A 53,386-nucleotide genomic window follows, 5' to 3' on the forward strand; every position below is an offset into this window, starting at 1 on the left:
GACCCCGGCATCGCCCGGCGGGTGCTCGGCAGCCTCCCCTCCGCGCCGGTCGTGGTGGCCGTGACCGGCGACGCCCCGGCGGAACCGCTGCTGGACTGGTGGGAGCGCCGCCGCGCGGAGCACGGTACCGCCGCGTTCCTCGCGGATTCCGAGGACGGCGTGGTCCTCTGCGTCTCCGCCGTCGACGAGGGACTCCTGGACGACGTCGCCGCTCGCTTCGGCGCCCGCATCGGCGTGTCCGACCCGGAAGGGTACGACGCCTTCTCCCGCGCGCACGGACAGGCCATCGCCGCGCTGCGCCAGCCCGGCGCGAGCGGAGCGGTCCGCTATGCCGACACCGTCGGCTCCAGCCTCCTCACGGCCCTCGCGACCGACGAGGCGCGGCTCGTCGCGGAGTCACGCCTCGCTCCCCTGCGGGAGCACGACGCCACGCACGGCACGGCTCTGGAACATGCCCTGCGCACCTGGCTCGATCACGACGCGCGGGCCGAGCAGGCCGCCGCGACGCTGGGCATCCACCGCCATACCCTGCGCTCCCGGGTCGCCCAGGCCGGCGCCCTCCTGGGTGCCGATCTGACGACGTTCCCCGCCCGCGCCGAGGTGTGGGCTCTCCTGCAGACCGCCCGCGACTGACCCGCCCCCTCCGTCCCCCCTTTCCCGGGGACACCTTCACGACCCCGCGACACCCACACGACACATCAGTCCGCCGACTCGTGCATCCGGATCAGAGTCGTGCAGCCGGAACCAGGTCGTCTCGGTGGGACACCTGCACGGCCCCGCGACACCCCACGACACATCAGTCCGCCGACTCGTGCATCCGGACCGGAGTCGTGCACCCGGAACCGGGTCGTCTCGGTGGAACACCCGCACGACCCCGCGACACCTGCACGACACATCGGCCCGCGGGCGCGTGCATCCGGTTCAGAGTCGTGCAGCCGAAACCCGGAATCGGAACCGGGGCCGTGCAGCCGGGACCGGGGTCGTGCAGCCGGAGTCGGAGTCGGAGTCGGAGTGGGCTCAGCGGGTGAGGAGTCGGCGGGAAGCCGCGACGTCCGCGGCGGTCCGGGCGATGAGCTCCTCGACCCCGTCGAAGCGCAGAGTCGGCCGCAGCAGGGCGACGAGCTCGACCGACAGGCGCCGCCCGTAGAGATCGAGGTCGACGTCGTGCAGATGGGCCTCGAGGCGCCGCGGCCGGTCGCCGCAGAAGGTCGGGTTGACGCCCACACTGACGGTCGCCTCCCACCGGCGGGCGTCGCCGGGCAGGCGTGCCCACGCCGCGTAGATCCCGTCGTCGGGCAGCAGCCGCTCGGGCAGTGCGAGGTTCGCGGTCGGAAAGCCGAGAAGCCGCCCGCGCCCGTCGCCGGGGACGACCAGGCCGGAGAGCACCGGACGCGCCGGTGCGCTCACGCGTCTCCGACCGGCGAGATGGCGCGGTACCGGCTCTGGTGGAACACGAGCGGCTCGACGTCGTCGAAGAGCGTCACATCCTGGATCTCGTAGAGCGCGATCTCATGATCGCCGCCGTCGAACGTCCCGTGCAGGCGGCAGGTGAGCCAGAGCGCGGCGTCGTCGATCAGCACGGCCCCGCCGTCCGTCCGCCGCCAGGCGTGCCCGCCGAACCGGTCCCCTTCGCGGGCGGACAGCGAGCGGCTGAGTGGTTCGTGATGCGCGGCGAGGACGCTCATGCCCAGCTCGGGGACGGCGCGCAGCACCGGCCACGTCTTCGAGGTGCGAGCGGCGCTGACGGCGACGAGTGCGGGCTCCAGCGAGATCGAGGTGAAGGAGTTAACCGCCATCCCGACCGCGCGATCGTCGACGTGCGCGGCGAGCGCGACCACACCGGTCGGATAGACGGAGAAGGCGCGACGGAGGGCGCGGTCCCGCGGCAGGGTGTCGGTCACGGCAGTGGTCATCACGAAGTCCTTTCGTTAGTCAACTTTGACTAGTTCGAATCATATGCATTTTTGACCATGCAAACAACAGGTTCCGCCGCGGCCAGCCGTTAGCATGAAGCGCATGTCGACCACCCGCCTCGTCGTCCTCGGTGCCGTGAAGCAGTTCCAGCCGGTACACGGCTACTTCCTCCGCCGGGAGCTCATGACCTGGCACGTCGACGAGTGGGCGCACATCCAGCCCGGCTCCATCTACAACGCGCTGCGCGCCCTGGAGGTCGACGGCTACATCGCCGAGAGCGGCACCGAGACCGAGGGCAAGCGCCCGGCGCGAACCACCTACCGGATCACCCCGGCCGGTGAGGTCGAGCTGCAGCGCATGCTGCGAGAGAACCTCTGGAACGTCGCGGCGTTCGACACCCAGGCGATCATGACCGTGGCCTCGTTCATGTTCGTCCTCAGCCGGCAGGAGGTCATCGCCGGCCTGGAGCACCGCCTCATCAAGAGCGACGCCATCATCACGCAGAACGGCTTCGACGTGCAGGACACGCTGCGCTCGGAGACGACGCCCGAGTACGTCCGCGAGATCTTCGACCTGTCCACCGCCCGCCTCACCGCGGAGAAGGAGTGGCTCATGGCCCTCCTCGAACGGCTGCGCGCCGGGGCGTACACGTTCGCCGGCGAGACGGCGGAGACCCCGGCCGCGGAGGACGCCCCCGCGCACTGACCCCGCGGCGCGCAGCCGCCTCAGCGGCCCGCCACCAGCGCGTCCACCGCCGCGACCGAGAGCGCCGGGGTGGTCGCTCCCCGGTGCCGGGCGACGATCGCGCCCGCCGCACACGCGCGGACGAGCGCCGGGGCGATGTCCCACCCCTGCGCGAGACTCGCCGCGAGGGCGCCGCAGAAGGCATCCCCGGCCCCCGTCGTGTCGACGGCGTCGATCCGGAAGGCGGCCACGTGCTGTCCCGCCCGCCCGGCTCGATGCAGCGTGACCCCCGCGGCCCCTTCGGTGAGGACGACCGTGCCCGCCCCGGCACCGAGGAGACGGTCGATGCCGCCGAGCTCCGCGCACTCGGTCTCGTTCACGACCAGCACGTCCACATCGGGCAGGAGGTCGACGGCGCGCATCTGGGCCGGTGCGGCGTTGAGGATCGTGAGCGCTCCGGAGCGGCGGGCGGCGCGGAGGGCCGCCGCCACCGCACCGAAGGGCACCTCGAGCTGCGCAAGCACCACGGCGGCGCCGGCGGTCCCGGCCACGGCATCCTCCGGCGTGAGCTCGGTGTTCGCGCCCGCCGCCACGAGGATGCTGTTGTCGCCATCATCGAACGCCAGCACGTGCGCGACTCCGGTGGGCGCAGCCGCGGAGCGACGGAGCGCGGCGTCCACGCCCGCCTTCGCCAGCGCCGCCTCCAGCACCGATCCCGCCTCATCCTGTCCCACGACGCCGACGAACCGCGTCGAGGCTCCCGTGCGCGCCGCCGCGACGGCCTGGTTGAGGCCCTTGCCACCCGGGAAGCGTCCTCCGGCGCGACCGAGCAGGGTCTCCCCCACGCGGGGAGGACGCGCGACCTCGACCACCAGGTCGAGGTTCGCGCTCCCCACGACGGCGACGCCGGCGAGGGCGTCAGACACGCGCCATCGTCCGCCGGAACGACGAGCCGATGTGCGAGTCGGCGAGCGCGGGCGTCGGGGTGCCCATCAGCCGTTCCCGCAGCGACTGCGGCTCGGCGGCGGGGTCGGCGATCGCCCCGCGCTCCTTGAGGATCGGCAGCACGTGCTCGATGAAGTCGGCGGTCGACGCCGGCGGGATCACCGGGGCGAAGAGGAAGCCGTCGAGGTCGGCGCCGTCGGCGAGCTCCATCATCCGGTCGGCCACCTGTTCCGGCGTGCCCACGATCGGACGGGCGCCCACGCCGTGCGCGTGCCAGTCGCCCAGCACGTCGCCCACCGTCTTGTCGGCGAACCGGGCGACCTGCGTCTGGGACAGCTCGGTGCGGAGCTCCGACATCGGCGTGCTCGGGTCGTACGACGACAGGTCGAGACCGGTGAACCAGGCGTAGGACGCCACGGTGACCTCGGGGTTCTGCGCGTCGGCGACCTCCGCGTAGGTGCGGCGCGCCTCTTCCTCGGTGCTGCCGACGACCGCGGCGAACGCCGACATGATCTTCACCTCGTGGGCAGCGCGGCCGTTCTTCACCGCCTCCTCGCGGATCGCCGAGGAGTGCGCACGGAGCTGCTCGACCGAGCCGCTGCCGACGAAGATCGCCTCGCCGTGCTTGCCGCCGAACTCGCGACCGGCGGGCGATGCCCCGGCCTGGAACAGCACCGGCGTGCCCTGCGGCGAGCGCTGGGTGTTGCCGTAGCCGTGGGACCGGAAGTAGGGGCCGTCATGGGCGATGCGGTGCACCTTGGCGGGGTCGGCGAAGCGACCGGACTTGTCCCGCTCCAGCGCCCCTTCCTCCCACGCCTCCTCCCACAGCTTGTAGACGACCTGCATGAAGTCGTCCGCCATGAGGTAGCGCTCGTCGTGCCCGACCATCGGCACGCCGAACCCCTGCACCGCGGTGTCGGCGGTGCCGGTGGTGACGACGTTCCAGCCGATGCGCCCTCCGGACAGGATGTCGAGCGTGGCCATCCGCCGGGCGAACGAGTACGGCGGCTCGAGCAGCGTCGACCCGGTGGCGACCAGACCCAGGCGGGTGGTCTCCGGGATGAGGGCGGCGAGGATGATCGCCGGGTCGAGGCGCGGCAGATCCAGGCCCTCGACCGAGCAGACGTCCGGACGCTCACCGGCGACGTCGGCCCACCCCCAGGCGTCGGCGAGGAAGAGGAAGTCGAAGCCCGCGTCCTCGACCAGGCGGGCGGTGTCGCGCCAGTAGTCGAGCTTGTCGAACAGGTAGCGCCGGTTGTCGGGGTGGCGCCAGGTCGCGGTGCCGGAGTCGTTCGCCTGCGCGTTCTCGAAGAGTCCGAGCCGCAGGGTCTTCACGGGGTGCTGAGCGGTCATGGCGGGTGCCTTCCTGGGAGTTGGGGGATGGTGTCGTTTCGGAGTTTCCGGGCACGCCGGGGGAACCCGGGGGCGCAGGGGTCGCGCCCCCGGGACCGGGGGTCGTGCGGTCAGCCCTTCGCGGTGACCTCGCCGTCGCTCCACCACAGGACGCGCCGGCGCACGACCGCGAGAAGCACGATGAGGAGCACCCCGAGCAGGCAGAGCAGGGCGATGCTCGCCCAGGTGACGGGGAGGTTCGCCTGGGCGGCCGACGTGGTGACGAGCGAGCCGAGGCCGGCCTGCTGGCCTGCCGCGACGAACTCGGCCACGGCCGCGCCGACCACGGCGAGCGGCAGCGCGATCCGCAGACCGGCGAACACGTACGGCATGCTGCCGGGGAACCGCAGCTCGCGGAAGGTCTCCCACCGCGAGGCGTGCAGTGTCGTGAACACGTCGAGCGCCTTCTGATCGACGTCGCGAAGACCGGCCAGCGAGTTCACGAGCATCGGGAAGAACACGACGAGCCCCGTGACGATGAACTTCGGCACCATGCCGAACCCGAAGGCGACGACGAGCGCCGGGGCGATCGCGACGATCGGGGTCACCATCACGATGATGACCAGCGGCATGACGGCCCGCTCGATGATCTGGAACTCCGCCATCACCACCGCCAGCAGGAAGCCCGCGAGGATGCCGGCGGAGGCCCCGACGACGACCTCGAGCAGCGTCACGAGGAAGTTGGACCAGTACATGCCCGCATCCTCTACGAGGCTGGCGCCGATGGCCTCCAGGGTCGGGAGGACGTATGGGTTCGTCCACGCCACGATCTGCCAGAGCAGCGCCGCGATCATGAACGTGATCAGGGTCGGCACCCAGGAGCCCCAGCGGAGCCAGCCGGGGACGCCGCGGCGGGGCTGCCCCTTCAGGCGGGCGGTGGCGAGGGTGGCGGTGGTGTCTCTCATCGTCAGCTCAGACATGGGCCTTCTCCGTCTGCGCGCGCAGCGCACCGCGCACGACTGCCTCCAGGTCGCGGAACTCGTCCGTCGCGTACGCCTCCTCGGTGCGGGGACGCGGGAGGTTCACGTCGATCACCTCGGCGATGCGGCCCGGGTGGGCTGCCATGACCACGATCCGGTCGGAGAGCATGATCGCCTCCGGCACCGAGTGGGTGACGAACATCACGGCCTTGCGGTTCGACTGCCAGAAGTCCAGCAGGGCGATGCGCTGCAGGTCGCGGTTCATCTCGTCGAGGGCGGAGAACGGCTCATCCATCAGCATGATCGCCGGATCGAACACGAAGGCCCTGGCGATCGCGGCGCGCTGCTGCATGCCGCCGGAGAGCTGCCCCGGATACTTCCGCATCGCGTGGCCGAGGCCGAACGTCGCCAGCAGCTCGGCCGGGTCGCGGAGCGCGCGGTCGCCGTTGGCCCCGCGGTTGATCCGCACGGGCAGCTCCACGTTCTCGCGCACCGTCTTCCACGGCAGCAGCGCCGGGGACTGCGGGACGAGACCGATCTTCTTGTCGCGGGACGCCGCCGTGACGCTCTCGCCGTCGATCGTGACGGTGCCGGTGTCGGCGTCGAGGAGGCCGGCGACGACCTTGAGCAGCGTGGACTTGCCACAGCCGCTCGGTCCGATCACCGAGACGAACTCGCCCCGGCCGATCGTGAGGCTCACGTCGTCGAGCACGGTCACCTGGGCGCCATCGACGCCGAACGACTTCGTGACGTTGCGGACCTCGACGCCCGCGCCGTGTGTCGCGGTCATCACTTCTCCGACCAGATGAGCGTGTCGCCGTCGTAGAGGTCGGCCACGAGATCCGGGTCCATCATGTCGGCGATCGCGGGGAGGTTCTTCACGTCGCCGTACTCCTGCACGATCTCGTACTCCGGCTCCCACATGGCCGCGGTCTGCACGCCGGGGTTGCCACCCGCGCTCTCGCGCACCCAGGCCGACTCGACCTCCCAGGTGCGGGCGAGCTGGTCGCGCGGGAACGCCGCCCCCTGACCGTTCTCCTCGGCGAGCGTCGCCAGCATGTCGATGCACTCGTCCGCCTCGTCGAGGCAGAACTGCAGGGCCTTGAGGCTCGCGCGCATGAAGTCGGCGGCGACCTCACGGTGCTCGGCGAGGAAGCGCGAGTTCACCTCCATGACGTTGTAGGTCCCCTCGACGCCGAGGTCGGAGGGCAGGAACTCGCTGAACGGGAGGTCCTGCGCCTTCAGCGTCTGCGGCTGGTTGGAGGCGTAACCGACGATCGCGTCGACCTGCTCCCGGACGACGACGGTGGGATCGTAGTTGGTCATCTTCACCATCTCGACCTTCGAGACGTCGACGCCGGCCTCGTCGAGCATGGCCGAGGCGATGGGCGTGAGGTTGATGAAGTAGCCCAGCGATCCGCCTTCGAGGTCGGTGAGGTCCTTGAGCTTCTCGTTGCCGAAGATCGAGAACGGCGGGGTGGTGCCGTAGGTCGCGACGGCGGTGAGGTTCTTGCTGTTCGCGGCGGCGAGCATGACGTCGGAGGCGGAGCCGAGCGCGGTGAACTGCGCCTGCCCCGAGGCGACGAGCTGCTGCCCGTTCGCGCCCGAGGCGTTGATCTCGACATCGAGGCAGAGGTCGTCGAAATAGCCCAGCTCCTTCGCCAGGAACACGTCGAGCTGCCCGGCGCTGGCGGAGTAGCCGTAGCCGGAGATGTAGGTGATGGTGCCGGCGTCCTGATTGCGCTGGCAGGCGTCGCTGCCGCCCGCGCTCGTGGGGGCGGTATCGCCGCCGGGCGCCGGCGAGGAGCATGCTCCGAGCGTCAGCGTGGCGGCGAGAACGCACGTCAGGGTGGCAGTGGTGCGGAATCGGGTTTCCGCAGAGGAAGTAGCCATGAGGGTCCCTTCTCGGCCGTTCGTCATTGATGGCTCGATGAAAGTAACATAGTCAATCTTGACTAAGCAAGATAAAACTAAGTGCCGTGCACGATCCGGTGACGGATGCACGAGCCCTCCCCGGGCTCGGTCGTGCACGGGTGACCCGATCGTGCATCCGGCGCCGCGGAGAAGACGGGAGCGGAGGGGGGTCGCGGGCAGGCGGGGTCAGGCGTGAGTCGAGCGGAGCGGCCAGGCCGGCCACCAGCCGTCGTCGAGCCCGCGCAGCAGGGCCGCCGCGCGCTCGTGATCCTCGGCGGAGAGGTCCGGCGCGGGGCCGGAGCCAGTCTCCCGCCGCTCGCCGTCCGGCGACCGGACCTCCGTATACAGCCACGCACGGTGCCCTACGGGGTACTTCTCCCGGAAGCCGCCCGCTGCGATGGAGAGCACGATCCGCTCCAGCTCGTCCGCCGCGGTCTCGGCGGTCTCGTCGCACGCATCGCAGATGCACGACGGCACGATCGCGCGGAACAGGGCGCCGGCCTCGACGCAGACGGAGGTTACGCCCGGCGTGATCGCGATCTGCGCACCGCGCGCCGGTGCGAGCACGATGCGCTCCGTCCCGTCCTCCCCCGACTCTCGCCGCACCTCGACCTGGTACCCGCGACGGAGGTGCTCGACGAGCGCGTCGACCACGAGAGTCAGTGGTGCGAAACGCTCCGGGTGGGACTCCCGGGAGTACGCCTCCTCCGGCGCGATGCCGTCGGGCCAGCGGCGTCCGTAGCGGATGACCTCGCCGCTCTCGTCGAAGAACGTCGGGGTCGGGAGAGCGGGACGCACGTAGGCGTGCGCCGGGACGACGGCGGCAGGAGCGGAGTCCTCCGCAGACAGCGCCCTCATCTCCTCGTCGTCACGATCGTCCTGATCCCACGAGCCGAGCATCTGCAGGAACGCATCCCGCTGGTCGGGCTGCTGCACCATGCCCTGCACGAGGCCGGCGACGGGGATGGAGATGGTGTTCGTCCCGATCTCCGGTTCGCCGGTCATCCGCCACGTCGCCGCCGGGTGCACGACCGCGATGACGTTGCCGACGAAGCGCGCGGCGGCCGCGGCGAGGTCCGCGCGGTCGAGGATCTCCGGATGCGCCGCCACCGCGTCCCAGGTCGCCGCGAGGTCGCCGGCCAGCATCGCGGGGTCGACCCCCTGGCTTCGCAGAAGATCGGCGAACGGTTCGAAGCCGTCGACGAACCGGACGGGCCCGGGGGCGTCCGGCTGCGGGGGCATCCACAGGATCGCCGCCGCCCCTGCCTCGGGCATCGGACCGAACGGACCGGGGAAGACGTCTCTGCTCATCGATCGAGCGTATCGAGCCGGGTCACCGGGGCGCGTGAGACTCCAGGAACTCGTACACGTCGGTGGTGTCCACGCCGGGGAAGGCGCCGGTGGGCAGGGTCGCCAGCAGGGTGCGCGGGGTCTTCACGTTCGGCCAGGAATGCTCCCGCCACCGCTCCTCCAGCTCGGCGGGAGCCCGACGGCAGCACACCTCGACCGAGTGCTTCGAGACGCCGCGGTGCGGGGTGTCCCTGCCGACGAACCACTTCGTGTCGTCGAACCGCACCCCCACGCTCACCGAGTGCAGCCCCTCGCTCGACGCCTCCACCCGGGCGGTGCACCAATAGGTGCCGTTGCCGGTGTCGGTGTACTGGTAGTAGGGATTGAACCGGTCGTCCTCGTCGAAGACGACGCGGGAGGTCCAGCGCCGGCAGCACATTTGCCCCTCGATGGCGCCGAGGCGGTCGGTCGGGAAGTTCACGTCGTCGTTCTCGTACGCCTTCGTGATCGTGCCCGACTCGTGCACCTTGAGGAAGTGGACCGGGATGTCGAGGTGCCGGGTGGCGAGGTTGGTGAACCGGTGCGCCGCCGTCTCGTACGACACGGAGTACGCGTCACGGAGGTCTTCGATGGAGATCGCCCTCCGCTGTTTGGCGTCCTGCAACGCGGGGACGACGTCCGCCTCCGGCATCAGCAGGGCACCGGTGAGGTAGTTCGTCTCCACCCGCTGCCGGAGGAACTCGGCGTAGCTGCGCGGCTCGGAGTGCCCCAGGATGCGACTCGACAGTGCCTGCAGCACCGCGGTGCGCGCATCCCCCTTCGCCGGCACGCTGCTCGACAGGTACAGCCGACCGTTGGCGAGGTCGGCGACGCTGCGGGTGGTCTGCGGCAGGTCGGGGGCGTAGTGCAGGGTGAAGCCGAGATGGGCCGCGATCTCGGAGGCGGTGCGCTGGGTCAGCGGTCCCCCGGGATGGCCGACAGCCGCGAGGATCTCGGCCGCCTTCGCCTCGAGGTCGGCGAAGTGGTTGTCCTGTCGCCGCATCAGGTGCCGGAGCTCCACGTTGGCGCGTCGCGCCTCCTCGGGCGTCGCGGCGCGTTCGTCCTTGAGGCGGTCGATCTCGCTGTGCAGGGCGAGCAGCGCCTTCAGCGCCTCCGTCGGCACGCTCTTGCCGATGCGGAACGGATCGATGCCCAGCGCCTGGAACGTCTGTCCCTTCATCGCCCGCTCCAGGGCGATCTCGATCGCGCTGCGCTCATCGAGCGGCTCGCCCTCCAGCAGGGCATCGATCGTGACGCCGAGCGCACGGGCGATGGCCTGGAGTAGCGTCAGCTTCGGCTCGCGCTTGCCGGTCTCGATCATCGACATCTGACTCGGCGCCCGGTCCACGGCGGAAGCCAGATCGTCGAGGGTCATGCCTCTGGCCGTCCGGAGCTGCCGGATGCGACGGCCGATCGTGAGGGCGTCGGTCTCTTCTGCCTCAGAGGCCGGGGCCCCCGAGCTCGTCGAAGGGCTCATGCCGCCGATTCTGTCACAGAAACAGAATTTCGGCCGATCTTCTCCCCGACAACGGTCATCGGATGCCTCGAACTTCACACACAGTGGGTACACGCCACTCCGGCACCGCAGCCGGATCCACCGAGGAGACACCATGACGAACACCGCCAACACCCCCACCCCGCGCCCCGCCGGTCTGCGAGCCGGCGACCAGGTGCAGACGGCCGCGGAGCTCCAGGAGATCTGGGACACCGACCCACGCTGGGACGGCGTCGAGCGCACCTACTCCGCGGAGGACGTCATCCGCATCCGCGGTTCGGTCCGCGAGGAGGCTACCCTCGCGCACCGCGGTGCGGAGAACCTCTGGAACCTCCTGCACACGGAGGATTACATCCGCGCCCTCGGCGCCTACACCGGCGGTCAGGCCGTGCAGCAGGTGCGCGCCGGACTGAAGGCCATCTACCTCTCCGGCTGGCAGGTCGCCGCCGACGGCAACCTCGCCGGACAGACCTACCCCGACCAGTCGCTCTACCCGGCGAACTCGGTGCCGGCCGTCGTGCGCCGCATCAACAACGCCCTGCTGCGGCAGGACCAGCTCGAGCACGCCGAGGGCGGGATCACCCAGGACTGGCTCGCGCCCATCGTCGCCGATGCCGAGGCCGGATTCGGCGGGCCGCTCAACGCCTACGAGCTCGCGCAGTCCCTCATCCAGTCCGGTGCCGCCGGCATCCACTGGGAGGACCAGCTCGCGAGCGAGAAGAAGTGCGGCCACCTCGGCGGCAAGGTGCTCGTGCCCACGCAGCAGCACATCCGCACGCTGAACGCGGCCCGCCTCGCGGCGGATGTCGCCGGCGTGCCGACCGTCATCATCGCCCGCACCGACGCCCTCGCCGCCGATCTGCTCACCAGCGACGTCGACGAGCGCGACCGGGAGTTCACCACCGGCGAGCGCACGTCCGAGGGCTTCTACCGGATCCGTCCGGGCATCGAGTCGGTCATCAGCCGCGGTCTCGCCTTCGCCCCCTACGCCGACCTGCTCTGGGTGGAGACCGGCGAGCCGGACATCGCGCTGGCGCGGGAGTTCGCCGCGGCGATCCACGCACAGTTCCCCGGTAAGCTCCTGGCCTACAACTGCTCGCCGAGCTTCAACTGGAAGCGCCACCTGTCGGACGCCGAGATCGCGACGTTCCAGCAGGAGCTGGCAGACCTGGGCTACAAGTTCCAGTTCATCACCCTGGCCGGGTTCCACGCCCTGAACCACTCCATGTTCGACCTCGCCCGCGGTTACGCCGAGCGCGCCATGAGCGCCTACGTCGAGCTGCAGGAAGCCGAGTTCGCCGCCGAAGCCGACGGTTACACCGCCACCAAGCACCAGCGCGAGGCGGGCACCGGTTACTTCGACGTCATCTCCACCGCGCTCAACCCCGACAGCGCGACCCTCGCCCTGGCCGGCTCCACCGAGACCGCCCAGTTCCACTGACCCCACCCTTCGACAGGCTCAGGGACCCAACCACGTGGGTTGCTGAGCCTGTCGAAGCACAGACGAAGGACACGATCATGACCACTCCCACCACCACCGAACCGATACAGACGACCCGGCAGGGGCCCGCGATCGAGATCGCCGGCCCGATGCGCGACCGCTACGACGAGATCCTCACCCCGGAGGCGATCGCCTTCCTCACCGAGCTCCACCACCGGTTCGCCTCCCGCCGCCACGACCGGCTGGCCGACCGGATGCGTCGCCGCTTCGAGATCGGCAACGGGCACGACCCCCAGTTCCGCGAGGACACCGCGCACATCCGCCAGGACACCACGTGGCGCGTCGCCGGGGCCGGCCCCGGGCTCGAGGACCGCCGCGTCGAGATCACCGGACCCACCGACCCGAAGATGACCATCAACGCCCTGAACTCCGGGGCACGGGTCTGGCTCGCCGACCAGGAGGACGCCACGAGCCCCACCTGGAGGAACGTCATCGAGGGGCAGCTGTCGCTGCGCGACGCGATCCGCGGCGAGCTCTCCTTCACCTCCCCCGAGGGCAAGGAGTATCGCGTCACCGCCGAGCGCACGCCCACGATCGTGATGCGTCCGCGCGGATGGCACCTGCCGGAGAAGCATCTCGCGTTCATCGACCGCGCCGGGCGTCGCACCTCGGCCTCCGGATCGCTGGTCGACTTCGGCCTCTACTTCCTGCACAACGCGCAGGCGCTGATCGACGGCGGACGCGGACCGTACTTCTATATCGCGAAGCTCGAGTCCAGCGAAGAGGCGAAGCTGTGGGACGACGTGTTCTCCTTCAGCGAGGAGTACATCGGCATCCCGCACGGCACCATCCGCGCGACCGTGCTGATCGAGACGCTCCCGGCGGCGTTCGAGATGGACGAGATCCTGTACGAGCTGCGCGACCACTGCGCGGGCCTCAACGCCGGGCGCTGGGACTACATCTTCTCGATCATCAAGAACTACCGCGGCCGCGGGGCCCGCTTCGTGCTCCCCGACCGCAGCGAGGTCACGATGACGGTGCCGTTCATGCGGGCCTACACCGAGCTGCTCGTGCAGACGTGCCACAAGCGCGGAGCCTTCGCGATCGGCGGCATGAGCGCGTTCATCCCGAACCGCCGCGACCCCGAGGTGACGGCACGCGCGGTCGAGAAGGTGTCGTCCGACAAGAAGCGCGAGGCCGGCGACGGCTTCGACGGCACCTGGGTCGCCCACCCGGACCTGATCCCGACGGCGCAGGCCGAGTTCGACGCCGTGCTCGGAGACCGCCCGAACCAGGTCGACCGCCAGCGCGACGACGTGCACGTGGAGGCGCGCGACCTGCTCGACCTGCACATCGGCCGCCCGATCACCGCGCAGGGCGTGCGGGACAACGTCTCCGTCGCCATCCGCTACCTGGAAGCCTGGCTGCGCGGGCTCGGTGCCGTGGCGATCGACAACCTCATGGAGGATGCGGCGACCGCCGAGATCAGCCGTTCGCAGGTGTGGCAGTGGATCCATCAGGACCGCACGACGCAGGAGGGCACCCCCATCACGGTCGAGTACGTCGAAGGACTGATCGGCGAGGTGCTGGACGAGGTCGACCGGCGCGAGGGCGACCGCTTCGACGACGCCGCCGACATCTTCCGCGAGGTCGCCCTCCGCGAGGAGTTCCCGACCTTCCTCACCCTGGGCGCCTACAGCCGGTTCCTGGTCGACGAGGACTGACGCATGCCGGGATGCCGCGGGCCGCGAGGTCCGCGGCATCCTCACGTCCCACCCGGCCCGCATGCTCCCTGCCGGGCGTAGCCTGGAGCCATGAGCGCCGTATGGGACAGCATCGCCGAGGAGTTCCTGCACCACTATCCGCGAGGGCGACGGCTGATCGCGGTCGCCGGGGCCGACGCCGAGCGTTCGCGCGCGGTCGCGGATGACCTGGCCGCCGCTCTCACCGCTGCCGGCCAGACCATCGAGCGCGCACACACCGCCGATGGGGAGGAAGCCGCCCTCCGCGCCGACGTCGTCGGGCCGTTCCGCGCCACCGACAGCGATGCCGTGCTCCTCGTGTCGGGCCCGAGCGCGATCGTGTCGCCGAGTGCGCGCGGCATGTGGAACTTCGTCCTCTGGCAGCTCGCGGGAGACGAGCCCCCGCACACTGCGGCGAACGCCCTCGTCGACGTGACCGATCCGGCCCATCCCACCCGGCGGTTCGCCGACTACTGCGCGGTGCCCTCCTCGTTCGAGACCTGAACCGCGGGGCTCAGTGGAACGACGCGGCGACCGAGTTGCGGTGGTAGTCGAACACGATGCTCGTGCGGGTCGACGCCACACTGCTCTGCGCGGACAGGTGCTCGAGCACGAACTCGCGCATCTCCGACGAGTCGGCGACCGCGATGTGCAGGAGGAAGTCGTCGTCTCCGCCGAGGAAGAACACCTGGATCACCTGCGGCAGCGCGCGGACGCGGTCGGCGAACTCGACGATGCTCTCCCGCCGGGCGGCCGGGCGAAGACTGACGCCGATGATCGCCTGGAGACCGGCGCCGAGCTCGCGTTCATCGACGCTCGCGTGGAACCCGGTGATGACGCCGCGCTCGATCAGCCCGCGCAGGCGTGCGTGCGCGGTCGACGGGGCGACTCCCAGACGCCCGGCCAGCTCGGCGTTCGTCATCCTCCCGTCGGCCGTGAGCAGCTGCACGATGCGCGCGTCGGTGGGATCGAGGGCCGGCGCCCGAACGCTGTTCGGCTCGGACGCAGCAGAGGCGTTGGTCATACGAAGCATTATTCAGGATTCAGGCGTTCACCGAAGAGTCTTCATCGATTCTGTCCATTTCTCGACGTTTCTGCGATCCTTGTCTGCACCCTGAGCCCCCGACACCTGGAGGATCGATGAAGATCGGCGTCCCGACCGAAGTCAAGAACAACGAGAACCGCGTCGCCCTCACCCCGGCCGGCGCTGATCGGCTCGTGCGGGAAGGGCACCGCGTGCTCGTGCAGTCCGGCGCCGGCGTCGGGTCGAGCATCGATGACGACGCGTACCTGGCCGCAGGTGCCGAGATCGTGGCGACCGCCGCCGACGCCTGGGGCGATGCCGATCTGCTCATCAAGGTCAAGGAACCCGTCGCCGAGGAGTACGGCTTCCTCCGGCCCGACCTCACGCTCTTCACGTATCTGCATCTCGCCGCCGACCGCCCGCTGACGGAGGCGCTCGTCGCGGCCGGCACGACCGCCGTCGCGTATGAGACCGTCCAGCTCCCGGACCGCACCCTGCCGCTGCTCGTGCCGATGAGCGAGATCGCCGGCCGCCTCTCCGTCATCATGGGGTCTCACTCGCTGCTGCGTTCGCAGGGCGGCCGCGGCATGCTGCTGGGCGGGATCGCCGGCACCCCACGGGCCAAGACCGTGGTGATCGGCGGCGGCGTCGCGGGCGAGCACGCGGCGGCGAACGCGCTCGGACTCGGCTCGAAGGTCACCGTCGTGGATGTGGCGCTCCCCCGGCTGCGTGAGCTCGAGCACCGCTACGGCGGCGCCCTGGAGACACGCGCCTCCAGCCGGTACGACATCGCCGAGGAGCTGACGACGGCGGACCTCGTGATCGGCTCGGTGCTCATCCCCGGCGCCGCGGCCCCCAAGCTCGTGACCGACGACATGGTCGCCGCCATGAAGCCCGGATCGGTGCTCGTCGACATCGCGATCGACCAGGGCGGCTGCTTCGAGGGCTCCCGTCCGACGACCCACGACGACCCGACCTTCGCGGTGCACGACTCCATCTACTACTGCGTCGCGAACATGCCGGGAGCCGTGCCGACGACCGCGACCCGGGCCCTGACGAACGCCACTCTCCCCTACGTCTCGGCGATCGCGGCGAAGGGCTGGGAGCGGGCAGCGTCCGAGGACGCCGCTCTCGCGAAGGGCCTCAACGTGCAGGCGGGACGCATCACGCTGGACGCCGTCGCCCAGGCGCACGGTCTCTCCACCGACTGAGCCCTGGAAGGGATCCGCAGGCCGAAAGAACCGGGGTTCTTGATGACGACACCCCCGACCGCTCGCGAGGCGACCCGAGTACGCTCGTAACCGTGACCGAACGCGCTCCTCTCTCCCGCAAGCTGTCCGCCATCGCCGAGTCCGCGACCCTCAAGGTCGACGCCAAGGCCAAGGCCCTCAAAGCCGAGGGCAAGCCCGTCATCTCGTATGCCGCGGGCGAGCCCGACTTCGCCACGCCGCAGTTCATCGTGGACGCGGCTGCCGAGGCTCTGGCCGATCCGGCGAGCTACCGGTACACCCCCGCCCCCGGACTCCCGGCGCTGCGCGAGGCGATCGCCGCCAAGACGCTCCGCGACTCCGGACTCGAGGTCTCCCCTGCCCAGGTCATCGTCACCAACGGCGGGAAGCAGTCGGTGTATCAGGCGTTCCAGGCGGTCGTGAACCCGGGCGACGAGGTGCTGCTGCCGGCCCCGTACTGGACCACCTACCCGGAGGCGATCCGTCTCGCCGACGGCACCCCGGTCGAGGTCTTCGCGGGTGCCGACCAGGAGTACAAGGTGACCGTCGAGCAGCTGGAGGCGGCGCGTACCGACCGCACCACCGTCCTCGTGTTCGTGTCGCCGTCGAACCCCACCGGCTCGGTGTACACCGCCGAGGAGACGAAGGCCATCGGCGAATGGGCCGTGGAGCACGGCATCTGGATCATCAGCGACGAGATCTACCAGAACCTCACCTACGAGGGCGTGAAGGCCACCTCGATCATGGAGGCCGTGCCGGAGGCCGCGAATCAGACGATCCTCGTCAACGGGGTCGCGAAGACCTACGCGATGACCGGCTGGCGCGTGGGCTGGATGGTGGGTCCGGTCGACGCCATCAAGATCGCCGGCAACCTGCAGTCGCACCTCACGAGCAACGTAAACAACGTCGCGCAGAAGGCGGCGATCGCGGCGCTCAACGGCCCGCAGGACGAGGCCGAGAAGATGCGGGAGGCCTTCGACCGCCGCCGTCAGCTCATCGTGTCGGAGCTGTCGAAGATCGACGGACTCGTGGTCCCGAACCCCCTCGGCGCGTTCTACGTCTACCCCGACGTGCAGGGCCTGCTCGGCCGCACCTGGGGCGGCGTCACCCCGACCACCTCGCTGGAACTCGCCGACCTCATCCTCGACCAGGCCGAGGTGGCCGTGGTCCCCGGCGAGGCGTTCGGTCCGTCCGGCTACATCCGCATGTCGTACGCGCTCGGCGACGACCAGCTCCTCGAGGGCGTGCAGCGCCTGCAGCGCCTGTTCTCCTCGTCTTCCTGACCGCCGAGGCCTCGCTTCACCGCCGAGACCCCCTCGTACCTGCGCAGGTACGAGGGGGTCTCGGCGTGAAGCCGGGGTCCCGGGTCAGTCGTCGGGGTGGAAGCCGATCAGCCAGCGGATGCCGTAGCGGTCGACGAGGGTGCCGTCGACGTCTCCCCACGGGCGTTGCTGCAGCGGATCGATCACGCGGCCACCGGCGGAAAGCTCGTCGTACCAGCGGGTGAGCGTTCCGGGGTCGGCCGTGCCGAGGAGCGAGAGGAACATCCCGTTCATCTGCACCGCGTCGTCATCGGCTCCCGCGTCGGCCGCGGCGAGTTCGACCGGGCCGCCGAGCTGTCCGTGCGCGACCGCGTCGCCCGGGCCGTCGTGACGACCGGCGCTCGCGTAATCCATCAGCTGGAGCTCGCCTCCGAAGACGTCGCGGTAGTGGCCGAGCGCCTCTGCGGCGTTGCCGGGGAACAGCAGGTACGGGATCAGTCCGCTCATCCGGCGAGCGTAGCGGCGCCCGCGCGCCCCCGCCACCCGCCGGCGACGACGAACGGCCGCCACCCGGAGAGGGCGACGGCCGTTCGTGCGGACGGAGTCAGGAGACGGGGATCACCGCGTAGAGGATCCAGGTCAGTGCGAAGCCGGCCACGCCGAGCACCGTCGTCAACGGCGTCCAGGTGCGCAGACCGTCCTTGACCGACAGACCGAGATACCGCGTGACCACCCAGAACCCCGAGTCGTTCACGTGGCTGAGGCCGAGGCCGCCGTAGCCGATCGCGACCGCGAGCAGCGCGGTGTGCACGGTGTCCAGCCCCATCGCGGAGACCGACGGCAGCAGGAGCCCCGCGGTGGTGGCGATCGCGACGGTCGCGGACCCCTGGGCGGCACGCATGATGAGCGAGATGAGGAAGGCCGCGAGCAGCAGAGGCATCCCGCTGGCGGCGAGCACCTCGGCGACCGCGCCGCCGATCCCCGTCTCGGTGAGGATCCGGCCGAAGGCGCCACCGGCACCGGTGACGAGGATGATGACCGCGGCGGCCGGCAGCGCCGACTCCATGACCTCACCGAGGTGCGCCGCCGACCATCCGCGGCGGATGCCGAGCAGGTACATCGCCGCGGCGATGGCGACCATGAGCGCGAAGATCGGCTGGCCGACCATGCTGAGGAAGCCGTTCCAGAACGTGCCTGCCTCGAACAGCGGCGCCACCGCGGTGCCGAGCATGATGAGCACGAGCGGAAGGAGGATGAGCCCGAGGACCGTGCCGGCGCCCGGCGCCTTCTCGCCCTCGCCCAGTCCGCCGGTGAGCGTCGACTTCTCCGTGCCGAAGTTGTCGTACATCTCCTTGGTGGCAGCCAGCATCGCGAACTCGCGGGTGTTGATCCACTTCGCGACGAGGTAGGACAGCACACCGAGAGGCACCGAGATCGCGAGCGAGAAGATCGTGACCCAGCCGATGTCGGCACCGAGGATCGCGGAGCCGCCGACGATGCCCGGGTGCGGGGGCACCGCGACGTGCACGGCGAGCATGATGCCGGCCACGGGAAGACCGAACTTGATCGGGTTGAGACCGGCGGCCTTCGAGAAGGCGAACACGATGGGGATGAGGATGATGAACCCCGCGTCGAAGAACACCGGGATCGCGAGGACGCCGGCGGCGATGACGAGCGCGATGCCGACGCGCTTCGGGCCCAGCCAGCCGGTGAAACGGCCGGCGAGCGCATCGGCGCCGCCGGACAGCTCGATGATCTTGCCGAGCATCGACCCGAGCGCGACGAGCACGGCCACCGAGCCGAGCGTGCCGCCGACACCGGCGATGATCGCCTGGATGACGCCGAGCTGCTCGGGGGTGTCACCGTCGGCGGGGATCGTGGTCAGCGGGAGCCCGGCCGCGATGCCGACGATGATCGACACCAGGATGAGGGCGTAGAACGCCTGCATCTTGAACCGGATGATGAGCAGGAGCAGCAGGCCGAGGCCCGCCAGGCCGATCAGGATGAGGATCGGAAGAGGAAGCATCTCTGGATCTCTTCTTTCAGTGAGGGCGCGACGTCGCGCTCAGGACAGTCGTTCGGGTGCGACGACGCGGATGACGGCGGAGTCGTCGAGGGCGCCGAGGCCCTGCGCTTCGCCGAGGAGGAACAGCTGCTCGGCCGCGGCGGCGACCGGCGTGGAGAGGTGCGCCCGGCGGGCGGCGTCGCCGACGATGCCGAGGTCCTTGACGAAGATGTCGAGGCGGCTGAGCACTTCAGCACCGTCCTCGTCGTACGCCTGCAGGGCGCGCGGACCGCGGTTGCCGAGCATGAAGGAGTTCGCGGCACCGGCCGTCAGCGCGTCCAGCGTGCGGGCGCGGTCCAGCCCGAGGGCATCGGCGAGCGCGAGCGCTTCGGCAGCCGCGGCGATGTGCACGCCGCAGAGGAGCTGGTTGACGGTCTTCAGCGCCTGACCGTCGCCGGGCTTGTCGCCGACGATGGACAGCGTGGAGGCGAGCTGATCGAGAACGGGGCGTGCCGTCTCCAGAGCACTCGGCGTGGCGCCGACGACGATGAGGAGGTCGCCCTCCCCCGCACGGACCGGTCCGCCGGAGAGCGGGGCATCCACGAGCTCCGCGCCGTGGGCGGCGAGCTGCGCGGCGATCGCGTCGATGCCGTCCGTGCCCACCGTGCTGGTGAGGATCACGACGGCGCCGTCGGCGAGGTGGGGAGCGAGTCCGTCCTCGCCGAAGAGCAGCGCCTCGAGCTGCGCGCCGGTGCGGACGGCGACGAGCACCGCATCCGCACCGTCCACGGCGTCCGCCGCCGAGGAGGTCGGCGTGACGCCCGCCTCGGCGGCGAGGGACACGCGTTCGGGGGCGATGTCGAAACCGCGAACGGTGAAGCGCTCGGCGAGGCGGGTCGCCATCGGCAGCCCCATGGCGCCGAGTCCGATGACAGCGACGGTGGTTGTCATGAGTGTCCTTCCGGGTGGGTTCCATCGTCGCCTGCGAGAGTGGCGACGACGGTGACGAGGGAGTCCGCGTCGCCGACGTTGCCGGCGAACACGACGTACGGGATGCCGACGGCGGGGCCGGTCTCCGGCTGCCACAGCGAGACGAGACCGGGCAGCATCGGGCCGAGCACGGTGGCCCGGCGGATCTCCAGCGCTTCGCTGGCGACGTCGCTCGAGGTGATGCCGCCCTTCGCGATCACGAAGCGGGGCGGTGCGATGGCGAGCACCCGGCGCACGAGATCGACGACGCCGCTGGAGATGCGTCGAGCGATCGCGAGGCTCTCGTCACCGCTGGCGCCCGTGACGAGCTCCCGCGTGGTGTGCACGATCACGGTGCCGGTGGCGAGCGCGGCGGCGACGGCGTGCGCCTGCGCCTCGAGGTGGCTCTCGCGTTCGGGGCCGATGAGGGCGCGCACGTCGAGCTCGATCGTGCGGGTGTTCGGTCGAGCGGCGATCAGCGCTTCGAGCTGCGCGGTGGTGAGTGGCACGTGGCTGCCGACGACCACGAGGCCTCCGCGGTCATGCGCGAAGGGGATGTCCGCGGCCTGCACGGGCTCGGCGATCTCCTGCCCGATGTGTGCGCGCACGTAGGGAGGGCCGACGCGGAGCAGCACGTCCCGGTCGCGGAGGCGGTGCAGGGCGAGGGCGACGACACGCATGTCGGATTCCTCGACGACGTCGACCGCCACGACCGTACCGTCGGCGAGGGCCTCGAGGAAACGGACGACGGCGTCCACACCGCTGCGGATGGTGCGGATGTCGAGGCCGGCGACCGCCGACGCGGGGATGCGGCCGTGCGTCTTCTCCGCGACCCACTCGCGCAGATCGGAGGACGTGTAGCCGAAGGTCGCATCGGCCGCGAAGGGGGTCTCGCCGACCGGGGTGGCCTCGCCGTCGGTCACCCAGTAGTGCACGGAGTCGACGGTGATGCGGCCGGCGTCGGGGAACGCGGGCACGAGCAGGGTCAGTGCGGGGGCGCGGCCGGTGCGGGAGGCGATCTCCGTGGAGAGGACGTCGGTCTCGAGCGGGAAGTGGCCGCGGAGCGTCGAGTCGCCCCGCGAGACGAACGTGACGCGCCGTCCGTGTGCCGCGGCCGCGGCCAGGGTCACGTCGACGATCTCGCGGTTGCGGGCGGCCGCCGCGTCCTCGTCGAGGGAGCGGGTGTTCGTGAGCACGTAGACGGCGGCGGCACCGGTCGCGAGCGCCTCGTCCAGGTCGGGGCGCTCCCACCGGGTGAGGACGGGGAGGTTCGCGACCGACTGCGTGCCGGTCGGGTCGTCGTCGAGGACGACCAGCACATCGGCGGGGTCGACCTCCGTGCGGACCTCGGCGGCGGTGGCGGCGACGGGTGCGGGCAGGGGGGCCAGCAGGTCGTCGATGTGCACACGAACTCCTTCGTTCCGGGAGTGGTCCGCCGTGGGGCGACGAACCGGGGGAATCCGATCGTTATCCGATATCAGATAACGATGAGCGTACCCCACGAGCCGGCCCGCTCCAAAACGCGGGCTTCGCCCGGCTCAGCGGCCGTGCACGTAGTGCAGCAGATCGTCCCTGGTCTGCCGCATGTGGCTGCGCATCGCCTGACGGGCGGCCGCGCCCGAGCCGGTGCGCATCGCCTCCAGCACGGCGGCATGCTCGGCCAGCGCGTGCTCGCGGATGTCCGGGATCGCGCTCGTCTCGCTGCGGGTGGCCTGCAGCATCGTGGTCAGCGGACGCATCGAGGCGACGAGGATGCGGTTCTCCGCCGCACGGATGATCACATCGTGGAAGGCGAGGTCCGCCGCCACGAACCCCTCGACGTCGGCACGCTCATGCGCTCGGTGCATCTCGGCGAGCAGAGCCTCGAGTTCGGCGAGGTGCTCTTCGGTGCGCCGCCCGGCGGCGAGCTCGGCCGCCCCGGTCTCGAACATCATGCGCATCTCGAGCATCTCCAGCGAGGACCGCTCCCGCGCGTCCGCGCTCTGCGCGTGGCGGACAACGGCGTCGAGGCCCGTCCATTCCTCGGTCGGAGCGATACGGTGCCGGGTGCCCGGCACGGCGACGATCACTCCCTGCGCCTGGAGCAGACGCACGCCCTCGCGCATCGTCAGCCGGGAGACGCCGAACTGGTCTGCCAGCTCCCCCTCGGGAGGCAGCGGCTGCCCGGCCTCGAGCCGGCCCGCGATGATGGCGTCGAGGAGCCCGTCCACGACCGCCTGCGTCCGCGACACCCGCTCGAGCTTCGTCACAGGTCGACGCCCACCAGCACGGGTTCCGGCTGCAGCACGAGCCCAAATTCGGCATGCACGCGGTTCTGGATGAAACGGGCGAGCTCGGCGACCTCCGCCGCCGTGGCGCCGCCGCGGTTGGTGAGGGCCAGAGCGTGCTTGGTCGACACCGAGGCCCGCGATCGGGGCAGCTTGAACCCCTTGCGGATGCCCGCCTGCTCGATGAGCCAGGCCGCGCTCACCTTCACGTCCGGCGCCTCGGTCTTCGCGGCCGGCACATGACCGTCGTAGGACGCGAGCGGGATCACCGTGACGGCGTCCAGGTCGGGAGCCACCGGCCAGCGCGGGCACTCCGGCGGCAGCGAGCGGGCCTGGGCGGCCGTGACGATCGCGTTCTGGAAGAACGAGCCGACGCCGTGCGTGTCCGGGTCGTCGGCGTCCAGCAGCATGCCCTTCGACGCGCGAGTGGCGAGGATGCGCTCCCGCACCCACGTCAGCGGCACCGGGGTGTCGTCGGTCAGGCCGAGCGCTCGACGGAGCTGCTCCCCGCGGACCACCCGCTCCCGCGCCACCAGCAGGTCGACCGTGACCGACAGGATCACGGCCCGCCGCTGCGGCTCGCTGCCGTGATGATGCTTGAGCACCGAGGTGCGGAAGCCCAGCCCGAGGTCGGCGGCGGGAACGGTGGAGATCTCGCCCGTGGCCTCGTCGATGAGGTCGACCTCGACCAGCGTCTCCTGGATCTCCTGGCCGTAGGCGCCGATGTTCTGCACCGGGGAGGCCCCGACCGTGCCCGGGATGCCGCTCATGGCCTCGAGCCCGGCGTAGCCCTGCGCGACGGTGTGGGCGACGAGGTCGTCCCAGCCGTGCCCGGCCTGCACCCGCAGACGGATCCGGCCGTCGTGCGGCGACGGCAGCTCCTCGATCCCGCTGGTGCGGATGCGGATGACGGTGCCCTCGAACGGCTCGTCCCCCACGAAGAGGTTCGACCCGCCGCCGAGCACCAGCCAGGGATCACCCTCCGCCCAGGTCTCGCGGAGGACCGCGACGAGCTCGTCGGTGGTGGTCGCCTCTCGCATGCGCGCGGGAGCGGCGCCCGTGCGGAGAGTGGTGAGCTCGGCCAGGCGGATCGGCTCGACGTCGCTCATCGGACGGCGACGCGCAGCTGCGCCTTGACGAGCACGGTGGTGTCGCCGGTGGTGACCTTGAGGTCGATCCGTGCGGACTCGTCGTCGACCGCACCGACCGTCGCCACGACCTGCACGTCGGCGCCGGTCTCGGGGTCGACCACCACGGGCTTCGTGAAGCGCACGCCGTAGTCGAGGATGCGGGTCCGCGGATCGAGGGCGGCGACCACGACCGACGAGGCGATGCCCATCGTCAGCATGCCGTGCGCCAGCACACCGGGAAGGCCGACCGCGGCGGCGACGTCGTCGCGGTAGTGGATCGGGTTGAAGTCACCGGAAGCCCCGGCGTAGCGGACGAGCGACTCCCTCGTCAGGTGCACGGTGCGCTCGGCGAGCACGTCTCCCACGGTGAACGCGCTCATGCGGCCTCCTCCTCGGCGCCGACGAGCAGGACGCTCGTAGCCGTGACGACGTGGGCTCCGCCGTCGTCGGTGATCTCGGCCTCGCTGGTGATCATGGCGTTGCCGCCTATCATGCGGATGCCGGTGACGCGCAGCTGCGCGGTCAGCTCGTCGCCCGCGACGATCGGCCGCGTGTAACGGAACCGCTGCTCGGCGTGGATGGTCCGCGCCAGCACGATGCCGGAATCGGGCTGGGCCAGCAGCTGCTGCAGCGTGAGGTCCTGCAGGACCATCGCGAAGGTCGGGGGCGCCACCACGTCGGCGAAGCCGGCCGCGCGGGCGGCCTCGACGTCGGTGTGCTGCGGGGCGTCGGCGAAGACGGCGCGCGCGAACTCGCGCACCTTCTCCCGCCCAACGAGGTAGGGGGCGGTCGGCGGGAACTCCCGGCCGACGAGATCTTGGTTCACTGCCACCCGTCGATCCTACCGAGGCCCGCCGACAGGCCGGCTCCGGCGACGCCGGGGAAACCGATCAGCCGCGTCGCCGACCGCGGACGGCCTTGATCCCCATCTGCACCGCGATCACCACGAGATACGCGGCGAAGAGAAGGTTGCCGACGGTCGGGTCGACGATGGTCGCCAGCCAGGCGCCGAGCGCCGTGGTCGTGCACGCCGAGACGCCGATGAGCAGCGCGGCGACGAGATCGACGTTCCGGTTGCGGAGGTTGCCGACCGTGCCGGAGAGAGCGGTCGGGATCATCATCAGCAGCGACGTGCCCTTCGCGACGAGGTCGCTCGTGCCGAACGCGAGCATGAGCACCGGGACGACGATCACGCCGCCGCCGACACCGATGAGACCGGCCAGGACGCCGGTGCCGATCCCCACCGCGACCAGGGCGGCGCCGGTCAGCCAGGTGAGCTCGAACACGGCGTCGCGCGACGGGATCACGAGGAACAGGCTCACGATCACGATCGCGAGGAAGCCGACGAAACCCCAGCGGAGCGCGGTCTGCGAGATCCGCGGAAGCAGCCGAGTGCCGATCTGGGCGCCCACCACGGCCCCGGCGGCGAGGATCAGCGCCGGGATCCAGGCGACCGAGCCGGAGGCGGCGTACGAGATGACGCCGACGGCCGCCGTCGGGACGATCGCGGCCAACGAGGTTCCGGCCGCGAGTCGCTGGTCGAACGCGAGCAGGAGCACCAGCAGCGGGACGATCACCGTGCCGCCGCCGACGCCGAAGAGACCGGAGAGGAGGCCGGCGAGGAGGCCGATGCCGATGAACGCCGCGTAGGCGCGAGGCCCGCGCTTCAGGACCGTCGCATCGTTCACCGGATCAGCCTACTCCCGGCCCCTCCCTCGCCCGAATCGCGGCGGATCAGACCTCCGAGTCCGCTGTGACGGGCACCGATCGCGGGTGAACGACGAAGCCCGCCACCCCGGAAGGGGCGGCGGGCTTCGTAGGGAGAGGTCCTTACTCGGACTTCTTCTCGACGGCGTCCTCGGCGGCGGCCTCAGCGGCCTCGCCCTCGGCCTGCGACTCGGCGCCGGCCTCGGCAGCCGTGTCGTCGGCAGCAGTCTCGTCCGCGGGGGCCTCGACGGTCTCCTCGGCGGGAGCCTCCTCGGCAGCCGGCTTCTCGTCCTTCGGAGCAGCGGCGGCCTTCTTGGTCGACTTCGCCTTCGGGGTGACGGGCTCGAGGACGAGCTCGATCACGGCCATGGGCGCGTTGTCGCCCTTGCGGTTGCCGACCTTGGTGATGCGCGTGTAGCCACCCTCGCGGTCCGCGACGAGCGGAGCGATCTCGTTGAACAGGACGTGCACGACTTCCTTGTCACCGATGACCGACAGCACGCGACGGCGGGCGTGCAGGTCTCCGCGCTTGGCGAAGGTGATGAGGCGCTCGGCGAGCGGACGCAGGCGCTTGGCCTTGGTCTCGGTCGTCTTGATCGACTTGTGGGTGTACAGCGCAGCGGCGAGGTTGGCAAGCAGCAGGCGCTCGTGGGCGGGGCCGCCTCCGAGGCGGGGACCCTTGGTGGGCTTGGGCATAATCGTCTAACTCCTGGTCAGAAAGGGTCGGGTATCAGAAGGACTCGTCTTCGCTGCCGCCGTAGAAGTGGGCGCCGTCGAAACCGGGCACCGAATCCTTGAGCGACAGACCGAGCGAGATGAGCTTGTCGCGCACCTCGTCGACCGACTTCTGGCCGAAATTGCGGATGTTCATGAGCTGCGTCTCCGACAGGGCGACGAGCTCAGAAACGGTGTTGATGCCCTCACGCTTCAGGCAGTTGTACGAGCGGACCGACAGGTCGAGGTCCTCGATCGGCATCGACAGCTCGCTGGAGTTCACAGCCTCCACCGGCGCCGGGCCGATCTCGATGCCCTCGGCCTCGACGTTCAGCTCGCGGGCGAGGCCGAACAGCTCGGTGAGCGTCTTGGCGGCCGACGCGACGGCGTCGCGGGGGCTGATCGCCGACTTGGTCTCGACGTCGAGGATGAGCTTGTCGAAGTCGGTGCGCTCACCGGCACGGGTGGCGTCGACGCGGTAGCTGACCTTGAGCACGGGCGAGTAGATCGAGTCGATCGGGATCTGCCCGGCCTCGGCGTACTCGTTGCGGTTCTGCGTCGCGGAGACGTAGCCACGGCCGCGCTCGATGGTGAGCTCGAGCTCGAACTTGGCGGTGTCGTTGAGCGTCGCGATGACGAGCTCGGGGTTGTGCACCTCGACACCGGCCGGAGCCGAGATGTCGGCGGCGGTCACTTCACCGGCACCGGTCTTGCGAAGGTACGCGGTGATGGGCTCGTCGCGCTCGCTGGAGACGACCAGCTGCTTGATGTTGAGGATGATCTCGGTGACATCCTCCTTCACGCCGGGGATCGTGCTGAACTCGTGCAGCACACCGTCGATGCGGACGCTGGTGACAGCGGCGCCGGGGATCGACGACAGCAGGCTGCGGCGCAGCGCGTTGCCGATCGTGTAGCCGAAGCCGGGCTCCAGAGGCTCGATGATGAACCGGCTCCGGTTCTCGACGATCTTTTCCTCGGTCAGTGTGGGACGCTGTGCAATAAGCACTCTGTGTTCCTTTCGATCACATGCCCGCTATATGACATGTGGTGGGGTGAGGTCTTGAGTTGTGGAAGTCGATGCCCCACGCGGGGCGCCGAGCCGCTCACCCCGTCATGGCTCCCTGAGCCTGTCGAAGGGTGAGCGGCTCGGCACACGCATCAGACGCGGCGACGCTTCGGCGGGCGGCAGCCGTTGTGCGCCTGCGGGGTGACATCCTGGATCGAACCCACCTCGAGGCCGGCGGCCTGCAGCGAGCGGATCGCGGTCTCGCGGCCGGAGCCCGGACCCTTCACGAAGACGTCGACCTTCTTGACGCCGTGCTCCTGCGCCTGGCGGGCGGCCGACTCGGCGGCCATGCCTGCGGCGTACGGGGTCGACTTGCGGGAGCCCTTGAAGCCCACGCCACCCGACGACGCCCAGCTGATGACAGCGCCGGACGGGTCGGTGATCGAAACGATGGTGTTGTTGAACGTCGACTTGATGTGGGCCTGGCCCAGCGCGATGTTCTTCTTCTCCTTGCGGCGCGGCTTGCGCGCGGCGGCCTTGGGTGCAGCCATGAAAGTGTTCTCCTAGTCCCTGGCCGCTGCTTAGCGGGCCTTCTTCTTGCCGGCGACGGTGCGCTTCGGGCCCTTGCGGGTACGGGCGTTGGTCTTGGTGCGCTGACCGCGGACCGGGAGGCCACGACGGTGGCGCAGGCCCTCGTAGGAGCCGATCTCGACCTTGCGGCGGATGTCTGCGGCGACCTCGCGGCGCAGGTCACCCTCCACCTTGTAGTTGCCTTCGATGTAGTCGCGGAGGGCGACGAGCTGGTCGTCGCTGAGGTCCTTCACGCGGATGCTCTCGTCGATGTCGGTCGCCTTGAGGATCTCGACCGAGCGGGTACGGCCGACGCCGTAGATGTAGGTAAGGGCGATCACCACGCGCTTGTCGCGCGGGATGTCAACGCCGGCAAGACGTGCCATGCGGTTCTCCTGGGTGTTGTGGAGGTATGGAGCAGGATCGGTGCCCGGGCCTCCGCCCCGAGGTGTCAGCCCCCACGGCTCCGCCGGTTACCCGGTCGCTGAGCCTGTCGAAGCGTCTGATCCTGCCGTGTCGTATTGAGTTATGAGAGTGCGAGAGCGGCGCTCACGCAGCGGGGGCGCTCAGCCCTGGCGCTGCTTGTGGCGCGGGTTGCTCTTGCAGATCACCATGACGCGGCCGTGGCGGCGGATCACCTTGCAGTGATCGCAGATCGGCTTGACGCTGGGGTTGACCTTCATGATGTTTCCTGTTCGCTGTCTTCGTGCTGCCCGGTGTCCGACCTCTGAGACCGGGGTCCCTGAGCCCGTCGAAGGGCAGCCGTTACTTCTCGACCGATCAGCGGTAGCGGTAGACGATGCGGCCGCGGGTCAGGTCGTAGGGGCTGAGCTCCACGACCACGCGGTCCTCGGGGATGATGCGGATGTAGTTCTGCCGCATCTTTCCGGAGATCGTTGCCAGAACCTTGTGTCCGTTGGTGAGCTCAACGCGGAACATCGCGTTGGGCAGAGCCTCCGACACGACGCCCTCGATCTCGATGACACCGTCTTTCTTAGCCATAGCCTCGCTGACGCTTCTGCAGACCGGTCGATCTGCGGTGGGTGGGTGGATTGCGGTGACCGGGCCGGATCGGACACGCCGAACGCATGGCACAAGGCACCAAAGATCTATGTTATCCGACGACGCCCCATCCGGCAACCTGGTCGGACGGGGCGTCGAGCGGGATTCCGCGGATCAGCCGAGGAGATCGGTGAACCGCTTCATGTCGGCCTGGTTCTGGAGGTCGAGACGCTCGCCGTCGATCTCGACCGTCGGCGTGCCCTGGATGTCGTTCTGCTTCGCCTGCGCCGCACCGAACTTGCGGTACGTCTCGTCGGTGATGCAGGAGACGACGTCGTCATCCGCCCCGACCTGGGTGGCGAACTGGGCGAGCTGCTCGTTCGTGAGGCCGGGGGTGTTCTCCGCCGGCTGGTTCTCGAACAGCACCTTCGCATAGTCGAAGTAGAGGTCGCTGTCCGACTCGGCGACGCAGAACGCGGCGCCGGCCGAGCGGGAGGAGAACTCTGTGCCCTGCGAGAAGCGGTCGAGGATCGCGATGGGGTGCTGCTCGAGCGTGATCTCGCCGCTCTGGGCCTTGGCCTCGAGCGCGGCACCGAACTGGTCCTCGAAGGACTTGCAGACCGGGCACTGGAAGTCGAGGAAGACCGACACGGTCGTGTCGCCGTCGCCCATGGAGACCGAACCGGCATCCGCGTCGAAGTTGTCGCTGGCGGACGGAGTGGCACCGGGGGACGTCGCCTGGTTGTTGAGGAACACCACGAGTCCGCCGAGGGCCACGAGGACCACGACGACGGCGATGGAGACGCCGATCGCGAACCAGTTCGTGTTGCTCTTCGCCGCTGCCATTACTTTCCGATCTCTCGAGGCTCGACCCCGAACGGGGCGAGTCCGGCTCTTCCACCATCGGGCGCGGTGAGCACCCAGATGCCCCCATCATGCCGGGCCACGCTATGTTCCCAATGTGAGCCGTCCGTGCCGTCGACGGTCGTGACGGTCCAGTCGTCCTCCTCGACGAAGGTCGCCTCGCCGCCCGCGGTCACCATCGGCTCGATGGCGAGCACGAGTCCGGGCTTCACATCTGCCCCGCGGTCCGGCGTCCGGTAGTTGAAGACGCTGGGCGCCTCGTGCATCTTGCGGCCGATGCCGTGGCCGACGTACTCGCGCAGGATGCCGTACGGCTCACCGCTGACAGCGGACGGCCCCTGCGCCTCGATGTAGTCCTGGATCGCGGCACCGATCTCATCGATCGACGTCGCCGTGGCCATCGCGGCGATCCCTGCCCACATCGAGCCCTCGGTCACGCGAGAGAGCTCCTCGCGGCGGGCGACGAGCTCCGGACGCTCGGGGTCAGGGACGACGATGGTGATCGCGCTGTCGCCGTTCCATCCCTCGAACTGCGCACCGCAGTCCACCGAGACGATGTCGCCGGGCTCGAGCACCCGTTCCCCCGGGATGCCGTGCACGACCTGCTCGTTCACCGAGACGCAGATCGTGTGGTGGTAGCCCTTGACGAGCTGGAAGTTCGACTCCGCCCCCCGCTGTACGATCGCGCGGTTCGCGGCGGCATCGAGCTCGATCGTCTTCACCCCCGGCTTGACGAGCGCCCGGACGGCGTCGAGCGCCTCGGCGGTGATGAGGCCGGGTTCGGCCAGGGCTCGCAGCTGAGCCGGGGTCTTGTAGATCGAGCGGCGGAACATCTCAGGCGGCGGAAGCGGCGGAACGCAGCCCGCGAGCGGCCAGGGCGGCGCCGATGCGCTCGGTGATCTCCTCGAGCGAGCCCACGCCGTCGATGCGGTCGACGATGCCGCGGCTGCTGTAGACCTCGATGATCGGCGCCGTCTCCTTCTCGTAGATATCGAGCCGGTGCGCGATGGCCTCGTCCGTGTCGTCCGAACGGCCCTGCTCGGCGGCACGGAGGGCGAGGCGGGCGATGCTCTCCTCGCGCGGGACGTCGAGGAGGATGACCGCATCGAGCGCCTCCCCGCGCTCCTCGAGGAACGCATCCAGGTGCGCCACCTGCGCGGTGTTGCGCGGGTAGCCGTCGAGGAGGAAGCCGTGCTCCGCATCCTCCTGGCTCAGCCGGTCGCGCACGATCTCGCTGGTCAGCTCATCCGGAACGAGGTCGCCCTTGTCGAGGATCGCGGTGACCTGCTGGCCCAGCGCGGTCCCCTCCTTGATGTTCGCGCGGAAGATGTCTCCGGTGGAGACCACCGGGATGCCGTAGGACTCGGCGATGCGCACGCCCTGCGTGCCCTTGCCGGAACCCTGGGGACCGACGATGAGCAAACGGGCGGTGGGTCGGCGCCCTTCGACGGGCTCAGGGACCAGGTGGGGCACTGTCATCGGAGAAGTCCTTCGTAGTGTCGCTGCTGCAGCTGGGCGTCGATCTGCTTGACCGTCTCGAGACCGACGCCGACGATGATGAGGATCGATGCGCCACCGAACGGGAAGTTCTGGTTCGCGCCGACCGTGGCGAGGGCGATCAACGGGATGAGGGCGATCAGACCCAGGTAGAGGGAACCGGGGAGCGTGATGCGGGTGAGCACGTAGTCCAGGTACTCCGCGGTCGGACGGCCGGCCCGGATCCCGGGGATGAAGCCGCCGTACTTCTTCATGTTGTCGGCGACCTCGACGGGGTTGAACGTGATCGCGACGTAGAAGTAGGTGAACCCGATGATCAGCAGGAAGTACGCCGCCATGTAGATCGGGCTGTTGCCGGAGGTGAAGTTCGCGCTGACCCAGCTGACCCACGCGGGCGGCGTCGAGCCGTCCTGCGGGGTGTTGAACTGGGCGATGAGCGCCGGGATGTACAGCAGCGACGAGGCGAAGATGACCGGGATCACACCCGCCATGTTCACCTTGATCGGGATGTACGTGTTCGTGCCGCCGTAGGTGCGGCGCCCGACCATCCGCTTCGCGTACTGCACCGGGATGCGACGCTGCGACTGCTCGACGAAGACCACGAGGCCCATGACGATGATGCCGACGAGCAGCACCAGGAGGAACACCTCGAAGCCGCGGGTCTGCCAGATGACCGACATCGCGCCGGGGAACGTCGCGGCGATCGACGTGAAGATGAGCAGCGACATGCCGTTGCCGATGCCGCGCTCGGTGACGAGCTCGGCGAACCACATGATGAGACCAGTGCCGGCGGTCATCGCCATGATGATGAGCACCTGCGCCCACCACACGTCGTTCGTCAGGAGCTGGCTGCACGCGCCGATGTCGGTCGTACCGAACAGCTGCCCGGTGCGCGCGACCGTGACGAGGGTCGTCGACTGCAGGAGCGCCAGCGCGATCGTGAGGTAGCGCGTGTACTGGGTCAGCTTGGCCTGTCCGGCCTGACCCTCCTTGTGGAGCGCCTCGAAGTGCGGGATGACGACGCGCAGGAGCTGCGTGATGATCGTCGCCGTGATGTAGGGCATGACGCCCAATGCGAAGATCGACAGCTGCAGCAGGGCGCCGCCCGAGAAGAGGTTGACGAGTCCGAGCAGGCCCTCGGTGCCGGCATTGGCCGCGAGGCACTGCTCCACGTTCGGGAAGTTGACGAACGGCGCAGGGACGTTCGAGCCGAGACGGTAGATCGCGATGATCGCGAGAGTGAAACCGATCTTCCGACGCAGGTCGGGCGTGCGGAAGATCCGCGCGATGGCGCTAAACAAGAACGTTCCTCCTGAAAAGGTGGCCGAACCCCCGAGGGGCGGCTGAAACACCAGGGTAACCCACTCCGAGGTCCGGGGAATGCGAGCGGTCGTCTTCTCCCCCGCCGAATCAGAAGAGGGGCCGGAGAATCTCCGACCCCTCTTCTGCAGTGGTTACTTGACGGATCCGCCCGCAGCCACGATCTTCTGCTCGGCGGAACCCGAGACCTTGTCGACCGCGACGGTGAGCTTCACGGCGATGTCGCCGCCTCCGAGAACCTTGACCTTCTCGTTCTTGCGAACCGCACCCTTGGCGACCAGGTCGCTCACGGTGACGTCGCCACCCTGGGGGTAGAGCTCCGCGAGCTTCTCCAGGTTCACGACCTGGTACTCGACGCGGAACGGGTTCTTGAAGCCGCGCAGCTTGGGCGTGCGCATGTGCAGCGGCATCTGGCCACCCTCGAAGCCGACGCGCACGGTGTTGCGGGCCTTGGTGCCCTTCGTGCCGCGACCGGCCGTCTTGCCCTTCGAGCCCTCACCGCGACCGACACGGGTCTTCGCGGTGTTGGAGCCGGGGACCGGACGCAGGTGGTGGACCTTCAGCACGCCGGGGCGGGACGCCGGGGCGTCCTTCTTCGGCGCAGCCTTGGCGGTGCCCTCAGCCTTGGCGTCGGCGGCAGCGGTCTTGGCCGGCGCCTTCTTCGCAGCGGGCTTCTTGGCGGCGTCGGCCTTGGGAGCCGCCGCCTTCTTGGTGGCCTTCTCGGCCTCGACGGCCTCGTTCTTCTCAGCCATTAGTCGATCTCCTCAACCTTGACGAGGTGGGCGACGGTCTTGACGTAGCCGCGCGTCTGCGCGTCGTCGGGGCGGACGGTGGTGTCACCGATCCGCTTGAGACCGAGGCTGCGCAGCGTGTCGCGCTGGTTCTGCTTCTCGCTCACCTTGGACTTGATCTGCGTGACCTTGAGTCGCGCGGCCATCAGGCACCTACCTTCTGTGCGGCGATGGCCTCGGCCTCGGCGCGGACGAGCCGGGCCGGGGCGACCTGGTCGAACTCGAGACCACGACGTGCGGCGACGGCGCGGGGCTCCTCGAGCTCCTTCAGGGCGGTGACCGTCGCGTGCACGATGTTGATCGTGTTCGACGAGCCGAGCGACTTGGACAGCACGTCGTGGATGCCGGCGCACTCGAGCACGGCGCGGACCGGACCACCGGCGATGACACCGGTACCGGCGGCGGCGGGGCGCAGGAGCACCACACCGGCGGCCGACTCACCCTGCACGGGGTGCGGGATGGTGCTGCCGACGCGCGGGACGCGGAAGAAGTTGCGCTTGGCCTCTTCGACACCCTTCGAGATCGCCAGGGGGACCTCGCGGGCCTTGCCGTAGCCGACGCCCACCAGACCGTTGCCGTCACCGACGACCACGAGAGCGGTGAAGCTGAAGCGACGACCACCCTTCACGACCTTCGAGACGCGGTTGATGGTGACGACGCGCTCCAGGAACTGGTTGTCGCCGCGGTCACGCGAGTTGCGGTCGCGGCCGCCCTGGTTGCGGTCACGTCCGCCGCGGCGGCCGTCCCGCTGGTCGCGAGTGGGCTCAGCCTGCGTGGTGCCGGCGGCCGTCTCGGAAGTGGCAGCAGCCGCTTCGGTCACTTCGTTCTCCTTGTTGTCACTCACAGTGCCAGACCCCCTTCACGGGCGCCGTCGGCGATGGCGGCGACACGACCCGCGTAGCGGTTACCGCCACGGTCGAACACTGCCTCGGAAACGCCTGCGGCCTTCGCACGCTCGGCGAGGAGCTCGCCGACCTTGCGGGCCTTGGCGGTCTTGTCGCCGTCCAGCGAGCGCAGGTCGGTCTCGAGCGTCGAGGCCGACGCGACCGTGTGGCCCTTGCTGTCGTCGACGAGCTGCACGAAGACGTGACGCGCCGAACGGTTGACGACGAGGCGCGGACGCACCTCGGTGCCCACGATCTTCTTGCGAAGGCGGGCGTGACGACGCGCGCGGGCGTCGGACTTCGACTTCACAGCCATGGTTACTTACCAGCCTTTCCGGCCTTGCGACGCACGACCTCGCCGGCGTAGCGCACACCCTTGCCCTTGTACGGCTCGGGCTTGCGGATCTTGCGGATGTTCGCAGCCGCCTCGCCGACGGCCTGCTTGTCGATCCCGCTGACGGTGAGCTTGTTCGTGCCCTCGACCGTGAGCGTGATGCCGGCGGGCGGGTCGACCAGGACCGGGTGCGAGAAGCCGAGGGCGAACTCGACCGAGCTCCCCTTCTGCTGCACGCGGTAACCGGTGCCGACGACCTCGAGACCCTTGGTGTAGCCCTGGGTCACGCCGATGATGTTGTTGTTGATGAGCGTGCGGGTCAGGCCGTGAAGCGACCGGGACTCGCGCTCGTCGTCGGGGCGGGTGACGAGAACCTGGTTCTCCTCGACCGTGACCTCGATGGGGCTGGCCACCGTGAGGGTGAGCTCACCCTTGGGGCCCTTCACCGCGACCTCACGGCCGTCGACCGAAACGGTCACGCCCGCGGGAACGTCGATGGGAAGTCGTCCAATACGCGACATTTCGGATTACCACACGTAGGCGAGAACTTCTCCGCCCACGCCCTTCTGCTCAGCCTGGCGGTCCGTGAGGAGACCGGAGGAGGTGGACAGGATGGCCACGCCGAGGCCGCCGAGGACGGTGGGGATCTCGGTCGACTTCGCGTACACGCGAAGGCCGGGCTTCGACACGCGCTTGATGCCCGCGATCGAGCGCTCGCGGTTCGGACCGTACTTCAGCGTCAGCGTGAGGTTCTTGCCCACGCGGGCGTCGGAGGTCTCCCAACCGGCGATGTAGCCCTCCTGCTGGAGGATCTCTGCGATGTGCGTCTTGAGCTTGCTCGACGGCAGCGTCACGGTGTCGTGGTGCGCCGAGTTCGCGTTGCGCAGACGGGTCAGCATGTCTGCGACCGGGTCTGTCATTGTCATTGTTGTCTACTTTCGATCATGAGGTTCCGGCTGCCGTTACACGACAGACGGCCTGCGATGAGCACGCAATCTTCAATTGTACGTGCACATCGACGGGCTCAGTGACACGAGACCACTGAGCCCGTCGAAGGGTCACGCCTGGGCGTCGTCCGCGCGGAACGGGAAGCCGAGGTGACGGAGCAGCGCCCGACCCTCGTCGTCCGTCTTCGCCGAGGTCACGACGGTGATGTCGAAACCACGGACGCGGTCGATCTTGTCCTGATCGATCTCGTGGAACACGCTCTGCTCCTGGAGACCGAAGGTGTAGTTGCCGTTGCCGTCGAACTGCTTGGCCGACAGGCCGCGGAAGTCGCGGATGCGGGGCAGCGCGAGCGAGACCAGGCGGTCCACGAACTCCCACGCACGGTCGCCACGGAGGGTGACGTGCGCGCCGATGGCCTGGCCCTCACGCAGCTTGAACTGCGCGATGGACTTGCGAGCCTTGGTGACGATCGGCTTCTGGCCGGTGATCTTGGTGAGGTCGTCGACCGCACCATCGATCACCTTGCTGTCGCGAGCCGCCTCGCCGACACCGGTGTTCACGACGACCTTGACCAGGCCGGGGATCTGCATGACGTTCTCGTAGCCGAACTCGTCCTGCAGAGCCTTCTTGATCTCGGCGTTGTACTTCGCCTTCAGGCGGGGCTGGATCTTGCCAGCCACCGCAGCGTCGGTCGTTGCCATCAGAGGTCCTTACCGCTCTTCTTCGCGAAGCGCACGCGGACGGTGCGCTTCACGCCGTCCTTGGTCTGCTCCTCGACCCGGCGGCCGACCTTAGTCGGCTTCTTGGTCGAAGGGTCGACAAGTGCGACGTTCGAGATGTGGATGGGCGCCTCGACGGTCTCGAGGCCACCCGTCTTCGTGCCACGCTGCGTCTGACCGACGCGCGTGTGCTTGGTGACGTAGTTGACGCCTTCGACGACGACACGGTTCTGCTCGACGAGGACGTCGAGGACCTTGCCCTGCTTGCCGCGGTCGCCACCACGCTCGGGCTTGGCGCCCGAGATGACCTGAACCAGGTCGCCCTTCTTGATCTTCGCCATGATCAGATGACCTCCGGTGCCAGCGAGACGATCTTCATGAACTTCTTGTCGCGAAGCTCACGGCCGACCGGCCCGAAGATACGGGTGCCGCGGGGCTCCCCGTCGTTCTTCAGGATGACGGCGGCGTTCTCGTCGAACTTGATGTAGGAGCCGTCGGGACGACGGGTCTCCTTCTTGGTGCGGACGATGACCGCCTTGACGACGTCGCCCTTCTTGACGTTGCCACCGGGGATCGCGTCCTTGACGGTCGCGACGATGGTGTCGCCCAGACCGGCGTACCGGCGGCGCGAGCCACCGAGGACGCGGATCGTGAGCAGCTCCTTGGCGCCGGTGTTGTCGGCGACCTTGAGACGGGACTCCTGCTGAATCACTTGGCCTTCTCCAGAATCTCCACCAGACGCCAGCGCTTGGTGGCGCTCAGCGGGCGGGTCTCGTTGATCAGGACCAGGTCGCCGATGCCGGCGGAGTTCGCCTCATCGTGCGCCTTGACCTTCGACGTCCGGCGGATGACCTTGCCGTAAAGCGGGTGCTTCACGCGGTCCTCGACCTCGACGACGATCGTCTTGTCCATCTTGTCGCTGACGACGTAGCCACGACGGGCCTTGCGGTATCCGCGGGCGTCGGCGTCGCGCACGTCGTGAGCGGCGTGCTCAGCCTCGACGGCGGCTTCCTTCTTGGTGGCCATCACTCAGCCTCTTCCTTCGGGGCGTCCTCGGCGGCGTCCGCCTTCTTCGCCTTCGACTTGGTCGCCTTCTTCGCGGGAGCCTCGACCGGAGCGGGCGTCGCACGGATGCCCAGCTCGCGCTCGCGGATCACCGTGTAAAGGCGCGCGATGTCGCGCTTGACGGCGCGGATGCGGCCGTGGCTCTCCAGCTGGCCGGTGGCCGACTGGAAACGGAGGTTGAACAGCTCCTCCTTGGCCTTGCGCAGCTCCTCAACGAGGCGCTGGTCTTCGAACGTGTCGAGCTCTGCCGGAGCGAGCTCCTTGGTGCCGATCGCCATTACGCGTCGCCCTCCTCGCGCTTGATGATGCGTGCCTTGAGCGGCAGCTTGTGGATTGCACGGGTCAGTGCCTCGCGAGCGAGCTGCTCGTCGACACCCGCGACCTCGAAGAGGACGCGGCCCGGCTTGACGTTGGCGACCCACCACTCGGGGGAACCCTTACCGGAACCCATGCGGGTCTCGGCCGGCTTCTTGGTGAGCGGACGGTCCGGGTAGATGTTGATCCACACCTTGCCGCCACGCTTGATGTGACGGGTCATCGCGATACGAGCGGACTCGATCTGACGGTTCGTCACGTACGCGGGGGTGAGGGCCTGGATGCCGAACTCGCCGAAGGAGACCTTCGTGCCGCCGGTGGCCTGACCCGAGCGCCCCGGGTGGTGCTGCTTGCGGTACTTGACCTTACGGGGGATGAGCATTATGCCGACGCTCCTTCTGCAACAGGTGCCTCGTTGCGCGGGGCACGGCGGCGGTCACCACGGTCGTCACGGCGCGACTTCGGCGCGTTGGCCTGCTCGCGCGCGAGCTCCTTGGCGGTGAGGTCGCCCTTGTAGATCCACACCTTCACGCCGATGCGGCCGAAGGTGGTCTTGGCCTCGTAGAAGCCGTAGTCGATGTTCGCGCGCAGCGTGTGCAGCGGCACACGACCCTCGCGGTAGAACTCCGACCGGCTCATCTCGGCGCCGCCGAGACGGCCCGAGACCTGGATGCGGATGCCCTTGGCGCCGGCGCGCTGCGCGCCCTGCAGACCCTTGCGCATCGCGCGGCGGAAGGCCACACGAGCCGAGAGCTGCTCGGCGATGCCCTGGGCGACCAGCTGAGCGTCGGCCTCGGGGTTCTTGACCTCGAGGATGTTCAGCTGGATCTGCTTGCCCGTGAGCTTCTCGAGGTCGCCGCGGATGCGCTCGGCCTCGGCGCCACGACGACCGATCACGATGCCCGGGCGGGCGGTGTGGATGTCGACGCGGACGCGGTCACGGGTGCGCTCGATCTCGATGTTCGAGACGCCGGCACGGTCGAGCTGCGTCTGCAGCAGGCGACGGATCTTGATGTCCTCGGCCACGTAGTCGGCGTAACGCTGACCCGGCTTCGTCGAGTCGGAGAACCAGCGCGACACGTGGTCCGTGGTGATGCCGAGGCGGAAGCCGTACGGGTTGACCTTCTGTCCCATTACTTGCTCGCCTTCTTGTTGCTGTCGCCGGCCGCAGCAGGAGCCGCATCCGGCGTCGAGAGCACGACCGTGATGTGGCTCGTGCGCTTCTTGATCTGGAAAGCGCGACCCTGTGCACGGGGCTGGAAACGCTTGAGCGTCGTGCCCTCGTCCACGTACGCGTTCTTCACGTACAGGTCCTGCTCGTCGAGGTACTCGCCGTCACGATCCGCCTTGACCTGCGCGTTGGCCATGGCCGACGCGACAAGCTTGTAGATCGGCTCACTGGCGGACTGCTGAGCGAACTTCAGGATCGCCAGAGCCTCCTGGGCCTGCTTGCCCTTGATGAGCGCGACGACACGACGAGCCTTCTGAGGGGTCACGCGGATGTGTCGCACGCGTGCGATGGACTCCACCATTTCTCTCTCCTCTATCGCCGCCGCGTCAGCGGCGACGGCCCTTCTTGTCGTCCTTCTCGTGGCCGCGGAAGGTGCGGGTGGGCGCGAACTCGCCCAGCTTGTGACCGACCATGGTCTCGGAGACAAACACGGGGATGTGCTTGCGACCGTCGTGGACCGCGATCGTGTGACCCAGCATGGCCGGGATGATCATGGACCGGCGGGACCAGGTCTTGATGACGTTCTTCGTGCCGGCTTCGTTCTGCACGACCACCTTGCGAAGCAGGTGCTCGTCGACGAAGGGGCCCTTCTTGAGACTGCGAGGCATCTTCTCTTACTCCTACTTGCGCTTCTTGCCGGCGTTGCGACGACGCACGATGTACTTGTCGCTTTCCTTGTTGGCGTGGCGGGTGCGGCCCTCGGCCTGACCCCACGGGGAGACGGGGTGACGTCCACCGGACGTCTTGCCCTCACCACCACCGTGCGGGTGGTCGACCGGGTTCATCGCGACACCGCGGACGGTCGGGCGGACGCCCTTCCAGCGCATGCGGCCGGCCTTGCCCCAGTTGATGTTCGACTGCTCGGCGTTGCCGACCTCGCCGATGGTCGCGCGGCAGCGCGCATCGACGTTGCGGATCTCACCCGAGGGCAGACGCAGCTGGGCGTAGGGGCCGTCCTTCGCGACGAGGCGAACCGACGCACCGGCCGAGCGCGCCATCTTCGCGCCGCCGCCGGGGCGGAGCTCGATGGCGTGGATGACGGTACCCGTGGGGATGTTCTTCAGCGGGAGGTTATTTCCCGGCTTGATGTCCGCCGCGGGACCCGACTCGACGATGTCGCCCTGCTTCAGCTTCGCCGGCGCGAGGATGTAGCGCTTCTCGCCGTCGAAGTAGTGCAGCAGCGCGATGCGCGCGGTGCGGTTGGGGTCGTACTCGATGTGAGCGACCTTGGCGTTCACGCCGTCCTTGTCATTGCGACGGAAGTCGATGACGCGGTACTGGCGCTTGTGGCCACCACCGATGTGACGGGTCGTGATGCGGCCCTGGTTGTTGCGACCACCGGTCTTCGAGATCGGGCGCAGCAGCGACTTCTCCGGCGTCGATCGGGTGATCTCGGCGAAGTCAGCCACCGACGAGCCGCGACGGCCCGGGGTCGTGGGCTTGTACTTGCGAATAGCCATGATTGTCCTTATCCCCCGGATCAGCCGATTGCCGTGAAGATGTCGATGGTGCCCGACTTCAGGCTCACGATGGCGCGCTTGGTGTCCTTGCGCTTACCGGTGCCGAAGCGGGTGCGACGGGCCTTGCCGACGCGGTTGATCGTGTTGACGGACGCGACCTTGACACCGAAGATCTTCTCGATGGCGAGCTTGATCTCGGTCTTCGAAGCGCGCGGGTCGACGAGGAAGGTGTACTTGCCCTCGTCGATCAGGCCGTAGCTCTTCTCGGACACGACCGGCTTCAGGATGATGTCGCGCGGGTCCTTGTTCAGGGCCGTCTGGAGAACAGATGCCTGCTCGCTCATGCGGAGACCTCCTGGTTGGCGCCGGACTTGGAGGCGATGAAGCCCTCGAGCGCGGCCTGGGTGAAGACGATGTCGTCGGAGACGAGCACGTCGTAGGCGTTGAGCTGGTCGAACGTCAGCACGTGGACGTGGCCGAGGTTGCGGATGCTCTTGAGCGCGAGCTCGTCGCCGCGCTCGATGACCACGAGGACGTTCTTCGACGTGGCGACCTGGGCGAGGAAGCCCGCGGCAGCCTTGGTCGACGGCGCGCCGTCGGTGCCGAAGGTGTCGATCGCGTGCAGACGGTCACCGCGGAAGCGGTCGCTGAGCGCGCCCAGCAGGGCGGCCGCGATCATCTTCTTGGGGGTGCGCTGCGAGTAGTCGCGCGGCTTCGGGCCGTGCACGATGCCACCGCCGGTCATGTGCGGCGCGCGGATGGAACCCTGACGGGCGTTACCCGTGCCCTTCTGCTTGAAGGGCTTGCGGCCGGCACCGGAGACCTCGCCACGACGCTTGGTCGAGTGCGTGCCCTGGCGAGCCGCCGCGAGCTGCGCGACGACGACCTGGTGGATGAGCGGGATGTTCGTCTTGACGTCGAACAGCGCGGCGGGAAGCTCGATGGAGCCTGCCTTCTTGCCGTCTGCCTTGAGGACGTCGAGCGCGAGAGTGGAGTCAGCCATGATCAGGCACCCTTCACTGCGTTGCGGACGTAGACGATGCGGCCGCGAGCACCGGGGACGGCGCCCTTGACGAGCATGAGTCCCTTCTCGATGTCGATGGCGTGCACCGTGAGGTTGAGGACGGTCACGCGCTCGCCACCCATACGGCCGGCCATGCGCATGCCCTTGAAGACGCGGCTCGGGGTCGACGATGCGCCGATGGAGCCGGGCTTGCGGTGGTTGCGGTGCGCACCGTGCGATGCCGAGACGCCCTTGAAGTTGTGGCGCTTCATGACACCGGCGGTGCCCTTGCCCTTGCTCGTGCCGACGACGTCGACGAGCTGGCCGGCCTCGAACGTGCCGTCCACCGTGAGCTCCTGGCCCAGGGTGTAGTCGGCGGCGTCGGCCGTGCGGACCTCGGTCACGTGGCGACGCGGCGTGACGCCGGCAGCCTCGAAGTGAGCCGAGAGGGGCTTGTTCACCTTGCGCGGGTCGATCTGGCCGTACGCGATCTGCACGGCGTTGTAGCCGTCCTTCTCGGGCGTACGGATCTGGGTGACCACGTTCGGCGCGAGCTCGATGACGGTGACGGGAACGAGCTTGCCGTTCTCGTTCCAGACCTGGGTCATGCCGAGCTTGGTGCCGAGCATGCCCTTGGAAACCTTGGAGTTGATGTCAGCCATGTCGAACCTCAGAGCTTGATCTCGATGTTGACGTCGGCCGGCAGGTCGAGACGCATCAGCGAGTCGACGGCCTTGGGCGTCGGGTCGACGATGTCGATCAGGCGCTTGTGGGTGCGCATCTCGAAGTGCTCGCGGCTGTCCTTGTACTTGTGGGGCGACCGGATGACGCACACGACGTTCTTCTCGGTCGGAAGGGGCACGGGTCCGACGACGGTCGCGCCCGCACGGGTCACGGTGTCGACGATCTTGCGTGCGGACGTGTCGATGACCTCGTGGTCATACGACTTCAGGCGAATGCGGATCTTCTGTCCCGCCATTGTCTGCTCTCTCTCTTTCAGCGTCTTACCGTCCTGGACCGGGTGGCCCTGGGGCATTGGACGCACGTCGGCGCTGTTCGCGCCTCGGCACTCGTCTTCTCGGGCCCGTGACCTCTCGGTCGCGGAGCCTGTCGAAGAGGCTGCACCACTGTTCTGCTGTCAGCCGCACACCCGAAGGTGACGGATGCCCGACCCCCGCCGCGCACGGCAGTGCCCTCGATGATGAAGGTGTCGGGATTGTGTTCTGCTGCCCGCGGCCTAGAACCCTGCAGCCTCCCGGAAGAGGCGCCGTCTATGCACTGCCCTGGCAGTGATCCGGCGCACGCGCAGCGGCGACGGAATATCGAACCTGTCTATTCTGCCACGGCGGATTTCACTTCTGCAAACCCGGGCGTGTCGCGCTCACCGGACTCCCAGCGAACCCCTCCTCCGGGGCCTCTCAGACGGCGGAGGAGCGCGGGGCGAGGCATCCCCATGCCTCGCCCCGCTTGGGGAGGGCGTTCAGTGCGAGGGGGCACACCGAACGCGAGGAATCCGACGTGAAGGGACGCCGGACGCCTCGACCGAGGGCACGGCGGAAGACCCGCCGCGCAGGCGGGGAGACGCTCAGGCGCACCGAGTGCGCGCGTCGCACGATGATCCCCAAGATCGCTTTCCCCAGTTTCGAACGCGGATGAACCGCGTGATTCGGGAGCCGAACCCCTTCGGCATCCCCGACCGCAAGATCCCCAGGCGGTCTGGTTCATCGTAACCGATGGAACCGTCTCGACGCCACTCGCCGCCCCGTGTCGGTCCCGGACGCTTCCCGCACGAGAGAGCGGCGCCCCCGGGTGGGAACGCCGCTCTGCGGATGACGCGGGATCTACTCGTTGCCGACGGCCTTGTCGGCCTGGTCGCGGATCTCGTCGATCTTGTCCGCCGCGCCGGGGGCGATCTTCTTGGCGAAGTCGGCGACGCCGTCGAGCACCTTGTCGCTGACGTCCTCCGCCTGCTCGCTCTTCACGGCCTCCGCGAGCTTGTCCTTGTTCTGCTCGTACAGATCCCTGCCCTTGTTGACGGCGTCCTCGATGCCCATGTGTATCCCCTTCGGAGGTGTGTGCACCCGGCGATGGCGCCGGATGCACTCATTGTGCCGGGACGGGGCGAGCGGCGGAAGACTCCGGCCCGAAAACGACAGAGGGGCCGAGCCCGAAGGCTCGACCCCTCTGCGAGGAAGCAGATGCTTACTTGATGATCTTCGTCACCGTACCGGCGCCGACCGTACGACCACCCTCACGGATGGCGAAGCCGAGGCCCTCCTCCATGGCGATCGGCTGGATCAGCTCGACCGTCATGTCGGTGGTGTCGCCGGGCATGACCATCTCGGTGCCCTCGGGCAGCGTGATGACGCCGGTGACGTCCGTGGTGCGGAAGTAGAACTGCGGACGGTAGTTCGTGTAGAAGGGGTTGTGACGGCCACCCTCGTCCTTGGACAGGATGTACGCCGTGCCCTCGAAGTCGGTGTGCGGCGTGACCGAACCCGGCTTCACGATGACCTGGCCGCGCTCCACGTCCTCGCGCTTGGTGCCGCGGAGGAGCAGACCACAGTTCTCGCCGGCCCAGGCCTCGTCGAGCTGCTTGTGGAACATCTCGATACCGGTGACGGTCGTCTTCTGCGTCGGGCGCAGACCCACGATCTCGACCTCGGAGTTGATGGCCAGGGTGCCACGCTCGGCGCGACCCGTGACGACGGTGCCACGACCGGTGATCGTGAAGACGTCCTCGACGGGCATGAGGAACGGCTTGTCACGGTCACGCTCCGGGTCCGGAACGCTGTCGTCGACAGCCTGCATGAGCTCGAGGATCGCGTCGACCCACTTCTCGTCGCCCTCGAGGGCCTTGAGAGCGGACACGCGAACGACGGGAGCGTTGTCGCCGTCGAAGCCCTGGCTCGAGAGCAGCTCGCGGACCTCGAGCTCGACGAGCTCCAGGATCTCCTCGTCGTCGACCGCGTCGGACTTGTTCAGCGCGACGAGCAGGTACGGAACGCCGACCTGCTTGGCGAGCAGCACGTGCTCGCGCGTCTGCGCCATCGGGCCGTCGGTGGCCGCGACGACGAGGATCGCGCCGTCCATCTGCGCCGCACCCGTGATCATGTTCTTGACGTAGTCGGCGTGGCCGGGGGCGTCAACGTGGGCGTAGTGGCGCTTCGGGGTCTCGTACTCGATGTGCGAGATGTTGATCGTGATACCGCGCTGGCGCTCTTCCGGCGCCGAGTCGATGGAAGCGAAGTCACGCTGCACGTTCGTGTCGGACGGGTACTTGTCAGCAAGCACCTTCGAGATCGCTGCGGAGAGCGTGGTCTTGCCGTGGTCGACGTGACCGATCGTTCCGATGTTGACGTGCGGCTTGGTCCGCTCGAACTTGGCCTTAGCCACTGGGTCCTCCTCAGGACGTCGTTGTAGAGGTGCCGGGCACTGGTTTGCGACCGGTTCTCTACGGGTTAGGTTCTCAGTTTAGTAGAGAGGGAATGTGAAGTTGTAGGTGACCTGGGAACCCCGGGTGCTTCGACAGGCTCAGCGACCCAGGGCTCCCAGAAGAGCGATTACTCGCCCTTGGCCTTCTGGACGATCTCGTCGGCCACCGCGCGCGGGACCTCGGCGTAGCTGTCGAACTCCATGGAGTAGACGGCACGGCCCGAGGTCTTCGAGCGCAGGTCGCCGATGTAGCCGAACATCTCGGACAGCGGCACCGCGGCGCGCACGACCTTGACGCCGGCGGCGTCCTCCATCGACTGGATCTGGCCACGACGCGAGTTCAGGTCGCCGATGACGTCGCCCATGTACTCCTCCGGAGTACGGACCTCGACGGCCATCAGCGGCTCGAGCAGCACGGGGTTGGCACGGCGAGCGGCCTCCTTGAAGCCCATGGAGCCCGCGATCTTGAACGCCATCTCCGAGGAGTCGACGTCGTGCGCCGCACCGTCGACGATGGTCGCCTTGACGCCCACCATCGGGTAACCCGCCAGGACACCGACGTTCATCGCGTCCTGGAAACCGGCGTCGATCGAGCCGATGTACTCGCGCGGGATGCGGCCACCGGTGACCGCGTTCACGAACTCGTACGTCTTCTCGCCATCGAGCTCGAGCGGCTCGATGTTGAACTGGATCTTGGCGAACTGGCCCGATCCACCGGTCTGCTTCTTGTGCGTGTAGTCGTGCTTCTCGACGGCCTTGCGGATCGTCTCGCGGTACGCCACCTGCGGCTTGCCGACGTTCGCCTCGACGCGGAACTCGCGCTTCATGCGGTCGACGAGGATGTCGAGGTGCAGCTCGCCCATGCCCTTGATGGTCGTCTGACCGGTCTCGGGGTTGAGCTCCGTGCGGAAGGTCGGGTCCTCCTCAGCGAGCTTCTGGATCGCGAGACCCAGCTTCTCCTGGTCGGCCTTGGTCTTCGGCTCGATGGCGACCTCGATCACCGGCTCCGGGAACGTCATCGACTCGAGGACGACCGGCTGCGCGATGTCGGCGAGGGTGTCACCGGTGGTGGTGTCCTTCAGGCCGATGACAGCGTAGATGTTGCCGGCGGTCAGCTTGTCGACCGGGTTCTCCTTGTTGGCGTGCATCTGGAAGATCTTCCCGATGCGCTCCTTCTTGCCCTTGGTCGAGTTGATGACCTGCGCACCCGACTCGAGCTCGCCCGAGTAGACGCGCACGTACGTCAGACGACCGAAGAACGGGTGCACGGCGACCTTGAAGGCCAGGGCCGCGAACGGGTCCTTCGCGTCGGGGTGACGCTCGATGATCTTCTCCTCGTCCTTCGGGTCGTGCGCCTCGATCGCGGGCACGTCCAGCGGGGACGGGAGGTAGTCGACGACGGCGTCCAGCATCGGCTGCACACCGCGGTTCTTGAAGGCGGAGCCGCAGAGGACCGGGTAGATCTCGCTGGCGACGACCATCTTGCGGATGGCGCCCTTGATCTCCGCGACGGTGAGCTCCTCGCCGCCGAAGAACTTCTCGAGAAGCTCCTCGTCGGTCTCGGCGACCGTCTCCAGCAGCTGCTGGCGGTAGTCCTCGGCCTTGTCCTTGAGGTCGGCCGGGATCTCCTGCACCTCGTAGGAGGCGCCCATGGTCACGTCACCCTTGGCGTCGCCGGGCCACACCAGGGCACGCATCTCGACGAGGTCGATGACGCCGACGAAGTCGTTCTCGGCACCGATCGGGAGCTGCAGCACCAGCGGCTTGGCACCGAGGCGGTTGATGATCGTGTCGACCGTGAAGTAGAAGTCCGCGCCGAGCTTGTCCATCTTGTTGACGAAGCAGATGCGGGGCACGTTGTACTTGTCGGCCTGACGCCACACGGTCTCGGACTGGGGCTCGACGCCCTCCTTGCCGTCGAACACGGCGACCGCACCGTCGAGGACGCGGAGCGAGCGCTCCACCTCGACCGTGAAGTCCACGTGACCGGGGGTGTCGATGATGTTGATCTGGTTCTTGTTCCAGAAGCAGGTCACGGCGGCAGACGTGATCGTGATGCCGCGCTCCTTCTCCTGCTCCATCCAGTCGGTGGTCGACGCACCGTCGTGCGTCTCGCCGAGCTTGTGGTTGACGCCCGTGTAGAACAGGATGCGCTCGGTCGTCGTGGTCTTGCCGGCATCGATGTGCGCCATGATGCCGATGTTGCGGACCTTGCTCAGGTCCGTGAGCACGTCTTGTGCCACAGGAGTGTCCTTATCTATTGGAGCAGCAGGTGTACTGCGAAGAGGGGGTGCGACGGGCCCAGGGACGCGGAAGGGACCCTGAGCCCGTCGAAGGGGTTACCAGCGGTAGTGAGCGAACGCGCGGTTCGACTCGGCCATCTTGTGGGTGTCCTCGCGGCGCTTGACCGCGGCACCGAGGCCGTTCGACGCGTCCAGGATCTCGTTCTGGAGACGCTCGGTCATCGTCTTCTCACGACGACCCTTGGCGTAGCTCACGAGCCAGCGCAGCGCGAGGGTGTTCGCGCGGTGCGGCTTGACCTCGACCGGAACCTGGTAGGTCGAGCCACCGACGCGGCGGCTGCGGACCTCGAGCGTGGGGCGCACGTTGTCGAGCGCCTTCTTCAGGGTGGCGACGGCGTCCTGGCCGTTCTTCGCCTCGACACCGCGGAGGGCGCCGTAGACGATCGACTCGGCCAGCGACTTCTTGCCGTCGACGAGGATCTTGTTCACCAGCGAGGTGACGATCGGAGCGCCGTAGACCGGGTCGTTGACGACGGGGCGCTTGGGGGCGGGACCCTTACGAGGCATCTAACTCAACCCTTCTTCGCGCCGTAGCGGGAACGAGCCTGCTTACGGTTCTTGACGGCCTGGGTGTCCAGAGCGCCACGGACGATCTTGTAACGCACACCGGGGAGGTCCTTCACACGACCGCCGCGGACGAGCACCAGGGAGTGCTCCTGCAGGTTGTGGCCCTCGCCGGGGATGTACGCGGTGACCTCGGTCCCGTTGCGGAGCTTCACACGAGCGACCTTGCGCATCGCCGAGTTCGGCTTCTTGGGGGTGGTGGTGTAGACGCGGGTGCAGACCCCGGCCTGCTGCGGGTTCGCCTTGAGCGCGGGCGCCTTGGTCTTGGTGACCTTGGGCGAGCGACCCTTGCGAACCAACTGCTGAATGGTTGGCACGTTCTCTCCTCATAGTGCTGCACGGTGACAGCGCGATGGATTTCACATCATGACCCACCGGCACGCCGGAGCCGACGCGCTTTTGGTGTGGTGGGTATGCCGTGGGGGCGGACCGGCGAGGTGCCGACGCCCAGCGCGCACGTCAGGACGTGCACACACCTGATCAAGTGTAATGCCGCGCAACCTGACGGTCAAATGGCCGTCGCCCTGCCCCGCCGCGCCGTTTCAGGGGATGTCGGGGTCGAACGGCGAGTCCAGCGACTCCGTCAGCTCCGCGAGCAGCGCCTCGATCTGCGGCTCGACGTGGCGGGACACCGCCGCCTGGATCGAGACGCGATGACGGAGCAGCATTCCGCAGATCTCCCGGCCGACGAGGTTGGCGTACTCGTCCGCGAGCGCGACCTCCTGGCGCAGCGCCGTCTTGGCCTCCTCCGTCAACGGTGGGAGCGGAGGGAGCTCCGCGGCCGAGTCGTCCGCGAGCCCCGCGATCGTGAAGAGGAACGGGGCGCCGGGCACCGGTTCCGGGTCGAGCGGCATCCCCTCGAACTCCGGGTCGAGGTCCTCCGTCGGGCGATAGCTGCGGGCCCGGTTACGGGCCGCCTGCTGATCGAGCTCCCGCTGCAGGGTCGGCAGGTTTCGTGCCGTGTATTCGGCGACGGCGTGGTCGACGATCGTCTTGATGCGCGTCGAGAGGCCGTGCTGCACACCGTGCGGGGTGGTCCCGGCGATCCCGGCCGCGGCGAGGATGGGCGAGCCGAGGCAGCGGCGGCAGGGCGCGGTGCGACCGCGGTGGGTCGCCGGCTCCCAGCGCGGCACCCAGCGCAGCCAGGCCTCGACGGCCTGGTCGACCTGCGTCTCCAACGAGCGCTCCACCCCACCAGCGTACGGCGCGTCGCCCCTCACGGCGCGGATTTCGGAGGGGTCACCCGTCCTCGTCGCGCTCCCACGGCCACCGGGGCCGCTCCCCCTTCGTGCGGCGGAGGGCGATGCCGCCCCACGCCGCCACCGCGGCGGCGGCGAGGATCACCAGGCTCGCACCCCCGCGGACCAGATCTCCGGCGACGGCCGTCGCCACCACGAGGTCGCTCGTCGCCACGAGGACCGCCACCCAGACGACGGCGAGGTGCACGAGAGCCGTGAGCAGGCCGATGACCGGAGCCGAACCGAACGAGGCCGTGCCGCGTCGCACCGTCGCCCACAGAGCCAGGGCGAACACGACCACGGCGGCGACCATCCCGGACACCCCCGGGATCTGCCCGAGCCCCGGGACGTCGATGATGTCGCGGTCGGTCACGACGCTCAACGCCCCGAGACCGAAGACCGCGAGGGCGAAGAACCCGATGGTCGCCATGACGGCTGCGAGGACAGCCGAAACCCCCGCGGACTCGGGCCCGCGGGGGTTCGGCGTGGTGGTGTTCGTGATTACCTCGCCAGTGTCGGACCGGCCTCGAGGGTGCGCTCGTACTCGCGCTGCGCCTCTTCGTTCAGCTCGGTCTTGCGGGCGCCGCTGCGGGCCACCCAGGCGCCGAACCAGATGGTGAGCTCGCGGGCGAAGACGAACGCCGCGATCGCCAGCGGGGCGAGGAGCTGCTCACCGGCGAGTTCCATGCCCTGCGAGGCGGTGAGCTTCCAGAAAGGCGCCTCGAACAGCTGCCCGAGGATGTGGCCCGCGTAGGCGATGAGACCGACGACGATGCCGAAGACCACCCAGAGCCCCCAGCGTCCGCGGTTGATGATCGCGCCGAGGAGCCAGAAGCCGAGGAAGAAGACGACGACCGGCGTCCAGAAGCCCCAGGTGAGCAGCGGGGCGACGAGGGCCTCGCCGATGTTCTCCCCCGTCACGTCGCCCGCGAGGGCGCCGAGGCCGAGCGTGGTGGCCAGGTAGAGGACCGCGAAGGCGACCGTGGCGAGCAGGCCGATTGCTCCCGCCGTGCCGCGGTTGCCGCGCTCGCGGGGCGGCTCGGGCGCCTGCACGAAGATCGGCTGGGGCTGCTGCGGAGCCGCGGCGCCGTTCGTGAGCGGCTCGGACGGGACGATCCGGGTGTCGGTGTCATCCGCGTGCGCGGCGTACGCCGCACCGGCCATGGCCGACTCCTCGTGCGACGGGGCGGCCGGATTCGCGTACAGCGAGGTCTCGGGGGCCGCGTACAGCGACGTCTCCGGGGTCGCGTCCCGGCGGTCGGCGTCACGGACGTCCGCGTCGCGACGGTCGGCGGCGAGGCGGTCGCTCTCGGTGCGCGAGGGCGTCGGGACCGTGGAGCCGAAGGTACCCGGGTGCTCCCGCTCGGCGGCCTCGAAGGCAGCGAGGTCGGGATCGACGGCGGGCTCCTGACGCGTGACGGCCGGGTCTGCGGCGGTGTCGCCGGAGGACGCGGCGTCGGCGTCGGCGCGCACGCCGTCCGCACGCGTGTCATCGGCGTGGCCGGGGACATCTCCGCGGGCCGCCGCTGCGGCGTCGAGACCGGCGTTCGCGCTGCCGACGACGTCGTCGACGTCGCTCGGCTTCTCGGGCTGACGAGCCTCGGGATCACTCATGGGATGCGCCTCTCATCGGGGATGTGCAGTGCGAGATTACCGCCGTGCGGCGCGGCCCTTCCGGAGGCGTGCCGACGTGTCGTCATACGCGTGTTCGCGCCGTGTTCGGCGCTCAGGGGAAGGCGTTGCGGAGCGCGTCTCCGGCGAAGTGCGCGAGGACCGGCAGCATGGGCAGCGAGAGCCAGACGAGAGCGCCGACGATCCCGACGCACACGATCCCGGCGAACCAGCTCACTCCGAGGTTGCGTCCCCCCACCCGTGCCATGCCTCCACCGTAGGACGGGGTCTCGCCGTCGGATGGGAGCAACGCCGAACGACGATGCGCTCGGCGTGGCGCGCCGGGTCAGCGCAGACCGCGCCCGCGCATGCGCCACAACAGCCACAGGCCGGATGCCGGCACCAGGAGGAAGCCGAGGAGGATGAGGAGGTGCCATTCGCCGAAGCTCGGCAGGAGCGGGTTCGCGGCCGGAGGCACCTCGCCGCTCGTCGAGCTGCCGGAGGCCGACCCGGTCGTGAAGCCGGTCATGGTCGAGACGACGAGGAAGGACAGCCCCGTGACGACGAGGGGGACGAGGATCGCGACGGCCTTCTCCCAGGTCCGCCACATCGCACTGAGACTCACCAGCACCGCCCCGACGAACCATCCGATGACCGGCACGACGATGCCGCCGAAGCTCAGCGTGAGCGCCGCGGCGATGGCGAAGCCGCGCGTCGCGGTCATCGGGGTGCGCGGCGCTGGTGGTGCGGGCATCGGCGCCGGATGCACGAGCGGCGGCGCGGACGGCACCTCGTCCTCGGCCTCGCGTGCGATGCCGCGCGGGTCTCCCAACGAGGCGATCCGCTCAGCGGTCGCGGCGGCGTCGAGCCCGTCGAGCTCCTCCGCGATCCCCTCGCGGATGTCGGAGGCGACGCCGTGCGGAAGCCCGCGCATCGCCTCGTCGAGTCGCGCCAGGTAGTCGTCGCGCAGCGCGGCTGCAGTGTTGTCTGTCATGGTCATCCTTCCCCCACCATGCCCGTGACGGCACGGGCGAACGGCGCCCACTGCGCCCGGAAGCGCGCGAGCTGATCGATACCGGCATCCGTGAGCCGGTAGTACTTGCGCGCCGGACCGCTCTCGGACGGCCGATCGAACGTCGTCACCCAGCCGTTGTCGCGCAGCCGCCCGAGCAGCGGGTAGAGCGTGCCGATGCTGGCGATCAGCCCGGCGCCGGTGAGTGCCTCCGACAGCTGCCAGCCGTACATGGGCTCGCGGGAGAGCAGGCCGAGCACGCAGTACTCGACCACTCCTTTGCGCATCTGCGCCCCGACGTCGACTGTCATGCCTCACAAGGTAGCATGTGACGCACGCTAGCACCGACCGATGCGTCGATCAGCCCTTGGTGGCCCCCGCCGTCAGCCCACCCACGATGTACTTCTGCAGGAAGAGGAAGAGCACCATGACCGGGATCGCCGCCATGACCGCGCCGGCGGAGAAGGCAGACCAATCGGCGTAGCGCGGGTTGGCCACGAGCTTGGTCATGCCGACGACGAGGGTCTGCTGATCCACGTCGACGAGCATCACACTGGCGATGACGTACTCGTTCACCGTGCCGATGAAGGAGAGCAGACCGACGACCGCGAGGATGGGGGCGACCAGCCGCAGGATGATCGTGAAGAAGATCCGCGCGTGTCCGGCGCCGTCGATGCGGGCGGCCTCGTCGATCTCCTTCGGGATCGTGTTGAAGAACCCGTACATGAGGTACGTGTTCACGCCGAGCGCGCCCCCGAGGTAGACGAGGATCAGGCCGGTGTGCGTGTTGAGGCCGATCGCCGGGAACCAGTCCCCCAGCGTCGACATCAGCAGGAAGATGGCGACCACCGCGAGGAGCTGCGGGAACATCTGCACTACGACGATGGTGACGAGCCCCACGCGGCGGCCCGCGAAGCGCATGCGGGAGAAGGCATACGCGGCGCAGGCTCCGATGAAGACGGTGACCGCGCCCGTCACGACCGCGATGAGCAGCGTGTTCAGGAACCACGTCCCGTAGGGATTCTGCGGGTCGCTGAGGATGCGCACGTAGCTGTCGATCCCGATGGCCGAGAAGAGCTGGTTCGAGCCGGTGAGGGTGCCCTTCGGGTTGAGGGAGGCCGACACGACGTACAGGAGCGGGAAGAGGGCGAAGGCGCTCACCACGATCGCGACGAGGTGACGCCAGCCGGTGTCGGCGAACCAGGCGCCGAAGGAGCGACGGGGCGGAGCCGTGCGGCGGGCGGGGGCGGTGCTGCGGACGGTGCTCATGTCAGTTCAGCTCCTCGAGGGCCTTGGTCTTGCGGAAGCTGATGATCGAGATCGTCGCCACCACGACGAAGATCAGGATCGTGAAGGCGGAGGCCAGTCCGTAATCGCGGGTCTGTCCGGTGAATGCGACCTTGTAGACCATGGAGATGAGGATGTCGGTGTGTCCGACCGGGATCGACACGTCGCTGAAACGCGGCCCGCCCTTGGTCAGCATGTAGATCAGGTTGAAGTTGTTGAAGTTGAACGCGAACGACGAGATCAGCAGCGGCGCCACGGTCACCAGCAGCAGCGGCAGCTTGATGCGGCGGAAGATCTGCCATGCGTTGGCGCCGTCCATCACGGCCGCCTCGTTCACGTCGTCCGGGATGCCCTGCAGCGCACCCATGCACACGAGGAACATGTAGGGGAAGCCGAGCCAGAGGTTCACCAGCAGCACGGACACCTTCGCCAGCACGGGGTCGGTGAGCCATGGGATGGCGGCGCCGCCGAACAGCACCTGGTTGATGAAGCCGAAGCTCTCGTTCATCATCCCGGCCCAGACCAGCGCGGAGAGGAACGCGGGGAAGGCGTACGGGAGGATGAGGATGATCCGGTAGCCGTTGCGGAACCGCATCCGCGTGTTGTTGAAGACGAGCGCGAGGAGCAGACCGAGGAAGAACGTCGTCGCGACGGAGACGAGCGCGAAGACGAAGGTCCACACGGTGACGGAGATGAGCGGACCGCGGATGGACTCGTCGGTCACCGCGCGGACGAAGTTGTCGAAGCCGACCGTGGTCTGCCAGCCGGGCAGCAGCTGCTCGCCGTCCTCCGCGGTGAAGGCACCGTCGCCGGTGTCGCTGTAGACCGTGCCGGTCGCGGTGTC

69 protein-coding genes (2 of these 69 running past the window's edge) are annotated in these 53,386 nt (G+C 68.9%); 7 read left to right on the forward strand and 62 right to left on the reverse strand.

The window, feature by feature from the left end; genetic code table 11:
- A protein-coding gene (locus tag KAF39_RS00850; protein ID WP_210675542.1) for a PucR family transcriptional regulator crosses the window boundary here: on the forward strand, positions 1–633 show its final stretch. 876 nt of this gene lie to the left of the window's left edge; only the last 633 of its 1,509 coding nucleotides appear in the window; its start codon lies beyond the left edge, outside the window; the stop codon is at positions 631–633.
- A 384-nt stretch (positions 634–1,017) separates the two neighbouring features.
- On the opposite strand, the gene KAF39_RS00855 is transcribed toward KAF39_RS00850, so the two are convergent.
- Together KAF39_RS00855 and KAF39_RS00860 are read right to left on the reverse strand one after the other, a co-directional pair.
- Complete coding sequence (locus KAF39_RS00855; RefSeq protein WP_210675543.1) at positions 1,018–1,407, reverse strand: riboflavin kinase; 390 nt, start codon at positions 1,405–1,407, stop codon at positions 1,018–1,020.
- Entirely contained in the window at positions 1,404–1,913 is a 510-nt protein-coding gene (locus KAF39_RS00860) for a flavin reductase family protein (protein ID WP_210675544.1), read from the reverse strand. Before KAF39_RS00860 ends, KAF39_RS00855 begins: the two co-directional genes overlap by 4 nt.
- Positions 1,914–2,016: 103 nt before the next feature.
- Between KAF39_RS00860 and KAF39_RS00865 the strand changes: the two genes are divergently transcribed.
- Complete coding sequence (locus KAF39_RS00865) at positions 2,017–2,619, forward strand: PadR family transcriptional regulator (protein WP_210675545.1); 603 nt, start codon at positions 2,017–2,019, stop codon at positions 2,617–2,619.
- A 20-nt stretch (positions 2,620–2,639) separates the two neighbouring features.
- Here the strand turns inward: KAF39_RS00865 and KAF39_RS00870 are convergent, their stop codons facing one another.
- From KAF39_RS00870 to KAF39_RS00900, 7 genes are all read right to left on the reverse strand, one after another.
- Entirely contained in the window at positions 2,640–3,524 is an 885-nt protein-coding gene (locus tag KAF39_RS00870; RefSeq protein WP_210675546.1) for a ribokinase, read from the reverse strand.
- The gene (locus KAF39_RS00875; protein ID WP_210675547.1) at positions 3,517–4,896 is read right to left on the reverse strand and encodes an NtaA/DmoA family FMN-dependent monooxygenase; all 1,380 of its coding nucleotides are present in this window, start codon (positions 4,894–4,896) and stop codon (positions 3,517–3,519) included. The genes KAF39_RS00870 and KAF39_RS00875 overlap by 8 nt, the downstream gene beginning before the upstream one ends.
- A 110-nt stretch (positions 4,897–5,006) precedes the next feature.
- Entirely contained in the window at positions 5,007–5,855 is an 849-nt protein-coding gene (locus KAF39_RS00880; protein WP_210675548.1) for an ABC transporter permease, read from the reverse strand.
- Positions 5,848–6,645: an ABC transporter ATP-binding protein gene (locus tag KAF39_RS00885; RefSeq protein WP_210675549.1), complete on the reverse strand. Its 798-nt coding sequence runs from the start codon at positions 6,643–6,645 to the stop codon at positions 5,848–5,850. The genes KAF39_RS00880 and KAF39_RS00885 overlap by 8 nt, the downstream gene beginning before the upstream one ends.
- The gene (locus KAF39_RS00890) at positions 6,645–7,748 is read right to left on the reverse strand and encodes an ABC transporter substrate-binding protein (protein ID WP_246878198.1); all 1,104 of its coding nucleotides are present in this window, start codon (positions 7,746–7,748) and stop codon (positions 6,645–6,647) included. The genes KAF39_RS00885 and KAF39_RS00890 overlap by 1 nt, the downstream gene beginning before the upstream one ends.
- Positions 7,749–7,955: 207 nt before the next feature.
- Positions 7,956–9,080, reverse strand: a complete 1,125-nt coding sequence (locus tag KAF39_RS00895; protein WP_210675551.1) for a DUF6226 family protein — start codon at positions 9,078–9,080, stop codon at positions 7,956–7,958.
- A gap of 22 nt (positions 9,081–9,102) precedes the next feature.
- Positions 9,103–10,575: a helix-turn-helix transcriptional regulator gene (locus KAF39_RS00900; RefSeq protein WP_210675552.1), complete on the reverse strand. Its 1,473-nt coding sequence runs from the start codon at positions 10,573–10,575 to the stop codon at positions 9,103–9,105.
- Positions 10,576–10,708: 133 nt separating this feature from the next.
- On the opposite strand from KAF39_RS00900, the gene aceA reads away from it, so the two are divergent.
- The 3 genes from aceA to KAF39_RS00915 all read left to right on the forward strand — a co-directional run bounded on the left by aceA (position 10,709) and on the right by KAF39_RS00915 (position 14,280).
- Positions 10,709–12,034, forward strand: a complete 1,326-nt coding sequence (gene aceA / locus KAF39_RS00905; RefSeq protein WP_210675553.1) for an isocitrate lyase — start codon at positions 10,709–10,711, stop codon at positions 12,032–12,034.
- Positions 12,035–12,111: 77 nt separating this feature from the next.
- Positions 12,112–13,758 (forward strand): malate synthase A, encoded by a 1,647-nt coding sequence (aceB, locus tag KAF39_RS00910; RefSeq protein ID WP_210675554.1) that lies wholly within the window; start codon positions 12,112–12,114, stop codon positions 13,756–13,758.
- 90 nt (positions 13,759–13,848) lie between these two features.
- Positions 13,849–14,280 (forward strand): hypothetical protein, encoded by a 432-nt coding sequence (locus tag KAF39_RS00915; RefSeq protein WP_210675555.1) that lies wholly within the window; start codon positions 13,849–13,851, stop codon positions 14,278–14,280.
- 10 nt (positions 14,281–14,290) lie between these two features.
- On the opposite strand, the gene KAF39_RS00920 is transcribed toward KAF39_RS00915, so the two are convergent.
- On the reverse strand, positions 14,291–14,809 hold the full coding sequence (locus tag KAF39_RS00920) for an Lrp/AsnC family transcriptional regulator (RefSeq protein ID WP_210675556.1): 519 nt from the start codon (positions 14,807–14,809) through the stop codon (positions 14,291–14,293).
- Positions 14,810–14,916: 107 nt separating this feature from the next.
- Between KAF39_RS00920 and ald the strand changes: the two genes are divergently transcribed.
- Positions 14,917–16,011, forward strand: coding sequence for an alanine dehydrogenase (ald, locus tag KAF39_RS00925; RefSeq protein ID WP_210675557.1), 1,095 nt, complete (start codon positions 14,917–14,919; stop codon positions 16,009–16,011).
- A gap of 92 nt (positions 16,012–16,103) precedes the next feature.
- Positions 16,104–17,312 carry a pyridoxal phosphate-dependent aminotransferase gene (locus tag KAF39_RS00930; RefSeq protein ID WP_210675558.1) on the forward strand — a complete coding sequence of 403 codons (1,209 nt, stop codon included), beginning with the start codon at positions 16,104–16,106 and terminating at the stop codon, positions 17,310–17,312.
- An 84-nt stretch (positions 17,313–17,396) separates the two neighbouring features.
- Here KAF39_RS00930 and KAF39_RS00935 read toward each other — a convergent pair whose 3' ends face one another.
- From KAF39_RS00935 to malF, 52 genes are all read right to left on the reverse strand, one after another.
- The gene (locus KAF39_RS00935) at positions 17,397–17,798 is read right to left on the reverse strand and encodes a VOC family protein (RefSeq protein ID WP_210675559.1); all 402 of its coding nucleotides are present in this window, start codon (positions 17,796–17,798) and stop codon (positions 17,397–17,399) included.
- A 97-nt stretch (positions 17,799–17,895) separates the two neighbouring features.
- Positions 17,896–19,317: a GntP family transporter gene (locus tag KAF39_RS00940; protein WP_210675560.1), complete on the reverse strand. Its 1,422-nt coding sequence runs from the start codon at positions 19,315–19,317 to the stop codon at positions 17,896–17,898.
- 39 nt (positions 19,318–19,356) lie between these two features.
- Positions 19,357–20,247: an NAD(P)-dependent oxidoreductase gene (locus KAF39_RS00945; RefSeq protein WP_210675561.1), complete on the reverse strand. Its 891-nt coding sequence runs from the start codon at positions 20,245–20,247 to the stop codon at positions 19,357–19,359.
- The gene (locus tag KAF39_RS00950; RefSeq protein ID WP_210675562.1) at positions 20,244–21,671 is read right to left on the reverse strand and encodes a four-carbon acid sugar kinase family protein; all 1,428 of its coding nucleotides are present in this window, start codon (positions 21,669–21,671) and stop codon (positions 20,244–20,246) included. The genes KAF39_RS00945 and KAF39_RS00950 overlap by 4 nt, the downstream gene beginning before the upstream one ends.
- A 132-nt stretch (positions 21,672–21,803) precedes the next feature.
- Complete coding sequence (locus tag KAF39_RS16205) at positions 21,804–22,514, reverse strand: FadR/GntR family transcriptional regulator (RefSeq protein WP_210675563.1); 711 nt, start codon at positions 22,512–22,514, stop codon at positions 21,804–21,806.
- The gene (locus tag KAF39_RS00960; RefSeq protein WP_210675564.1) at positions 22,511–23,641 is read right to left on the reverse strand and encodes a UDP-N-acetylmuramate dehydrogenase; all 1,131 of its coding nucleotides are present in this window, start codon (positions 23,639–23,641) and stop codon (positions 22,511–22,513) included. The genes KAF39_RS16205 and KAF39_RS00960 overlap by 4 nt, the downstream gene beginning before the upstream one ends.
- Positions 23,638–24,042 carry a MaoC/PaaZ C-terminal domain-containing protein gene (locus KAF39_RS00965; protein ID WP_210675565.1) on the reverse strand — a complete coding sequence of 135 codons (405 nt, stop codon included), beginning with the start codon at positions 24,040–24,042 and terminating at the stop codon, positions 23,638–23,640. Before KAF39_RS00965 ends, KAF39_RS00960 begins: the two co-directional genes overlap by 4 nt.
- Positions 24,039–24,494, reverse strand: a complete 456-nt coding sequence (locus KAF39_RS00970) for a MaoC family dehydratase N-terminal domain-containing protein (protein ID WP_210675566.1) — start codon at positions 24,492–24,494, stop codon at positions 24,039–24,041. Before KAF39_RS00970 ends, KAF39_RS00965 begins: the two co-directional genes overlap by 4 nt.
- Before the next feature lie 58 nt (positions 24,495–24,552).
- Positions 24,553–25,350, reverse strand: a complete 798-nt coding sequence (locus KAF39_RS00975; protein ID WP_210675567.1) for a sulfite exporter TauE/SafE family protein — start codon at positions 25,348–25,350, stop codon at positions 24,553–24,555.
- 142 nt (positions 25,351–25,492) lie between these two features.
- Positions 25,493–26,065, reverse strand: a complete 573-nt coding sequence (rplQ, locus tag KAF39_RS00980; protein WP_071328950.1) for a 50S ribosomal protein L17 — start codon at positions 26,063–26,065, stop codon at positions 25,493–25,495.
- 34 nt (positions 26,066–26,099) lie between these two features.
- Entirely contained in the window at positions 26,100–27,089 is a 990-nt protein-coding gene (locus tag KAF39_RS00985; RefSeq protein ID WP_025102386.1) for a DNA-directed RNA polymerase subunit alpha, read from the reverse strand.
- Between the two features lie 152 nt (positions 27,090–27,241).
- Entirely contained in the window at positions 27,242–27,640 is a 399-nt protein-coding gene (gene rpsK, locus KAF39_RS00990) for a 30S ribosomal protein S11 (RefSeq protein ID WP_045249905.1), read from the reverse strand.
- 30 nt (positions 27,641–27,670) lie between these two features.
- Positions 27,671–28,045 (reverse strand): 30S ribosomal protein S13, encoded by a 375-nt coding sequence (gene rpsM, locus KAF39_RS00995; protein WP_062632862.1) that lies wholly within the window; start codon positions 28,043–28,045, stop codon positions 27,671–27,673.
- A 180-nt stretch (positions 28,046–28,225) separates the two neighbouring features.
- The gene (gene rpmJ / locus KAF39_RS01000; protein ID WP_005050492.1) at positions 28,226–28,342 is read right to left on the reverse strand and encodes a 50S ribosomal protein L36; all 117 of its coding nucleotides are present in this window, start codon (positions 28,340–28,342) and stop codon (positions 28,226–28,228) included.
- Positions 28,343–28,439: 97 nt separating this feature from the next.
- Complete coding sequence (gene infA, locus KAF39_RS01005) at positions 28,440–28,661, reverse strand: translation initiation factor IF-1 (RefSeq protein WP_005050493.1); 222 nt, start codon at positions 28,659–28,661, stop codon at positions 28,440–28,442.
- Between the two features lie 174 nt (positions 28,662–28,835).
- A complete protein-coding gene (locus KAF39_RS01010; RefSeq protein ID WP_210675568.1) occupies positions 28,836–29,507 on the reverse strand; it encodes a thioredoxin domain-containing protein in 672 nt (223 codons plus the stop codon).
- Positions 29,507–30,358, reverse strand: coding sequence for a type I methionyl aminopeptidase (gene map / locus KAF39_RS01015; RefSeq protein WP_210675569.1), 852 nt, complete (start codon positions 30,356–30,358; stop codon positions 29,507–29,509). The genes KAF39_RS01010 and map overlap by 1 nt, the downstream gene beginning before the upstream one ends.
- Before the next feature lies 1 nt (position 30,359).
- Positions 30,360–31,004 (reverse strand): adenylate kinase, encoded by a 645-nt coding sequence (locus KAF39_RS01020; RefSeq protein WP_210675570.1) that lies wholly within the window; start codon positions 31,002–31,004, stop codon positions 30,360–30,362.
- Positions 31,001–32,323, reverse strand: coding sequence for a preprotein translocase subunit SecY (gene secY, locus KAF39_RS01025; protein WP_210675571.1), 1,323 nt, complete (start codon positions 32,321–32,323; stop codon positions 31,001–31,003). The genes KAF39_RS01020 and secY overlap by 4 nt, the downstream gene beginning before the upstream one ends.
- A gap of 153 nt (positions 32,324–32,476) precedes the next feature.
- Positions 32,477–33,094 (reverse strand): 50S ribosomal protein L15, encoded by a 618-nt coding sequence (gene rplO, locus KAF39_RS01030; protein ID WP_210675572.1) that lies wholly within the window; start codon positions 33,092–33,094, stop codon positions 32,477–32,479.
- On the reverse strand, positions 33,094–33,279 hold the full coding sequence (rpmD, locus tag KAF39_RS01035; protein ID WP_017201575.1) for a 50S ribosomal protein L30: 186 nt from the start codon (positions 33,277–33,279) through the stop codon (positions 33,094–33,096). Before rpmD ends, rplO begins: the two co-directional genes overlap by 1 nt.
- The gene (gene rpsE / locus KAF39_RS01040; protein WP_200838869.1) at positions 33,279–33,953 is read right to left on the reverse strand and encodes a 30S ribosomal protein S5; all 675 of its coding nucleotides are present in this window, start codon (positions 33,951–33,953) and stop codon (positions 33,279–33,281) included. Before rpsE ends, rpmD begins: the two co-directional genes overlap by 1 nt.
- A 20-nt stretch (positions 33,954–33,973) precedes the next feature.
- Positions 33,974–34,333, reverse strand: a complete 360-nt coding sequence (gene rplR / locus KAF39_RS01045) for a 50S ribosomal protein L18 (RefSeq protein ID WP_025102394.1) — start codon at positions 34,331–34,333, stop codon at positions 33,974–33,976.
- Positions 34,334–34,335: 2 nt separating this feature from the next.
- Entirely contained in the window at positions 34,336–34,872 is a 537-nt protein-coding gene (gene rplF / locus KAF39_RS01050; protein ID WP_149083455.1) for a 50S ribosomal protein L6, read from the reverse strand.
- 6 nt (positions 34,873–34,878) lie between these two features.
- Positions 34,879–35,277, reverse strand: a complete 399-nt coding sequence (gene rpsH, locus KAF39_RS01055; protein ID WP_025102396.1) for a 30S ribosomal protein S8 — start codon at positions 35,275–35,277, stop codon at positions 34,879–34,881.
- A gap of 132 nt (positions 35,278–35,409) precedes the next feature.
- A complete protein-coding gene (rplE, locus tag KAF39_RS01060; RefSeq protein ID WP_025102397.1) occupies positions 35,410–36,000 on the reverse strand; it encodes a 50S ribosomal protein L5 in 591 nt (196 codons plus the stop codon).
- A complete protein-coding gene (gene rplX, locus KAF39_RS01065) occupies positions 36,000–36,359 on the reverse strand; it encodes a 50S ribosomal protein L24 (RefSeq protein ID WP_136052624.1) in 360 nt (119 codons plus the stop codon). The genes rplE and rplX overlap by 1 nt, the downstream gene beginning before the upstream one ends.
- Before the next feature lie 2 nt (positions 36,360–36,361).
- Positions 36,362–36,730 (reverse strand): 50S ribosomal protein L14, encoded by a 369-nt coding sequence (gene rplN / locus KAF39_RS01070; protein ID WP_025102399.1) that lies wholly within the window; start codon positions 36,728–36,730, stop codon positions 36,362–36,364.
- Positions 36,727–37,044 carry a 30S ribosomal protein S17 gene (gene rpsQ / locus KAF39_RS01075; protein WP_025102400.1) on the reverse strand — a complete coding sequence of 106 codons (318 nt, stop codon included), beginning with the start codon at positions 37,042–37,044 and terminating at the stop codon, positions 36,727–36,729. Before rpsQ ends, rplN begins: the two co-directional genes overlap by 4 nt.
- Positions 37,044–37,361: a 50S ribosomal protein L29 gene (gene rpmC, locus KAF39_RS16090; protein ID WP_025102401.1), complete on the reverse strand. Its 318-nt coding sequence runs from the start codon at positions 37,359–37,361 to the stop codon at positions 37,044–37,046. The genes rpsQ and rpmC overlap by 1 nt, the downstream gene beginning before the upstream one ends.
- Complete coding sequence (rplP, locus tag KAF39_RS01085; protein ID WP_025102402.1) at positions 37,361–37,780, reverse strand: 50S ribosomal protein L16; 420 nt, start codon at positions 37,778–37,780, stop codon at positions 37,361–37,363. The genes rpmC and rplP overlap by 1 nt, the downstream gene beginning before the upstream one ends.
- On the reverse strand, positions 37,780–38,532 hold the full coding sequence (gene rpsC / locus KAF39_RS01090; protein WP_025102403.1) for a 30S ribosomal protein S3: 753 nt from the start codon (positions 38,530–38,532) through the stop codon (positions 37,780–37,782). The genes rplP and rpsC overlap by 1 nt, the downstream gene beginning before the upstream one ends.
- A complete protein-coding gene (gene rplV, locus KAF39_RS01095; RefSeq protein ID WP_210675573.1) occupies positions 38,532–38,930 on the reverse strand; it encodes a 50S ribosomal protein L22 in 399 nt (132 codons plus the stop codon). Before rplV ends, rpsC begins: the two co-directional genes overlap by 1 nt.
- Positions 38,931–38,955: 25 nt before the next feature.
- The gene (rpsS, locus tag KAF39_RS01100) at positions 38,956–39,237 is read right to left on the reverse strand and encodes a 30S ribosomal protein S19 (RefSeq protein WP_017201589.1); all 282 of its coding nucleotides are present in this window, start codon (positions 39,235–39,237) and stop codon (positions 38,956–38,958) included.
- Positions 39,238–39,249: 12 nt separating this feature from the next.
- The gene (gene rplB, locus KAF39_RS01105; protein WP_025102405.1) at positions 39,250–40,089 is read right to left on the reverse strand and encodes a 50S ribosomal protein L2; all 840 of its coding nucleotides are present in this window, start codon (positions 40,087–40,089) and stop codon (positions 39,250–39,252) included.
- Between the two features lie 20 nt (positions 40,090–40,109).
- Entirely contained in the window at positions 40,110–40,433 is a 324-nt protein-coding gene (rplW, locus tag KAF39_RS01110; RefSeq protein ID WP_025102406.1) for a 50S ribosomal protein L23, read from the reverse strand.
- Positions 40,430–41,092 (reverse strand): 50S ribosomal protein L4, encoded by a 663-nt coding sequence (gene rplD, locus KAF39_RS01115; protein WP_136052625.1) that lies wholly within the window; start codon positions 41,090–41,092, stop codon positions 40,430–40,432. The genes rplW and rplD overlap by 4 nt, the downstream gene beginning before the upstream one ends.
- Before the next feature lie 2 nt (positions 41,093–41,094).
- The gene (gene rplC, locus KAF39_RS01120) at positions 41,095–41,754 is read right to left on the reverse strand and encodes a 50S ribosomal protein L3 (protein WP_062632874.1); all 660 of its coding nucleotides are present in this window, start codon (positions 41,752–41,754) and stop codon (positions 41,095–41,097) included.
- An 8-nt stretch (positions 41,755–41,762) separates the two neighbouring features.
- Positions 41,763–42,071: a 30S ribosomal protein S10 gene (gene rpsJ / locus KAF39_RS01125; protein WP_017201594.1), complete on the reverse strand. Its 309-nt coding sequence runs from the start codon at positions 42,069–42,071 to the stop codon at positions 41,763–41,765.
- A gap of 862 nt (positions 42,072–42,933) precedes the next feature.
- Positions 42,934–43,146, reverse strand: coding sequence for a hypothetical protein (locus tag KAF39_RS01130; RefSeq protein WP_210675574.1), 213 nt, complete (start codon positions 43,144–43,146; stop codon positions 42,934–42,936).
- Positions 43,147–43,294: 148 nt separating this feature from the next.
- Positions 43,295–44,488 (reverse strand): elongation factor Tu, encoded by a 1,194-nt coding sequence (gene tuf, locus KAF39_RS01135; protein WP_062632876.1) that lies wholly within the window; start codon positions 44,486–44,488, stop codon positions 43,295–43,297.
- 167 nt (positions 44,489–44,655) lie between these two features.
- A complete protein-coding gene (gene fusA, locus KAF39_RS01140) occupies positions 44,656–46,770 on the reverse strand; it encodes an elongation factor G (RefSeq protein WP_025102411.1) in 2,115 nt (704 codons plus the stop codon).
- Positions 46,771–46,866: 96 nt separating this feature from the next.
- On the reverse strand, positions 46,867–47,337 hold the full coding sequence (gene rpsG, locus KAF39_RS01145; RefSeq protein WP_017201608.1) for a 30S ribosomal protein S7: 471 nt from the start codon (positions 47,335–47,337) through the stop codon (positions 46,867–46,869).
- 5 nt (positions 47,338–47,342) lie between these two features.
- Positions 47,343–47,711, reverse strand: coding sequence for a 30S ribosomal protein S12 (rpsL, locus tag KAF39_RS01150; protein WP_018187369.1), 369 nt, complete (start codon positions 47,709–47,711; stop codon positions 47,343–47,345).
- A gap of 225 nt (positions 47,712–47,936) precedes the next feature.
- The gene (locus KAF39_RS01155; protein WP_210675575.1) at positions 47,937–48,584 is read right to left on the reverse strand and encodes a spermidine/putrescine ABC transporter substrate-binding protein; all 648 of its coding nucleotides are present in this window, start codon (positions 48,582–48,584) and stop codon (positions 47,937–47,939) included.
- A gap of 49 nt (positions 48,585–48,633) precedes the next feature.
- Positions 48,634–49,062, reverse strand: a complete 429-nt coding sequence (locus KAF39_RS01160; protein ID WP_210675576.1) for a hypothetical protein — start codon at positions 49,060–49,062, stop codon at positions 48,634–48,636.
- A gap of 71 nt (positions 49,063–49,133) precedes the next feature.
- The gene (locus tag KAF39_RS01165) at positions 49,134–50,246 is read right to left on the reverse strand and encodes an ABC transporter (protein ID WP_210675577.1); all 1,113 of its coding nucleotides are present in this window, start codon (positions 50,244–50,246) and stop codon (positions 49,134–49,136) included.
- A gap of 112 nt (positions 50,247–50,358) precedes the next feature.
- Positions 50,359–50,511: a hypothetical protein gene (locus KAF39_RS01170; protein ID WP_210675578.1), complete on the reverse strand. Its 153-nt coding sequence runs from the start codon at positions 50,509–50,511 to the stop codon at positions 50,359–50,361.
- Positions 50,512–50,589: 78 nt separating this feature from the next.
- Positions 50,590–51,237, reverse strand: a complete 648-nt coding sequence (locus KAF39_RS01175) for a hypothetical protein (RefSeq protein WP_210675579.1) — start codon at positions 51,235–51,237, stop codon at positions 50,590–50,592.
- A 2-nt stretch (positions 51,238–51,239) separates the two neighbouring features.
- Positions 51,240–51,566 carry a PadR family transcriptional regulator gene (locus tag KAF39_RS01180; RefSeq protein WP_210675580.1) on the reverse strand — a complete coding sequence of 109 codons (327 nt, stop codon included), beginning with the start codon at positions 51,564–51,566 and terminating at the stop codon, positions 51,240–51,242.
- Between the two features lie 49 nt (positions 51,567–51,615).
- Positions 51,616–52,524: a sugar ABC transporter permease gene (locus tag KAF39_RS01185; RefSeq protein WP_210675581.1), complete on the reverse strand. Its 909-nt coding sequence runs from the start codon at positions 52,522–52,524 to the stop codon at positions 51,616–51,618.
- 1 nt (position 52,525) lies between these two features.
- Positions 52,526–53,386, reverse strand: partial view of a maltose ABC transporter permease MalF gene (gene malF, locus KAF39_RS01190; RefSeq protein ID WP_210675582.1) — the 3' portion only. The gene runs 744 nt beyond the window's last position; the window shows 861 of its 1,605 coding nt (coding positions 745–1,605); the start codon falls outside the window, past its right edge; it ends in the stop codon at positions 52,526–52,528.

This window comes from Microbacterium sp. BLY (assembly GCF_017939615.1).
GTDB lineage: Bacteria > Actinomycetota > Actinomycetes > Actinomycetales > Microbacteriaceae > Microbacterium.

What these genes read in the sequence shown, in the direction of transcription:
- rpsQ (WP_025102400.1), bottom strand. Translation starts at nt 37,044, where the DNA reads ATGGCCACCAAGAAGGAAGCCGCCGTCGAGGCTGAGCACGCCGCTCAC.
- KAF39_RS01165 (WP_210675577.1), bottom strand. Translation starts at nt 50,246, where the DNA reads ATGAGTGATCCCGAGGCTCGTCAGCCCGAGAAGCCGAGCGACGTCGAC.
- rpsJ (WP_017201594.1), bottom strand. Translation starts at nt 42,071, where the DNA reads ATGGCGGGACAGAAGATCCGCATTCGCCTGAAGTCGTATGACCACGAG.
- aceA (WP_210675553.1), top strand. Translation starts at nt 10,709, where the DNA reads ATGACGAACACCGCCAACACCCCCACCCCGCGCCCCGCCGGTCTGCGA.
- rplE (WP_025102397.1), bottom strand. Translation starts at nt 36,000, where the DNA reads ATGGCAACGACCGACGCTGCGGTGGCTGGCAAGATCCAGCCCCGCCTG.
- infA (WP_005050493.1), bottom strand. Translation starts at nt 28,661, where the DNA reads ATGGCTAAGAAAGACGGTGTCATCGAGATCGAGGGCGTCGTGTCGGAG.
- KAF39_RS00940 (WP_210675560.1), bottom strand. Translation starts at nt 19,317, where the DNA reads ATGCTTCCTCTTCCGATCCTCATCCTGATCGGCCTGGCGGGCCTCGGC.
- KAF39_RS00900 (WP_210675552.1), bottom strand. Translation starts at nt 10,575, where the DNA reads ATGAGCCCTTCGACGAGCTCGGGGGCCCCGGCCTCTGAGGCAGAAGAG.
- KAF39_RS00880 (WP_210675548.1), bottom strand. Translation starts at nt 5,855, where the DNA reads ATGTCTGAGCTGACGATGAGAGACACCACCGCCACCCTCGCCACCGCC.
- KAF39_RS01160 (WP_210675576.1), bottom strand. Translation starts at nt 49,062, where the DNA reads ATGGCGACCATCGGGTTCTTCGCCCTCGCGGTCTTCGGTCTCGGGGCG.
- rplX (WP_136052624.1), bottom strand. Translation starts at nt 36,359, where the DNA reads ATGGCGAAGATCAAGAAGGGCGACCTGGTTCAGGTCATCTCGGGCGCC.
- KAF39_RS00860 (WP_210675544.1), bottom strand. Translation starts at nt 1,913, where the DNA reads ATGACCACTGCCGTGACCGACACCCTGCCGCGGGACCGCGCCCTCCGT.
- KAF39_RS01130 (WP_210675574.1), bottom strand. Translation starts at nt 43,146, where the DNA reads ATGGGCATCGAGGACGCCGTCAACAAGGGCAGGGATCTGTACGAGCAG.
- rpmD (WP_017201575.1), bottom strand. Translation starts at nt 33,279, where the DNA reads ATGGCCGCGCGACTCAAGGTCACGCAGATCAAGTCCAAGGTGAGCGAG.
- KAF39_RS00960 (WP_210675564.1), bottom strand. Translation starts at nt 23,641, where the DNA reads ATGAGCGACGTCGAGCCGATCCGCCTGGCCGAGCTCACCACTCTCCGC.
- rpmC (WP_025102401.1), bottom strand. Translation starts at nt 37,361, where the DNA reads ATGGCGATCGGCACCAAGGAGCTCGCTCCGGCAGAGCTCGACACGTTC.
- KAF39_RS00935 (WP_210675559.1), bottom strand. Translation starts at nt 17,798, where the DNA reads ATGAGCGGACTGATCCCGTACCTGCTGTTCCCCGGCAACGCCGCAGAG.
- rplF (WP_149083455.1), bottom strand. Translation starts at nt 34,872, where the DNA reads ATGTCGCGTATTGGACGACTTCCCATCGACGTTCCCGCGGGCGTGACC.
- rplO (WP_210675572.1), bottom strand. Translation starts at nt 33,094, where the DNA reads ATGGCTGAGAAGAACGAGGCCGTCGAGGCCGAGAAGGCCACCAAGAAG.
- rplP (WP_025102402.1), bottom strand. Translation starts at nt 37,780, where the DNA reads ATGCTCATCCCCCGTAAGGTCAAGTACCGCAAGCAGCACCACCCGGGG.
- rpsK (WP_045249905.1), bottom strand. Translation starts at nt 27,640, where the DNA reads ATGGCTGCACCCAAGGCCGCCGCGCGCAAGCCGCGCCGCAAGGAGAAG.
- rplQ (WP_071328950.1), bottom strand. Translation starts at nt 26,065, where the DNA reads ATGCCCAAGCCCACCAAGGGTCCCCGCCTCGGAGGCGGCCCCGCCCAC.
- rplD (WP_136052625.1), bottom strand. Translation starts at nt 41,092, where the DNA reads ATGGCTGACTCCACTCTCGCGCTCGACGTCCTCAAGGCAGACGGCAAG.
- aceB (WP_210675554.1), top strand. Translation starts at nt 12,112, where the DNA reads ATGACCACTCCCACCACCACCGAACCGATACAGACGACCCGGCAGGGG.
- rpmJ (WP_005050492.1), bottom strand. Translation starts at nt 28,342, where the DNA reads ATGAAGGTCAACCCCAGCGTCAAGCCGATCTGCGATCACTGCAAGGTG.
- KAF39_RS01175 (WP_210675579.1), bottom strand. Translation starts at nt 51,237, where the DNA reads ATGACAGACAACACTGCAGCCGCGCTGCGCGACGACTACCTGGCGCGA.
- rpsH (WP_025102396.1), bottom strand. Translation starts at nt 35,277, where the DNA reads ATGACAATGACAGACCCGGTCGCAGACATGCTGACCCGTCTGCGCAAC.
- rplR (WP_025102394.1), bottom strand. Translation starts at nt 34,333, where the DNA reads ATGGCTGTGAAGTCGAAGTCCGACGCCCGCGCGCGTCGTCACGCCCGC.
- KAF39_RS00875 (WP_210675547.1), bottom strand. Translation starts at nt 4,896, where the DNA reads ATGACCGCTCAGCACCCCGTGAAGACCCTGCGGCTCGGACTCTTCGAG.
- KAF39_RS01185 (WP_210675581.1), bottom strand. Translation starts at nt 52,524, where the DNA reads ATGAGCACCGTCCGCAGCACCGCCCCCGCCCGCCGCACGGCTCCGCCC.
- KAF39_RS00890 (WP_246878198.1), bottom strand. Translation starts at nt 7,748, where the DNA reads ATGGCTACTTCCTCTGCGGAAACCCGATTCCGCACCACTGCCACCCTG.
- KAF39_RS00965 (WP_210675565.1), bottom strand. Translation starts at nt 24,042, where the DNA reads ATGAGCGCGTTCACCGTGGGAGACGTGCTCGCCGAGCGCACCGTGCAC.
- KAF39_RS00945 (WP_210675561.1), bottom strand. Translation starts at nt 20,247, where the DNA reads ATGACAACCACCGTCGCTGTCATCGGACTCGGCGCCATGGGGCTGCCG.
- rplV (WP_210675573.1), bottom strand. Translation starts at nt 38,930, where the DNA reads ATGGTGGAGTCCATCGCACGCGTGCGACACATCCGCGTGACCCCTCAG.
- map (WP_210675569.1), bottom strand. Translation starts at nt 30,358, where the DNA reads ATGTTCCGCCGCTCGATCTACAAGACCCCGGCTCAGCTGCGAGCCCTG.
- KAF39_RS01010 (WP_210675568.1), bottom strand. Translation starts at nt 29,507, where the DNA reads ATGGCAGCGGCGAAGAGCAACACGAACTGGTTCGCGATCGGCGTCTCC.
- rpsC (WP_025102403.1), bottom strand. Translation starts at nt 38,532, where the DNA reads ATGGGACAGAAGGTCAACCCGTACGGCTTCCGCCTCGGCATCACCACG.
- KAF39_RS00915 (WP_210675555.1), top strand. Translation starts at nt 13,849, where the DNA reads ATGAGCGCCGTATGGGACAGCATCGCCGAGGAGTTCCTGCACCACTAT.
- rpsM (WP_062632862.1), bottom strand. Translation starts at nt 28,045, where the DNA reads ATGGCACGTCTTGCCGGCGTTGACATCCCGCGCGACAAGCGCGTGGTG.
- KAF39_RS00920 (WP_210675556.1), bottom strand. Translation starts at nt 14,809, where the DNA reads ATGCTTCGTATGACCAACGCCTCTGCTGCGTCCGAGCCGAACAGCGTT.
- rplB (WP_025102405.1), bottom strand. Translation starts at nt 40,089, where the DNA reads ATGGCTATTCGCAAGTACAAGCCCACGACCCCGGGCCGTCGCGGCTCG.
- KAF39_RS00895 (WP_210675551.1), bottom strand. Translation starts at nt 9,080, where the DNA reads ATGAGCAGAGACGTCTTCCCCGGTCCGTTCGGTCCGATGCCCGAGGCA.
- rplC (WP_062632874.1), bottom strand. Translation starts at nt 41,754, where the DNA reads ATGGCTGACATCAACTCCAAGGTTTCCAAGGGCATGCTCGGCACCAAG.
- rpsG (WP_017201608.1), bottom strand. Translation starts at nt 47,337, where the DNA reads ATGCCTCGTAAGGGTCCCGCCCCCAAGCGCCCCGTCGTCAACGACCCG.
- rplW (WP_025102406.1), bottom strand. Translation starts at nt 40,433, where the DNA reads ATGAGCGAGCAGGCATCTGTTCTCCAGACGGCCCTGAACAAGGACCCG.
- rpsS (WP_017201589.1), bottom strand. Translation starts at nt 39,237, where the DNA reads ATGCCTCGCAGTCTCAAGAAGGGCCCCTTCGTCGACGAGCACCTGCTT.
- KAF39_RS01180 (WP_210675580.1), bottom strand. Translation starts at nt 51,566, where the DNA reads ATGACAGTCGACGTCGGGGCGCAGATGCGCAAAGGAGTGGTCGAGTAC.
- ald (WP_210675557.1), top strand. Translation starts at nt 14,917, where the DNA reads ATGAAGATCGGCGTCCCGACCGAAGTCAAGAACAACGAGAACCGCGTC.
- KAF39_RS01170 (WP_210675578.1), bottom strand. Translation starts at nt 50,511, where the DNA reads ATGGCACGGGTGGGGGGACGCAACCTCGGAGTGAGCTGGTTCGCCGGG.
- KAF39_RS00885 (WP_210675549.1), bottom strand. Translation starts at nt 6,645, where the DNA reads ATGACCGCGACACACGGCGCGGGCGTCGAGGTCCGCAACGTCACGAAG.
- KAF39_RS01020 (WP_210675570.1), bottom strand. Translation starts at nt 31,004, where the DNA reads ATGACAGTGCCCCACCTGGTCCCTGAGCCCGTCGAAGGGCGCCGACCC.
- KAF39_RS00865 (WP_210675545.1), top strand. Translation starts at nt 2,017, where the DNA reads ATGTCGACCACCCGCCTCGTCGTCCTCGGTGCCGTGAAGCAGTTCCAG.